The organism is Pseudomonas fluorescens, from assembly GCF_000802965.1.
Lineage (GTDB): Bacteria > Pseudomonadota > Gammaproteobacteria > Pseudomonadales > Pseudomonadaceae > Aquipseudomonas > Aquipseudomonas fluorescens_A.
Genome location: NZ_JSAK01000043.1, coordinates 1 through 56,817, shown reverse-complemented (window position 1 = coordinate 56,817; position 56,817 = coordinate 1). Strand labels below are relative to the sequence as shown.

The 56,817-nt window shown below is 58.2% G+C and carries 59 protein-coding genes (1 of these 59 only partly in view); 35 read left to right on the top strand and 24 right to left on the bottom strand.

The window, feature by feature from the left end; translation table 11 throughout:
* On the bottom strand, positions 1-711 hold the 5' portion of the coding sequence (locus NL64_RS28110) for an ammonium transporter (RefSeq protein WP_034151324.1). 498 nt of this gene lie to the left of the window's left edge; the window shows 711 of its 1,209 coding nt (coding positions 1-711); the start codon lies at positions 709-711; the stop codon falls past the left edge of the window.
* A gap of 326 nt (positions 712-1,037) precedes the next feature.
* On the opposite strand from NL64_RS28110, the gene NL64_RS28105 reads away from it, so the two are divergent.
* From NL64_RS28105 to NL64_RS28065, 9 genes are all read left to right on the top strand, one after another.
* Positions 1,038-1,352: a DUF883 family protein gene (locus NL64_RS28105; protein WP_034151323.1), complete on the top strand. Its 315-nt coding sequence runs from the start codon at positions 1,038-1,040 to the stop codon at positions 1,350-1,352.
* 2 nt (positions 1,353-1,354) lie between these two features.
* Positions 1,355-1,744, top strand: a complete 390-nt coding sequence (locus tag NL64_RS28100) for a phage holin family protein (RefSeq protein WP_034151322.1) — start codon at positions 1,355-1,357, stop codon at positions 1,742-1,744.
* Positions 1,741-2,085, top strand: coding sequence for a hypothetical protein (locus tag NL64_RS28095; RefSeq protein WP_034151321.1), 345 nt, complete (start codon positions 1,741-1,743; stop codon positions 2,083-2,085). The genes NL64_RS28100 and NL64_RS28095 overlap by 4 nt, the downstream gene beginning before the upstream one ends.
* A gap of 126 nt (positions 2,086-2,211) precedes the next feature.
* Complete coding sequence (locus tag NL64_RS28090; protein ID WP_034151320.1) at positions 2,212-3,375, top strand: EAL domain-containing protein; 1,164 nt, start codon at positions 2,212-2,214, stop codon at positions 3,373-3,375.
* Between the two features lie 68 nt (positions 3,376-3,443).
* Positions 3,444-4,772 carry a deoxyguanosinetriphosphate triphosphohydrolase gene (locus NL64_RS28085; protein ID WP_034151319.1) on the top strand — a complete coding sequence of 443 codons (1,329 nt, stop codon included), beginning with the start codon at positions 3,444-3,446 and terminating at the stop codon, positions 4,770-4,772.
* 179 nt (positions 4,773-4,951) lie between these two features.
* On the top strand, positions 4,952-5,341 hold the full coding sequence (locus NL64_RS28080) for a response regulator (RefSeq protein WP_034151318.1): 390 nt from the start codon (positions 4,952-4,954) through the stop codon (positions 5,339-5,341).
* A gap of 200 nt (positions 5,342-5,541) precedes the next feature.
* A complete protein-coding gene (locus tag NL64_RS28075; RefSeq protein WP_034151317.1) occupies positions 5,542-6,168 on the top strand; it encodes a response regulator transcription factor in 627 nt (208 codons plus the stop codon).
* Between the two features lie 8 nt (positions 6,169-6,176).
* Positions 6,177-9,818, top strand: coding sequence for a transporter substrate-binding domain-containing protein (locus tag NL64_RS28070; RefSeq protein ID WP_034151316.1), 3,642 nt, complete (start codon positions 6,177-6,179; stop codon positions 9,816-9,818).
* A 48-nt stretch (positions 9,819-9,866) separates the two neighbouring features.
* Positions 9,867-12,812, top strand: coding sequence for an HD domain-containing phosphohydrolase (locus NL64_RS28065; protein ID WP_034151315.1), 2,946 nt, complete (start codon positions 9,867-9,869; stop codon positions 12,810-12,812).
* Here NL64_RS28065 and NL64_RS28060 read toward each other — a convergent pair whose 3' ends face one another.
* Positions 12,813-13,295, bottom strand: coding sequence for a GAF domain-containing protein (locus NL64_RS28060; RefSeq protein WP_034151314.1), 483 nt, complete (start codon positions 13,293-13,295; stop codon positions 12,813-12,815).
* Positions 13,292-14,182, bottom strand: a complete 891-nt coding sequence (locus NL64_RS28055; RefSeq protein WP_034151313.1) for an ATP-binding protein — start codon at positions 14,180-14,182, stop codon at positions 13,292-13,294. Before NL64_RS28055 ends, NL64_RS28060 begins: the two co-directional genes overlap by 4 nt.
* A 165-nt stretch (positions 14,183-14,347) precedes the next feature.
* Between NL64_RS28055 and NL64_RS28050 the strand changes: the two genes are divergently transcribed.
* Positions 14,348-16,669 carry a hybrid sensor histidine kinase/response regulator gene (locus NL64_RS28050; protein WP_034151312.1) on the top strand — a complete coding sequence of 774 codons (2,322 nt, stop codon included), beginning with the start codon at positions 14,348-14,350 and terminating at the stop codon, positions 16,667-16,669.
* Here the strand turns inward: NL64_RS28050 and NL64_RS28045 are convergent.
* The 3 genes from NL64_RS28045 to msrB all read right to left on the bottom strand — a co-directional run bounded on the left by NL64_RS28045 (position 16,653) and on the right by msrB (position 18,188).
* A complete protein-coding gene (locus tag NL64_RS28045; RefSeq protein ID WP_034151311.1) occupies positions 16,653-17,114 on the bottom strand; it encodes a MarR family winged helix-turn-helix transcriptional regulator in 462 nt (153 codons plus the stop codon). The two genes, NL64_RS28050 and NL64_RS28045, sit on opposite strands and share 17 nt — an antisense overlap.
* Positions 17,111-17,596: a glutathione peroxidase gene (locus NL64_RS28040; protein ID WP_008009392.1), complete on the bottom strand. Its 486-nt coding sequence runs from the start codon at positions 17,594-17,596 to the stop codon at positions 17,111-17,113. Before NL64_RS28040 ends, NL64_RS28045 begins: the two co-directional genes overlap by 4 nt.
* A gap of 196 nt (positions 17,597-17,792) precedes the next feature.
* The gene (gene msrB, locus NL64_RS28035; protein WP_034151310.1) at positions 17,793-18,188 is read right to left on the bottom strand and encodes a peptide-methionine (R)-S-oxide reductase MsrB; all 396 of its coding nucleotides are present in this window, start codon (positions 18,186-18,188) and stop codon (positions 17,793-17,795) included.
* A gap of 226 nt (positions 18,189-18,414) precedes the next feature.
* Here msrB and NL64_RS28030 point away from each other — a divergent pair, with 226 nt between their 5' ends.
* Positions 18,415-19,626 carry a pyridoxal phosphate-dependent aminotransferase gene (locus tag NL64_RS28030; protein ID WP_034151309.1) on the top strand — a complete coding sequence of 404 codons (1,212 nt, stop codon included), beginning with the start codon at positions 18,415-18,417 and terminating at the stop codon, positions 19,624-19,626.
* Between the two features lie 317 nt (positions 19,627-19,943).
* Entirely contained in the window at positions 19,944-20,834 is an 891-nt protein-coding gene (htpX, locus tag NL64_RS28025; protein ID WP_034151308.1) for a protease HtpX, read from the top strand.
* Between the two features lie 105 nt (positions 20,835-20,939).
* Here htpX and NL64_RS28020 read toward each other — a convergent pair whose 3' ends face one another.
* Complete coding sequence (locus NL64_RS28020; protein ID WP_034151307.1) at positions 20,940-21,596, bottom strand: thiopurine S-methyltransferase; 657 nt, start codon at positions 21,594-21,596, stop codon at positions 20,940-20,942.
* A 103-nt stretch (positions 21,597-21,699) separates the two neighbouring features.
* On the opposite strand from NL64_RS28020, the gene NL64_RS28015 reads away from it, so the two are divergent.
* Positions 21,700-22,467, top strand: coding sequence for a DODA-type extradiol aromatic ring-opening family dioxygenase (locus tag NL64_RS28015; protein ID WP_034151306.1), 768 nt, complete (start codon positions 21,700-21,702; stop codon positions 22,465-22,467).
* Between the two features lie 73 nt (positions 22,468-22,540).
* Here NL64_RS28015 and NL64_RS28010 read toward each other — a convergent pair whose 3' ends face one another.
* From NL64_RS28010 to NL64_RS27980, 7 genes are all read right to left on the bottom strand, one after another.
* The gene (locus NL64_RS28010) at positions 22,541-22,882 is read right to left on the bottom strand and encodes a ribonuclease E inhibitor RraB (protein WP_034151305.1); all 342 of its coding nucleotides are present in this window, start codon (positions 22,880-22,882) and stop codon (positions 22,541-22,543) included.
* Between the two features lie 211 nt (positions 22,883-23,093).
* A complete protein-coding gene (locus tag NL64_RS28005; RefSeq protein ID WP_034151304.1) occupies positions 23,094-23,327 on the bottom strand; it encodes a hypothetical protein in 234 nt (77 codons plus the stop codon).
* Positions 23,328-23,538: 211 nt separating this feature from the next.
* Positions 23,539-24,414, bottom strand: coding sequence for a polyamine aminopropyltransferase (gene speE / locus NL64_RS28000; protein ID WP_034151303.1), 876 nt, complete (start codon positions 24,412-24,414; stop codon positions 23,539-23,541).
* Positions 24,415-24,652: 238 nt separating this feature from the next.
* Positions 24,653-24,844, bottom strand: coding sequence for a PLD nuclease N-terminal domain-containing protein (locus NL64_RS27995; RefSeq protein ID WP_034151302.1), 192 nt, complete (start codon positions 24,842-24,844; stop codon positions 24,653-24,655).
* Between the two features lie 83 nt (positions 24,845-24,927).
* Positions 24,928-25,458, bottom strand: a complete 531-nt coding sequence (locus tag NL64_RS27990; RefSeq protein WP_034151301.1) for a hypothetical protein — start codon at positions 25,456-25,458, stop codon at positions 24,928-24,930.
* 188 nt (positions 25,459-25,646) lie between these two features.
* Complete coding sequence (locus NL64_RS27985; RefSeq protein WP_034151300.1) at positions 25,647-26,165, bottom strand: ankyrin repeat domain-containing protein; 519 nt, start codon at positions 26,163-26,165, stop codon at positions 25,647-25,649.
* A 112-nt stretch (positions 26,166-26,277) separates the two neighbouring features.
* Positions 26,278-28,116 (bottom strand): long-chain-acyl-CoA synthetase, encoded by a 1,839-nt coding sequence (locus NL64_RS27980; RefSeq protein WP_034151299.1) that lies wholly within the window; start codon positions 28,114-28,116, stop codon positions 26,278-26,280.
* A gap of 343 nt (positions 28,117-28,459) precedes the next feature.
* Between NL64_RS27980 and NL64_RS27975 the strand changes: the two genes are divergently transcribed.
* Positions 28,460-28,741 (top strand): DUF3509 domain-containing protein, encoded by a 282-nt coding sequence (locus NL64_RS27975; protein ID WP_034151298.1) that lies wholly within the window; start codon positions 28,460-28,462, stop codon positions 28,739-28,741.
* Positions 28,742-28,831: 90 nt separating this feature from the next.
* Here NL64_RS27975 and mtnC read toward each other — a convergent pair whose 3' ends face one another.
* Genes mtnC through aroC form a run of 5 tightly spaced genes read right to left on the bottom strand, consistent with a single transcriptional unit; the run spans position 28,832 to position 32,980 of the window.
* Entirely contained in the window at positions 28,832-29,515 is a 684-nt protein-coding gene (gene mtnC, locus NL64_RS27970) for an acireductone synthase (RefSeq protein WP_034151297.1), read from the bottom strand.
* A 4-nt stretch (positions 29,516-29,519) separates the two neighbouring features.
* Positions 29,520-30,065, bottom strand: a complete 546-nt coding sequence (locus NL64_RS27965) for a 1,2-dihydroxy-3-keto-5-methylthiopentene dioxygenase (RefSeq protein ID WP_034151296.1) — start codon at positions 30,063-30,065, stop codon at positions 29,520-29,522.
* A gap of 26 nt (positions 30,066-30,091) precedes the next feature.
* Positions 30,092-30,712: a methylthioribulose 1-phosphate dehydratase gene (locus NL64_RS27960; RefSeq protein ID WP_034151295.1), complete on the bottom strand. Its 621-nt coding sequence runs from the start codon at positions 30,710-30,712 to the stop codon at positions 30,092-30,094.
* Positions 30,709-31,860 carry an MFS transporter gene (locus NL64_RS27955; protein WP_172668714.1) on the bottom strand — a complete coding sequence of 384 codons (1,152 nt, stop codon included), beginning with the start codon at positions 31,858-31,860 and terminating at the stop codon, positions 30,709-30,711. The genes NL64_RS27960 and NL64_RS27955 overlap by 4 nt, the downstream gene beginning before the upstream one ends.
* 28 nt (positions 31,861-31,888) lie before the next feature.
* The gene (gene aroC, locus NL64_RS27950; protein WP_034151294.1) at positions 31,889-32,980 is read right to left on the bottom strand and encodes a chorismate synthase; all 1,092 of its coding nucleotides are present in this window, start codon (positions 32,978-32,980) and stop codon (positions 31,889-31,891) included.
* A gap of 83 nt (positions 32,981-33,063) precedes the next feature.
* Between aroC and NL64_RS27945 the strand changes: the two genes are divergently transcribed.
* Both NL64_RS27945 and NL64_RS27940 read left to right on the top strand, forming a co-directional pair.
* Positions 33,064-34,062: an alpha/beta hydrolase gene (locus tag NL64_RS27945; RefSeq protein ID WP_034151293.1), complete on the top strand. Its 999-nt coding sequence runs from the start codon at positions 33,064-33,066 to the stop codon at positions 34,060-34,062.
* Positions 34,063-34,151: 89 nt separating this feature from the next.
* Entirely contained in the window at positions 34,152-34,943 is a 792-nt protein-coding gene (locus NL64_RS27940) for a hypothetical protein (protein ID WP_034151292.1), read from the top strand.
* A 116-nt stretch (positions 34,944-35,059) separates the two neighbouring features.
* Here NL64_RS27940 and prmB read toward each other — a convergent pair whose 3' ends face one another.
* Positions 35,060-35,968: a 50S ribosomal protein L3 N(5)-glutamine methyltransferase gene (gene prmB / locus NL64_RS27935; RefSeq protein WP_034151291.1), complete on the bottom strand. Its 909-nt coding sequence runs from the start codon at positions 35,966-35,968 to the stop codon at positions 35,060-35,062.
* Between the two features lie 238 nt (positions 35,969-36,206).
* On the opposite strand from prmB, the gene NL64_RS27930 reads away from it, so the two are divergent.
* The 5 genes from NL64_RS27930 (at position 36,207) to NL64_RS27910 (ending at position 38,983) form a co-directional block, all read left to right on the top strand.
* A complete protein-coding gene (locus NL64_RS27930; RefSeq protein WP_034151290.1) occupies positions 36,207-36,797 on the top strand; it encodes a cysteine hydrolase family protein in 591 nt (196 codons plus the stop codon).
* A gap of 131 nt (positions 36,798-36,928) precedes the next feature.
* Positions 36,929-37,249: a hypothetical protein gene (locus NL64_RS27925; RefSeq protein ID WP_034151289.1), complete on the top strand. Its 321-nt coding sequence runs from the start codon at positions 36,929-36,931 to the stop codon at positions 37,247-37,249.
* Positions 37,250-37,325: 76 nt separating this feature from the next.
* Positions 37,326-37,883 (top strand): Smr/MutS family protein, encoded by a 558-nt coding sequence (locus tag NL64_RS27920; RefSeq protein ID WP_017339764.1) that lies wholly within the window; start codon positions 37,326-37,328, stop codon positions 37,881-37,883.
* 78 nt (positions 37,884-37,961) lie between these two features.
* On the top strand, positions 37,962-38,507 hold the full coding sequence (gene folE / locus NL64_RS27915; protein ID WP_003204506.1) for a GTP cyclohydrolase I FolE: 546 nt from the start codon (positions 37,962-37,964) through the stop codon (positions 38,505-38,507).
* A 104-nt stretch (positions 38,508-38,611) separates the two neighbouring features.
* A complete protein-coding gene (locus NL64_RS27910) occupies positions 38,612-38,983 on the top strand; it encodes a glutathione S-transferase N-terminal domain-containing protein (RefSeq protein WP_034151288.1) in 372 nt (123 codons plus the stop codon).
* A gap of 112 nt (positions 38,984-39,095) precedes the next feature.
* On the opposite strand, the gene NL64_RS27905 is transcribed toward NL64_RS27910, so the two are convergent.
* On the bottom strand, positions 39,096-40,262 hold the full coding sequence (locus tag NL64_RS27905; protein ID WP_034151287.1) for a PLP-dependent aminotransferase family protein: 1,167 nt from the start codon (positions 40,260-40,262) through the stop codon (positions 39,096-39,098).
* An 81-nt stretch (positions 40,263-40,343) separates the two neighbouring features.
* On the opposite strand from NL64_RS27905, the gene NL64_RS27900 reads away from it, so the two are divergent.
* From NL64_RS27900 to NL64_RS27890, 3 genes are all read left to right on the top strand, one after another.
* Positions 40,344-40,778, top strand: a complete 435-nt coding sequence (locus NL64_RS27900; RefSeq protein ID WP_034151286.1) for a MarR family winged helix-turn-helix transcriptional regulator — start codon at positions 40,344-40,346, stop codon at positions 40,776-40,778.
* 327 nt (positions 40,779-41,105) lie between these two features.
* Positions 41,106-42,455, top strand: coding sequence for an NCS2 family permease (locus NL64_RS27895; protein ID WP_034151285.1), 1,350 nt, complete (start codon positions 41,106-41,108; stop codon positions 42,453-42,455).
* A 72-nt stretch (positions 42,456-42,527) separates the two neighbouring features.
* A complete protein-coding gene (locus tag NL64_RS27890) occupies positions 42,528-43,154 on the top strand; it encodes a LysE family translocator (RefSeq protein WP_034151284.1) in 627 nt (208 codons plus the stop codon).
* Between the two features lie 217 nt (positions 43,155-43,371).
* Here the strand turns inward: NL64_RS27890 and uraH are convergent, their stop codons facing one another.
* Positions 43,372-43,725, bottom strand: a complete 354-nt coding sequence (gene uraH / locus NL64_RS27885; RefSeq protein WP_034151283.1) for a hydroxyisourate hydrolase — start codon at positions 43,723-43,725, stop codon at positions 43,372-43,374.
* Positions 43,726-44,144: 419 nt separating this feature from the next.
* Between uraH and puuE the strand changes: the two genes are divergently transcribed.
* From puuE to NL64_RS27845, 8 genes are all read left to right on the top strand, one after another.
* Entirely contained in the window at positions 44,145-45,071 is a 927-nt protein-coding gene (gene puuE, locus NL64_RS27880) for an allantoinase PuuE (protein ID WP_034151282.1), read from the top strand.
* Positions 45,068-45,583: a 2-oxo-4-hydroxy-4-carboxy-5-ureidoimidazoline decarboxylase gene (gene uraD, locus NL64_RS27875; protein WP_034151281.1), complete on the top strand. Its 516-nt coding sequence runs from the start codon at positions 45,068-45,070 to the stop codon at positions 45,581-45,583. The genes puuE and uraD overlap by 4 nt, the downstream gene beginning before the upstream one ends.
* A gap of 86 nt (positions 45,584-45,669) precedes the next feature.
* Positions 45,670-46,665, top strand: a complete 996-nt coding sequence (gene alc / locus NL64_RS27870; protein WP_034151280.1) for an allantoicase — start codon at positions 45,670-45,672, stop codon at positions 46,663-46,665.
* 123 nt (positions 46,666-46,788) lie between these two features.
* Complete coding sequence (locus NL64_RS27865; RefSeq protein ID WP_007960046.1) at positions 46,789-47,292, top strand: ureidoglycolate lyase; 504 nt, start codon at positions 46,789-46,791, stop codon at positions 47,290-47,292.
* 51 nt (positions 47,293-47,343) lie between these two features.
* Positions 47,344-48,648, top strand: a complete 1,305-nt coding sequence (locus NL64_RS27860; protein WP_034151279.1) for a urate hydroxylase PuuD — start codon at positions 47,344-47,346, stop codon at positions 48,646-48,648.
* A gap of 208 nt (positions 48,649-48,856) precedes the next feature.
* Complete coding sequence (locus NL64_RS27855; protein WP_034151278.1) at positions 48,857-50,215, top strand: nucleobase:cation symporter-2 family protein; 1,359 nt, start codon at positions 48,857-48,859, stop codon at positions 50,213-50,215.
* A gap of 153 nt (positions 50,216-50,368) precedes the next feature.
* Positions 50,369-51,154 carry an outer membrane protein OmpK gene (locus tag NL64_RS27850; RefSeq protein ID WP_034151277.1) on the top strand — a complete coding sequence of 262 codons (786 nt, stop codon included), beginning with the start codon at positions 50,369-50,371 and terminating at the stop codon, positions 51,152-51,154.
* Positions 51,155-51,530: 376 nt separating this feature from the next.
* Entirely contained in the window at positions 51,531-52,316 is a 786-nt protein-coding gene (locus NL64_RS27845; protein WP_034151276.1) for an outer membrane protein OmpK, read from the top strand.
* 89 nt (positions 52,317-52,405) lie between these two features.
* Here NL64_RS27845 and NL64_RS27840 read toward each other — a convergent pair whose 3' ends face one another.
* A complete protein-coding gene (locus tag NL64_RS27840; protein WP_034151275.1) occupies positions 52,406-53,560 on the bottom strand; it encodes a patatin-like phospholipase family protein in 1,155 nt (384 codons plus the stop codon).
* A 131-nt stretch (positions 53,561-53,691) separates the two neighbouring features.
* Positions 53,692-54,624 carry a lipid A biosynthesis lauroyl acyltransferase gene (locus tag NL64_RS27835; protein ID WP_034151274.1) on the bottom strand — a complete coding sequence of 311 codons (933 nt, stop codon included), beginning with the start codon at positions 54,622-54,624 and terminating at the stop codon, positions 53,692-53,694.
* A gap of 118 nt (positions 54,625-54,742) precedes the next feature.
* Between NL64_RS27835 and minC the strand changes: the two genes are divergently transcribed.
* The 3 genes from minC to minE all read left to right on the top strand — a co-directional run bounded on the left by minC (position 54,743) and on the right by minE (position 56,751).
* Positions 54,743-55,480: a septum site-determining protein MinC gene (gene minC, locus NL64_RS27830; RefSeq protein WP_034151388.1), complete on the top strand. Its 738-nt coding sequence runs from the start codon at positions 54,743-54,745 to the stop codon at positions 55,478-55,480.
* 200 nt (positions 55,481-55,680) lie between these two features.
* A complete protein-coding gene (minD, locus tag NL64_RS27825) occupies positions 55,681-56,493 on the top strand; it encodes a septum site-determining protein MinD (RefSeq protein ID WP_008056976.1) in 813 nt (270 codons plus the stop codon).
* A gap of 3 nt (positions 56,494-56,496) precedes the next feature.
* Positions 56,497-56,751, top strand: coding sequence for a cell division topological specificity factor MinE (gene minE / locus NL64_RS27820; RefSeq protein WP_007974947.1), 255 nt, complete (start codon positions 56,497-56,499; stop codon positions 56,749-56,751).
* The last annotated feature ends 66 nt before the right edge of the window (positions 56,752-56,817 follow it).

The window sequence follows — 56,817 nt, the reverse complement described above, 5'->3', positions numbered from 1 at the left end:
TACCAGCCCGCTTACCCCTTGCAGGGTTTGCGCGCTCATCACGTTGAAACCGAACCAGCCGACGATCAGGATCCACGAGCCCAACGCCAGAAAAGGAATGCTCGACGGCGCGAACGCCACCAGCCGCCCCTCGCGATAACGACCATTGCGCGGCCCCAGCAGCAACACCGCCGCCAGCGCCAGCCAGCCGCCCATGGCGTGGACCACTACGGAACCGGCGAAATCATGGAAGCTGGCGCCAAAATGCGCGAGTAACCAGGCTTGCAGACCCAGGTTGCCGTTCCAGATCATGCCCTCGAAAAAGGGATAGATGAATGCCACGATCAGTGCTGTCGCACACAGTTGCGGGACGAACCGGGCGCGCTCGGCGATGCCACCGGAAATGATGGCCGGGATCGCCGCAGCAAAGGTCAGCAGAAAGAAAAACTTCACCAGCCCGTAGCCGTGATCAGCATTAATCACAGCCGCCGGTTGCATGAAAGTGACGCCGTAGGAAATCCAATAGCCTATAAAGAAGTAGGCAAGGGTCGAAACAGCGAAGTCACTGAGAATCTTCGATAATGCATTGACCTGGTTTTTTTGCCGGACCGTCCCGACTTCAAGAAAGGCGAAGCCGGCGTGCATGGCCAGCACCATCACCGCACCGATGAGGATGAACAACGTATTGGAGCTATGGACCAGAGTGTCCACAGCGCTTTGCAGATTTTCCATGGATTTGGCAGACCTTAAGGCTGAAAAAAGCACCAAAGCAGTTCGCGCGGGCAATCCATGCACCAAGTTGAGACTTGTCAGATCGAGCAAGTCTCTCCCGACGAACCGCTTTGGAGCACAGGGTTCGTCAAGGCCAATCACGACCGGGACATATGCGCGGGTTTCGATTGTTTGAGTTAAGGTTTTACTGGAATCTTGCCCAGCAACAGCGCATGGGCGCGGGCTAACGCACCACGACACAGCAAAAGTTGTACCAGTCATTTGTACTGAACCTTCGCGCAAGGCTCATACTCGAACGCAACAGAAGCCACTTACGGAGATCACCAATGGCCAGCATCAAGGCAAAGACTGCTCAAGAAATTCTGATGACCGACTTTCAAACCCTGGTCAGCGACACTGAACGATTGCTGGAACACACCGCTTCCCTGGCTGGTGATCAGGCCGATGAGTTGCGCGAACAAATTCACGACAGTCTGTTGCGTGCACGCGAAACCTTGAAACTGACCGAAGACTCCTTGCGCGAACGCGGTCAGGCTGCCGTGACCGCCACCGAAGACTATGTCCAGGCCAACCCATGGCAATCGGTGGGCATTGCCGCCGGCGTGGGTTTCCTCATTGGCCTGCTGGCAACCCGGCGCTGATTATGGCAATCGATGAAATCGGCTCGTCCGAGACGGGCGCAAGTTCCTCATCGCGACGCCTGGGCGCCGCCGTTTTAGGGTTGCTGCACAGCCACGTCGAACTGTTCGGCATCGAATTGCAGGAGCAAAAAGCCCGCACCGTCAGCCTGTTGCTGTTTGCAGGCCTGGCGCTGGTGTTCGCGTTGTTGCTGTTGGTGGGATTGTCGACGCTGGTGTTGATCGTGTTCTGGGACACCTATCGCCTGCCCGCCATCATCGCACTCTGCGTGTTCTACACCCTTGCATGCGTGTTCTGCGGGATGCGTTTGAGGGCGGCCATCTTCGATGAGTCCTCGCCCTTCCATGGCACTTTGGAAGAATTGGCCAATGATCGGGAGCGCCTGCTGCCATGAACCTGCCTGAACTGCCTCGCAACAGCTCGCGTACGGAAATGCGCAAGGCGTTGATTCGCTTGCGCATGGAAATGCATCGCCAGGAAATCCGCCACGAATCCGCTCAACTGTTGCAGCCCTTGCAGCGTGTGCGCGGAATGTCACAAAACCTGCAGGATGGCTTCGGCATTAAGCACGCACCGCTCTGGGGCGTGGCCGCGGTGACTCTACTGGGTTTTCTGACTGGCAAGGGTGCGAAAACCGGCGGCGGGATGAGTAGCCTGACCCGTTTGGTTCGCCTCGGCACCACGTTGGGGCCTCTGATCAAACTGGTCATGCAGGGCTCTTCGAACAAACACTGAGCCATCACGATCTGGCTGCATTCTTGCAATACCTGTGGGATGAACCTCTTTATCGAGGGGTTCAATCCTGCGTGCCTACCCGGAAAGCAGGCTCCATCCAAAAACAAGATCTACTAAGGAGGCCTTGTGATCGACGGGCAACCGCTCGCCTGCTTTCAGCCGTTCATCGATACCGCCACCGGCCGTATCGCCGGTGTCGAGGCACTGGGTCGACTGCGCCAGCACAATGGTCAACTGACGTCGGTTGGGCCCCTGTTCGCTGACCCGCGAACCAATGCTATCGCCCTGCGTCGCCTGGATCGCCAACTGCGCGATAACGCCTTGAGTCGTTTGCATGAGGCGCCTTCCGACTGGTTTCTCAGCCTGAACATTTCCCCACGCTGGATCAGCCGCTTGCGTCCGGACCAGCCGCTGCCAAGCCTAAAGCAACTGAGCCGGCATGGCGTCGATCCACGGCGAATCGTCTTCGAGATCACCGAACTGGGTGGCGACATCCAGCGACTGGCACACGTGGTGGCACGTTACCGCCAGGCCGGTGCACGCATCGCCATCGACGACTTCGGTGCCGGCTACTCGCAACTCGATCGCGTATTGGCATTGCAACCGGACATTCTCAAGCTGGACATGCGCCTGTTCCAGGCGGCGGCGTTGGGTGGACCGAGCAGCGAGGTGGTCATGGCACTGGCGCAAATGGCCGAGAAAACCGGTTGCTGGATCATCGCCGAAGGGGTGGAAACCGAAGCTCAACTCAATTTCGCCCTGGAGTGCGGTTCACGCTACGTGCAGGGCTTTCTGTTCGCCGGGGCGCAAGAAAACTTCTTTGCCAGCGATGCTTTCGTCGAGCGTTTCGCGCAACTGCGTCAACGCTATGTTCAACAGAAACTGGCCGAGCGCAGTCGCCTGATGATCATGCGTCAGCAGCTGAGCGAATTGATGGCGATCCTGCAAGCCTGGGCTCAGGCCCGCGCTCCGTTGAGCGCCCTGCCACGACTGGATGCATTTCCCTGGCTGTTGCGCTTCTATCAATGCGATCGCCTCGGAACACAGTTGACGCCGAACCTTGAATGGCGCAACAGCGGCTGGTTCGCCGACAACCGCTACCTGGGGCATAACTGGTCCTGGCGTCCCTACTTTTATCACCTGCTGGCTGAAGGTGGCGATGAGCGTCGGCTGACCCTCTCCAACACCTACCGCGACGCCACCAGCAATCAGTATTGCCTTACCGCCGGGCAATTTTTCGACAATGGCGAACGCCTGCTGCTCATCGATATCGATGCCGTCGGGCTGTAGTTCCGCTTGCAGGTCATGTTGCGAACCGGGAAGCTAAGGGCTCAGTCACCTGACGGAGAGAACCAGCCTTGGATTGGCAAACCCTGCTTACCCGCGAACGCCTTGGAAAACCGCTGCACAGTCCGGAAGAGCTCGGTCGCAGCCCTTTTCACAAAGACCATGACCGTATCATTTTCTCCGGGGCGTTTCGCCGCCTGGGGCGCAAGACCCAGGTTCATCCAGTCACCAGTAACGACCATATCCACACGCGCCTGACCCACTCGCTGGAGGTCAGTTGCGTCGGCCGCTCCCTGGGTATGCGCGTGGGCGAAACCATCCGTAGCGCCCTGCCCGACTGGTGCGATCCGAGTGACCTGGGAATGGTGGTGCAATCGGCTTGCCTGGCCCATGACATCGGCAATCCCCCTTTCGGCCACTCCGGCGAAGATGCGATTCGGCACTGGTTCCAGCAGGCTGCCGGTCGTGGCTGGCTGGATGCAATGAGCGAAGCCGAACGCAATGACTTCCTCAATTTCGAAGGTAACGCCCAAGGCTTTCGGGTTCTGACGCAACTTGAGTATCACCAGTTCGACGGCGGCACGCGCCTGACCTACGCCACCCTTGGTACCTACCTGAAATATCCATGGACGGCAAAACACGCCGACTCCCTGGGCTACAAAAAGCATAAGTTCGGTTGCTACCAGAGCGAGTTGCCGCTGCTGGAGCAGATCGCCCATAAACTCGGTTTGCCTCAGCTTGAAGACCAGCGCTGGGCACGTCATCCGTTGGTGTACCTGATGGAGGCCGCCGATGACATTTGCTACGCCTTGATCGACCTGGAAGACGGCCTCGAAATGGAGTTGCTGGAGTACGCCGAAGTCGAGTCGCTGTTGCTTGACCTGGTGGGCGACGATCTGCCGGAAACCTATCGTATGCTCGGTCCTGATGATTCGCGTCGGCGCAAATTGGCAATCCTGCGGGGCAAAGCCATCGAACACCTGACCAATGCCGCCGCCCGAGCGTTCGTCGAGCAACAAGACACGCTGCTGGCCGGTACACTGCCCGGCGACCTGGTGGAGCATATGCACGGTCCTGCCAAGCGTTGCGTCCTGAATGCCAAGGACATGGCGCGCAAAAAAATCTTCCAGGACAAGCGCAAGACGCTGCACGAAATCGGCGCATATACGACGCTGGAAATCCTGCTCAACGCCTTCTGTGGCGCGGCGCTGGAACAACACAACGGTCGAACCCCGTCCTTCAAGAGCCGTCGGGTTCTCGACCTGCTGGGCAACAACGCGCCCGACCCACACGGCCCTCTGCACGCTTCATTCCTGCGGATGATCGACTTCATCGCCGGCATGACCGATAGCTATGCTAGCGACATGGCGCTGGAAATGACCGGTCGCTCCCGGCACTGATGCGAATCGTCTGATCAGCCATTACGTCTCCCGTAATGGCTGATTAGCCACCTAAAAACGAAAGGCATTCAACTCGCGCTGAATTCCCCTACAACTCATGCCGAGTGAACTGATCGATTGCCCGGTATCCTCGCGAAACAATCACGCTTACTTTGTTCGACACAAGAAGCGTAAATAACATGATCAAAGACAATCTGCGTATTTTGCTGGTGGAAGATCATCCGTTTCAGCTCATGGCGACTCAATGTCTGCTCGAGAGCTACGGCTTCACTCAACTCACCACCACGGACAGTGCCGAAGGGGCATTGCAACAAATGCTCACCTCGGTGCAACCCTTCGATATTCTTCTATGCGACCAATGCCTACCCGATCTCTGCGGGCTGGACCTGGTGAAATTTGCCAGTCATCGAGGGATGATCAAACAGGCGATACTTCTAAGTAGCCTGACACCCGCCGAGCTGGACAGGCTTGAAAACACCGCCAACATCAATGGGCTGCCCCTGCTGGGTTACTTGAGCAAGCCCTTGAAACAATCCGAATTCAGAAAACTATTGACCTTGATTCAGTAGTAAAAAAGATTCAACCAATATAGAAACAGACATGAAAAACTTCATACATCCTCATCAGAAATCCAATTAGCACGTAAGCCCTTTCTTTTTCTCATGTAGGAACATTCCTATATTGCTGCTACAGGTAGGTCAGTTCATACGTCACATCAACTATCTGAGATAAGGTGCGCGCTTTATTTGAGCTCGCATGGGATTTTATTATGAACTCCGTTTTTATTGTCGACGATCACCCTGTCATTCGACTTGCCGTTCGCATGTTGCTGGAACACGAAGGCTATAAAGTCATCGGCGAGACTGATAATGGGGTCGACGCCATGCAGATGGTTCGTGAATGCATGCCCGATCTGGTCATTCTCGACATCAGCATTCCAAAACTGGATGGCCTGGAAGTACTTGCCCGTTTCAACGCTATGAACACCCCCCTCAAAACATTGGTATTAACTGCGCAATCACCGACACTTTTTGGTATTCGCTCCATGCAGTCCGGTGCTTCTGGATATGTTTGCAAGCAAGAAGATCTCAGCGAACTGGTCAGTGCAATCAAGGCGGTATTGTCAGGTTACAACTACTTTCCAAGTGAAGCACTCAACCCGGTTCGTTGCGACGACGCACGCTGGGCAGAACTGGAACTTTTCAAGTCAGTCAACGATCGGGAACTAATGGTATTACAACTTTTTGCCCAAGGTCGCACCAACAAGGAAATTGCCAAAGGCATGTTCCTGAGTAACAAAACAGTCAGCACTTATAAAAAACGGCTAATGCAGAAACTCAAGGCAAAATCCCTTGTTGAACTCATCGAAATGGCTAAACGCAACGCATTGGTGTGAGAAACAGCATGCCCCGTCGTTTAAAGGATTACCTGATTCTGATGACCGCTGGCTTATGCCTGAGTACCGCCTTGTTTGCAGCCCAGGGCAGTGAACGCTACACCTTGCTCAGTCGCTCGACGGCCGGGCACGTGGAAGTCCAACTGGATCAATCACAACGACAGTGGGTCGATAACAGAACAGAACTGCTCCTTGGAACATCAGCACCGGATTATCCCCCCTTCGACCTGACCATCAGCGGCCGCGACTATGAAGGCTTCACTGCCGACTACGCAGGTATTCTTGGAAAAGTCACCGGTTTGCCTATCAAGGTTCAGCGCTTTGCGTCCCGGGGCGCTGCAATCGAGGCGCTCGAAAGGGGCGAAGTCGATCTGCTCGGCACCGCCAATGGCTTCGAGGCGCACAATGCTGAAATCGTGCTCTCCACACCCTATGCCGTGGATCAACCGGTGCTGGTCACGCGTGAAGGGGAAACCCGGTCGCTGACCGATGGCCTCGCAGGCCTGCGGCTGAGCATGGTGTATCACTATTTGCCGCTGGAGGAAGTGAAGGCCCTGTACCCGAAGGCGATCATCACGTCCTATCCGTCGTACCAGAATGCGATCAATGCCGTAGCTTTTGACCAGGCTGACGTGTTTCTCGGCGATACCATTTCTACCCACTACATGATCAACAAGGGGTACCTGAACAACATCCGCATGGCCAATTTTGGCAAACACGAAGCGCATGGTTTCAGCTTTGCCGTACGCAAGAACAATCCGGAACTGCTCGGCATCATCAATACGATGCTCATGGCCATCCCCACCAGCGAACGAGAAAACATCGCCAAGCGATGGAGTGCCGGAAGTGACATCCTGCTCACCGATCACAAACTGGAGCTCAGTTACAGCGAAGAACGTTGGCTGGCACAGCATCCAGTGGTTCGCGTGGTGGCCAATGAGGCGCTCGCACCACTGACGTTTTTTGATAATGACGGCAACTTTCGGGGCGTTGCCGCGGACTTGCTTGAACTGATCAGACTACGCACCGGCTTGCGTTTCGACATCCAGCGCAGCCGCAACGACAGCGAAATGATCCAGCGCATCAACGACAACCAGGCTGACTTGATAGCTGCACTGCTCCCCAGCGCGCATCGAGACACGTTGCTGAACTTCAGCCGTCCGTATCTACAAAACTCCTATGTCCTGCTGACACGCAAGGGAACCGACAGCCCGACCAACCTTGCGCAGCTTGAGGGCAAGCGCCTGGCCATCGCCCAAGGCAATCCGCTGATGGATTACCTGCGTAACGAGTTCCCGCAGATACACCTCATCGAAACCCCGGACACATTCAGCGCCGTAGAAATGTTGGCCGAGGGACGGGCCGAAGGTACGGTCAATTCATTGGTGATCGCCAACTATTTCATTTCATCGCGACTCTTCGAACACACCCTCCAGATCAGCACCACGATCGGCACGGAGCAGGCCGCTTTCTCCCTGGCGACGGGGCGGGACGCCAAGGAGCTCAATGACATTCTCAACAAGGCGCTGCTGAGCATCGCGCCGGAAGAATTGGGCATCATCAACAGCCGCTGGCGTGGTTATTCGGCATCCACACAAAACACGTGGCGCAACTACCAACGGCTGTTCTATCAAATCGTCATCGGCGCCAGCGTACTGTTATTGATTTCCGTGGCCTGGAACGCGTACATGCGGCGCCAGATCAACCAGCGCAAGACGGCCGAGCGCGCTTTGAACGATCAATTTGAATTTATGCGTTCGCTGGTCAATGGCACCCCTCACCCGATATACGTGCGTGATCGTCAGGGTTTGCTGCAAAGCTGCAATGACAGTTATCTGCTGGCCTTTGGCACCCAGCGCGAAGACGTCATCGGCAAAAACTGCATCCAGGGCGTCCTGAGCAATGCCTTCGAAGCGCGGGAGTATCACGCTGACTACCAACGTGTCGTCGCCGAGGGAAAACCGCTGATACTTGATCGCCCGCTGCACATTGGCAGTCGTCGGTTGACGATCTATCACTGGATCCTTCCCTACCGCGACTCAAGCGGTGAAGTGCAAGGCATCATCGGTGGCTGGGTTGACATCAGCGAGCGGCGGCAACTGTTGGACGACTTGCGTTGCGCCAAAGAACGAGCCGATGAAGCCAATCGTGCGAAAAGCACCTTTCTCGCGACCATGAGCCATGAAATCCGCACGCCGATGAATGCGGTCATCGGTATGCTCGAATTGACGCTCAAGCGTATCGAACAGGATCACCCGGATCGTCCCGCCATCGATGTCGCGTATCACTCGGCCAAGGATTTGCTGGAACTGATCGGAGATATTCTCGACATTGCGCGAATCGAATCCGGACACCTGAGCCTGAGCCCGCAACGTGCCAACCTGTGGGAAACCGTCGCCTCGGTGGTGCGAATCTTCGACGGCCTGGCCCGGCAGAAAAATCTCGACCTGGTGCTGGAATTCAATCCGGTCGATCCAGCGTTCGATGTCCTGCTGGACCCGCTGCGCTTCAAGCAAGTGCTGTCGAATCTGGTTAGCAACGCCATCAAGTTCACCGAGCAGGGCCAGATCAGGATTATCGTCACCCTGAATCCTGGCGCCGATCTCGAACAGGTTCACATGCTGTTGCAGGTTCAGGACAGCGGTATTGGGATCAGCGAACGGGATCAGCAGCGCCTGTTCGAGCCTTTCGCTCAGGCTGATAGCGCCGGACCGTCAGCGAGGCGGGGTACCGGGCTGGGCCTGGTGATCAGCCGCAGCTTGTGCGAAAGGATGGGTGGCAGCTTGCAGTTGAGCAGCCAGCCGGGGGTCGGTACGCAAGTCGAAATGTCACTGCAACTGCCCACTCTCCCACCTGAAACCGGAGTCAAAATGGCTGAAGCACAAATCCCTGCCATAACCGCGCCTTTGAACGTGCTGGTGGTCGATGATCACGCCGCCAATCGCCTGCTGATGTGTCAGCAACTGGAGTTTCTGGGTCATCGATTCAGCACGGCGGCCGATGGTCAGGCCGGATTCGAGGTGTGGAAAAGCGGCACGTACGATCTGGTGATCGCCGACTGCAACATGCCGGTCATGAATGGCTACGAACTTGCAAAAGCCATTCGCCGACAGGAACAACAGACGCAACAACCTCCTTGCACGGTGCTGGGCTTTACCGCCAATGCGCAGCCGGAGGAAATTCTACGGTGCAAGCAAGCCGGGATGGATGACTGTCTGTTCAAACCCTTGACCCTGACCGCTTTGAGCCAGTGGGTTGAGGGCATAGAGCCCACCGCCCTCGGCCCGGCCTTCAGCCTGGAAGGATTTGAGCTGATGACCGGGGGTAATCCGGTATTGAACCGGCGATTGTTGACCGAACTATTGAACAGCAACCATCTGGACAAAGAAGAATTGTTGGCGCTGTCCGGTTCCACGAATCGCCAGTTATTTCTCGACATTGCCCACAAAATCAAAGATGCCGCCCGAATCGTTCAGGCCTCGCGACTGATCGATTCCTGCGAAATGCTCGAAGCCGCCTGTCGTGATGAATTCCAACCCGACAAAGTGGCCGAATGCTGCAAAACCATGGAGCGCGCCCTGCTTGAGCTGGACCAGGCATTGCTGAAACAAATCGCGCAAAACGACGAAAGCAGAATGATAGAGCCTTAACTATGCTTGGACGCTGAGCAGTGTGTTAACCATCATGGAGTGACCTGCATGCCCAGCCCACTGCGCCCGGAACAACGGCGGCTTCCCCTGCACGTTCATATCAGCGTGATGTTCACCTTCCTGCTGTTGTTGACCGGAGTGGTACTGGGCATTTTCAACTATCGGCAAACCACGCAGATCATTCTGTCCAGCAGTGAAAAGCTGTTTAACCGCATTGAGCAGGATGTCCGCCTGGACCTGCACGCGACCTACGAGCCGATTCGTCACCTGCTCAGTTTGTTGGTGCACAACCCAGCGATGCAGGCACCGGATCTGGTGCAACGTCTGGCACTGCTCCAACCCTTCAGCCAATCGCTCAAGGACAATCCCGATCTGGCGTCGCTGTACATCGGCTACGCCACCGGTGATTTTTTCATGGTTCGCCCGCTGCGAACTTCCAATCTGAAAACGCAGCTCAAAGCTCCGGAATCAGCGGCTTATCAGGTGTGGAGCATTGAGCGCAACGACACCGGCCAGGCTCATTCCCAATCCTTGTTTTTCGATCAGGACCTGGCGCTCATCAGTCGTCAGGACAACCCCGGCGACACCTACGATCCACGAAGCCGCGCGTGGTTTTCCAGCGCCAAGCGCGACAACGATCAGATCACCACCGAACCCTACGTCTTTTTCTCCACCCACAACGTCGGCACCACCCTGGCACGGCGCAGTGGCGATAGCGCCGTCATGGGTGCCGACCTGACCCTGGAAGAACTCAGCGCCACCCTGGCCAAACATGTGGTGACACCCGCTACCGAGATCGTGTTGTTCGATGCCAAGGGCAATGCCATCGCTTACCCCGACAGCACCCGACTGATCGTCGATGATCAAACGGCCCGTCTGATAAAAGCCGCCGACCTGAACCCCAGCCTGGGTGCTTTGCTCGACAATCCCCCGGAAGGCAATCGCCTGGATGCTGCCGGACGTCAATGGATCGTGGCGCGTAGCAGCATGCAGGAAGGCGGCCCCCAAGGGCTGCAACTGGCGCTGCTGGTGCCGGAAGATGAACTGCTCGCCGACGCCTATCGCATGCGCTGGCAAGGTGCCCTGATTACCCTGGCAATTTTGCTGTTATGTGTGCCACTGGGCTGGTTGACGTCGCGAGTGCTGGTCAAACCCTTGCGCGCTCTGGTGAAGGAAGCGGATGCGATTCGCAGTTTCGACTTCAATTTTCCGGTCTCCCGTCGCTCTCCGGTGCTTGAAATCGACCAATTGAGCCTGTCGATGGCGCGCATGAAAGACACGCTCGCGAGTTTTTTCCAGATCACCGAAAGCCTGAGCGCTGAGACCCGTTTTGCCCCGTTACTGGAACGTGTGCTGTTTGAAACGGTGAAGATCGGCCAGGCCCAGGCCGGCCTTATTTACCTTCGCGAAGGTGACGGTGATCGCATGGAGCCCCAGGGGTTGGTGATCAACGAAGCGGCTCAAGACCTGTCTGCATTCGGTGTCCGCGGGCATGAGCTTCATGACCCACAGAGCCCGGCGTGGCTACAGCAACTATCGTCCGCCGACAGTGTGGTAACCCATCTGGGTTTCGAACAGGCGGGGGACTTGCAGAAAGTGTTGCTCGAACTGACCTGCCCTCGCGTTCATCTGATTGGCATCCGCTTGCACAATCGGCACAACGAAACCGTGGGCCTGCTGATATTTCTGTTGGCCGATAGCGGCAATCAGAGTGACCTGGAAAAACTCCGCCCGGACCGCATTGCATTTCTGCAGGCCATTTCCGGTGCAGCCGCCGTGAGTATCGAAAGCCAGCGTCTGCAAGCCCGGCAAAAACAATTGTTGGACGCCTTTATCAAACTGCTGGCAGGCGCGATTGACGCCAAAAGCCCCTACACCGGCGGGCATTGTCAGCGCGTTCCGGAGTTGACGTTGATGCTGGCACAAGCCGCCGCGGCCAGCCAGGAGCCGGCCTTCCGCAGCTATCAGCCCACCGAGGATGATTGGGAGGCGCTGCATATCGCGGCCTGGTTGCACGACTGTGGCAAGGTCACCACGCCGGAATACGTCGTCGACAAAGCCACGAAGCTGGAAACCCTCAATGACCGCATCCACGAAATCCGCACCCGCTTCGAAGTCCTCAAGCGCGACGCCTGGATCAGTTATTGGCAGGCCATCTCACTCGGCGGCGACGAGCAGCACCTTGCGCAACTGCGCGATGGCACGTTAGCGGAACTGGACGATGATTTCGCCTTCATTGCCCGCTGCAATCTTGGCGGCGAAGCCATGGCCGAAGCCGACCTGCAACGCCTGCGCAGCATCGCCCAGCGCAGCTGGACTCGAACGCTGGATGACCGGCTTGGGGTTTCCTGGGAAGAGAACCGCCGTCAGGCCCGCACCCCGGCACCTACACTGCCGGTCACTGAACCGCTGCTGGCGGACAAACCCGAGCATCTGTTCGAACGGGATGAAGCCGAATTGATTGCGCCGGATAATCCCTGGGGATTCAAACTCGATGTGCCGCGTTACAAGTACAACCGCGGCGAACTCTACAACCTGAGCATCACCCGAGGCACCCTGACGAGCGAAGAGCGCTACATCATCAATCACCACATGGTGCAAACGATTCTGATGCTCAGCCACCTGCCCTTTCCCGGTCACTTGCGCAACGTCCCGGAAATCGCCGGCGGCCATCACGAAAAAATGGACGGCAGCGGTTACCCCAAACGCTTGCAGCGCGAAGAGATGAGCCTGCCGGCACGAATGATGGCGATTGCCGATATTTTCGAAGCGCTGACCGCCGCTGACCGACCTTACAAGAAAGCCAAGTCGTTGAGCGAAGCGCTGAGCATCATGGCTTTCATGTGCCGGGACGCCCACATTGACCCCGAACTGTTCGGGCTGTTCATCAACGCGCACATCTATTTGAAGTACGCCGAACGTTTCCTCGACCCGCAGCAGATCGATGCGGTGGACCATACAGGCCTGCTGATGAAGGCCGGCCTGAAGATTTGATCAGCAATCGGTCAGGCGCAGGAAAATCGCCGCCAATTGCTCGATACCAGCCTGATCCTGCGCGGTGAAACGCGCGAGCTTCGGGCTGTCGAGGTCAAGCACGCCGATCAACCGGCCCTCCTTGACCAACGGCACGACCAGTTCACTGTTCGACGCACTGTCACAAGCGATATGGCCAGGGAACGCGTGCACATCTTCGACCCGTTGAGTCTGCAAGGTTGCCGCCGCCGCACCACACACGCCCCGGCCGAACGGAATCCGCACGCAGGCGATTTGCCCCTGGAACGGGCCAAGCACCAGTTCTTCATTGCGATTGAGGTAAAAACCAGCCCAGTTCAGGTCATCGAGTTGATTGAACAGGAACGCGGAAAACTGCGCAGCGTTAGCGATGAAATCCCGCTCGTCCGCCAACAGGGACTCAAGCTGCGCGTGCAGCATGCCGTAGCCTTCGAGACCCTGGCCGCTCTTTTGTAAATCGATCATGCCTTGTGCTCCAACAGTTTCAGCCCCACCCAATAGCGGGCAAATTGATACGCGCAACGCCCGTTGCGATTGCCCCGGCCCGTGGCCCAGCGCACCGCCAGGATGTCCAGTTCCTCGTCGCGCTGCCACGCAAGGCCAGCCTTGTCGGCCAGTTGACCGATCCAGTGCTCGACCACGTTGAGGAAGTGTTCCTGGGTAAACGGATAGAACGACAGCCACAGGCCGAAACGGTCCGACAGGGCGATCTTGTCTTCCACCGCTTCGCTGGGGTGCAGTTCGCCGTCGACGCGTTTCCAGTTTTCGTTATCGCTTTCCTTCTCCGGCACCAGGTGGCGACGGTTGGAGGTGGCGTACAGCAAAACGTTATCCGGCGCCTGTTCCAGCGAACCGTCGAGCACGCTCTTGAGCACGCGATAGTCGCCCTCGCCGGATTCGAACGACAGGTCATCGCAAAACAACACGAATCGCTGGGGCAGCTTGGCGATCTGTTCGACCACGCGCGGCAGGTCTGCCAAATGATCGCGTTCGATCTCGATCAGACGCAAACCGGCATTCGCGTGCTCAGCCAGCAAGGCCCGCACCAGCGATGATTTGCCGGTGCCGCGCGAACCCCAGAGCAAGGCGTGGTTGGCCGGCATGCCATCGAGGAACTGTTGCGTATTGCGCCCCAGTTGCTCCACTTGCCGATCAACGCCGATCAGATCGGACAGGCGCATATCCAGGCTGACTTCCAACGGCAGCAGAAAACCGCTGCGGCCCTCGCGCTGCCAGCGCGCAGCCAGGCTGTGGGTCCAGTCGATGGCTTGCCGAGGGGTGGGCAACAGCGGCTCGATACGGGCCAGGACCGCATCGGCGCGTTCAAGAAAAGCATTCAATCGGGAATCCACGTCTTCTCCTCGGACACGTTCACAGTAATGATGGCGCTACAGCGACGAAAAACACCGTTCGATGAACGGTTGACCCCTTACACCGGGGCTCGCGAGAACATCGGCTTCGATGCATGATCGACTATGCTTGAGCAGTGAAGGGAAAAGGAAGTGGTTCAACACCCCATGGACATCAAGTTCACCAACCGGCTGTCCTACAAACAAGCACGGCTTACCGTGCTGGTCGGTTTCGTTCTGGGCCTGCTGCTCAGCCTGCTGCAAATAGGCATCGATTATGCCAGTGAAGACGCCTCCATCAACCGCGAAATACTGTCTTTGCTGGAAATCAGTCACAACCCTGCGTCACGGATCGCCTACAACATCGACGCCGAACTCGCCCAGGAACTGACCCTGGGCCTGCTGCGCTCACCGGCGATCATCGGCGCGAAACTCACCGACAACAACGGCAACGTGCTGGCCAACGTCAAGCGTCCGGGCCTGCAAAGCGGCTATCGGGTGCTAAGCGACTTCCTGTTCGGCGCCCACCGACAGTTCGAAGATCGACTCTATCTGGGCCACTTGCCGAACGAATCCCTCGGCACGCTGCAACTGGACGTTGACACTTACTCATTTGGTTACCGGTTCCTGCGTCGGGCCGAAGTGACCCTGCTCAATGGCTTCGCCCGTAGCCTGATCCTGACCGGGATTTTGCTCGCACTGTTTTATGTGATGTTGACCAAGCCCCTGGTGCGGCTCATCCGCGAACTCAGCAGCCGTGATACGCGCAACATGGAACCGACGTCTCTGGAATGCCCAGCGGGACATGCCAATGATGAAATCGGCGTGCTGGTGAAAGTAGCGAACCAGCAATTCGAAAACGTCGCGACCGAAATTCAGCAGCGCCGCAACGCCGAAAACCGCCTGACCGACTACCTCAGCCAACTGGAAAACATCGTCTCGGCGCGCACCGCGGAACTCAAGGCGATCAACGCCCGGCTCAGCCAATCCAATCAGGAACTGGAAGTCGCGCGCAGCACCGCGCTGGACATGGCTGAAGCGCGCTCGACGTTCCTCGCCAATATGAGCCACGAAATTCGCACGCCCCTCAATGGCTTGCTGGGGATGATCGCCCTGTCCCTCGACAGCCCGCTGACTGCCGAGCAACAGCAACAACTGTCCATTGCCCATGACTCGGGCAAGGTACTGGTGGAATTGCTCAACGATATTCTCGATCTGTCGAAGTTCGATGCCGGTCAACTCGAGCTCGAACACATCCCGTTCGACCTCGGCTCACTGGTGGAAGACACCGCCAACCTGCTGTCGCAGAACGCCGCGCCGAGTGTCGAGCTGACTTGCCTGATCGCTCCGGACTTCCCGGCATTGGTACTCGGTGACCCGACCCGGGTCCGGCAGATCGTCAGCAACCTGCTGTCCAATGCTCTCAAGTTCACCCGTTTCGGTCGCGTCGATGTACGCCTGTCGACATTCGGCGACGGCGTCAGAATCGAAGTCTGTGATACCGGCATCGGCATTCCCCAGGACGCCCAGGTCAAAATCTTCCAGCCCTTTACCCAGGCCGGCGCCGGTATTACCCGGCAGTTTGGTGGCACCGGGTTGGGCCTGGCCCTGACCTACAACCTCTGCGAAGCCATGCAAGGGCGCCTCACCATCAGTTCGGAAGCGGGTTTCGGCAGCCAGTTCTGCGCGCAACTCCCCCTGCCCCGCCACACTCGGGCGCTTTGCCCATCTCCCTTGCAGGGCAAAGTCATCGCCATTACCGCTGCCAGCAGCGGCCTGGCGGAACTGCTGAACAGTCTGTTACCCGGTTGGGGGCTGGACTATCAGCAGCGCTCTATAGAGGACCCGATGATCGGCCTCGCCCCCGATGTCCTGATCACCGATTGCCCTGAATGCCTGTTTAATCTGCGCCCGACTTTCACCGCACCGATACTGCTGGTGACCGCTTACGGCAGTTTCATGCCCAGCGAGGAAATCAACGCCCTTGCGCCTTTGCAACAACAGGCCCGTCCATTGGCCCGCAACGCGCTATACCAGACCTTGCGCAGAATTCTGCTGCCGGAAACCGGCACCATCGACAATATCCAGGTCGACAATCACTCCCCACAACGACGCGGCCGCGTGCTGTTGGTCGAGGACAACCCGGTCAATCAACTGGTGGCCAAAGGCATGCTCGGCAAACTCGGCTGCGAGGTGATTGTTGCCGCTCACGGCGTCGAAGCACTGGATCAGCTGGAGAATCGTGAATTCGACCTGGTATTGATGGACTGCAATATGCCGGTGATGGATGGCTATGAAGCCAGTCGACAAATCCGCCGCAGTGGACGCTGGCCGCAGTTGCCGATCGTGGCCCTGACCGCCAACGCCATGTCCGAAGAACGCGAACGCTGCCGTGCGGCAGGCATGAGCGACTATCTGGCCAAACCCTTTCGCCGGGAAGAACTCGCGGCGCTACTGGACGTGTGGATACCCGTTACGTCAGTGCCTTGATTTGCCCCAACAGGTGATCGAGGCCATCGCGCAGGTCATTCAAGCGATTCAGATCCACGCCGCTGTCACACAACAGGCGAGCCTTCAACGGCCCGACCTGATCGCGCAACGCCCGCCCGGCTGGCGACAGGCTTAAATGCACCTCCCGCTCATCCCGCGCCGAACGCTGGCGCTGAACCAGTTGCAGCTGCTCGAGACGCTTGAGCAACGGCGTCAGCGTGCCGGAATCCAGCGCCAGACGTTCGCCCAAGGCCTTGACGGTCGGCTGCTCGGGGGCGTTCTCCTGCCATTCCCACAACACCAGCATCGCGAGGTATTGCGGGTACGTCAGGCCCAACTGATCAAGCATCGGCTTATAAGCCCGGATCACCGCCCGGGAAGCAGCATAGAGCTTGAAGCAGAGCTGGCTGTCGAGGTTCAGCGAGTCGACGGACAAAGTATTCATTTGAGCAGAGCTTCAATCTCGCGGCTCAAGTCCTGCGGCTTGGTCGCCGGAGCAAAGCGCTTGACCAACTGACCGTCCTTGCCGATCAGGAATTTAGTGAAGTTCCACTTGATGCCCTGGGAGCCCAGTACACCCGGTGCACGCTTTTTCAGTTGCACGAACAGCGGATGGGCGTCGGCGCCGTTGACTTCGATTTTTTTGAACAGCGGGAAACTGACCCCGTAATTCAGCTCGCAGAACTCGCTGATCGCTCCTTCGTTGCCCGGTTCCTGCTTGCCGAACTGATTGCAGGGAAAGCCCAGCACCACCAAGCCTTGATCCTTGTAGGTCTGCCACAGTTCTTCGAGACCTTTGTATTGCGGGGTGAAACCGCATTTGCTGGCGGTGTTGACCACCAGCACGGCTTTACCAGCGAAATCCGCCAGGGTCTTTTGCTCGCCCTTGATGGTGGTGCAAGGGATGCTCAGCAGGTTGTCGCTCATGATCAAGGCTCCGGATTCAAGAAGGTGGGCCAAACATAGCGAGCAATTGAATTGTGTGCAATTCAATTAATCAAATTTGTCCGGCGTGAAATTCGAACCCGTAAGAGCCGGCTTGCTGGCGATCAGCGCGCTGCAGTGTGTCAATCCACCGCTATCGCCAGCAAGCCGGCTCCTACAAGGGATCATCAAGCCCGGATCATTCGCGTGGCACCAGGTCCAGGCACACCGAGTTGATGCAATAGCGCAGCCCGGTCGGCGGAGGACCATCAGGGAACACGTGGCCCAAATGCGCATCGCACTTGGAACACACCACTTCGGTGCGGATCATGCCGTGGCTGACATCACGAATCTCGGTCATGGCACTGTCGCCGATCGGCGCATAGAAGCTCGGCCAGCCGCAGCCGGAATCGAACTTGGTCTTGGAGTCGAACAACGGCTCGTTGCAGCAGATGCAGTGGTAAATACCGTCGGTCTTGGTGTCGTTGTACTTGCCGGAGAACGGGCGTTCAGTGCCCTTGAGCCGGCAAACGTTGTACTGCTCCGGATCGAGCATGGCTTTCCATTCTTCCAGGGTTTTTTCCAACTTTTCCATCGTCACACCTCAGCAGCTGAAAAAGCCCGATCTGTACCTTTTCCACGGATCGGGCGGCACGTATGATTGCGCCTCGTCAAACGCCAGTCTGGCAGCCAGACTACGCGCATTCAAACGGATTTATGGGTGCAGCATTTCAGGGCGTCAGGCCTGTGTGATTACGCAGGATTCCCAGTACGGTTGTTCATACGCCGCCTGGATCGTTCATTTTCGGGAACACATCGCCATGCAGGTCAGCAAATCGAACAAGCTCGCCAACGTCTGCTACGACATTCGCGGCCCAGTGCTCAAGCACGCCAAACGCCTGGAAGAGGAAGGTCATCGCATCCTCAAGCTGAACATCGGCAACCCGGCGCCCTTTGGTTTCGAAGCGCCGGACGAAATTCTCCAGGACGTGATCCGCAACCTGCCGACCGCCCAGGGCTACAGCGACTCCAAAGGCCTGTTCAGCGCGCGCAAGGCCGTCATGCAGTATTACCAGCAAAAACAGGTGGAAGGTGTCGGCATTGAAGACATCTACCTGGGCAACGGCGTTTCCGAACTGATCGTGATGTCGATGCAGGCCCTGCTCAACAACGGCGACGAAGTGCTGGTGCCGGCTCCGGACTACCCATTGTGGACCGCTGCTGTGAGCCTGTCGGGCGGCAATCCGGTGCACTATCTGTGCGACGAGCAAGCCAACTGGTGGCCGGACCTGGCCGACATCAAGGCCAAGATCACCCCGAACACCAAGGCACTGGTCATCATCAACCCGAACAACCCGACCGGCGCGGTATATTCCAAAGAAGTCCTGCTGGGCATGCTGGAACTGGCCCGCCAACATAATCTGGTGGTGTTCTCCGACGAGATCTACGACAAGATCCTGTACGACGATGCCGTGCACATCTGCACCGCATCCCTGGCGCCAGACTTGCTGTGCCTGACCTTCAATGGTTTGTCCAAGTCTTATCGCGTGGCCGGCTTCCGCTCCGGCTGGATCGCCATTTCCGGGCCGAAACAACACGCCCAGAGCTACATCGAAGGCATCGACATGCTGGCCAACATGCGCCTGTGTGCCAACGTGCCGAGCCAACACGCGATCCAGACCGCGCTGGGTGGCTATCAGAGCATCAACGACCTGGTGCTGCCGCAAGGGCGCCTGCTGGAACAGCGCAACCGCACCTGGGAATTGCTCAATGACATTCCGGGCGTGAGCTGCGTCAAGCCAATGGGCGCGCTGTACGCGTTCCCGCGCATCGATCCGAAAGTCTGCCCGATCCACAACGACGAAAAATTCGTCCTCGACCTGCTGCTCTCCGAGAAGCTGCTGGTGGTGCAAGGCACAGCCTTCAACTGGCCATGGCCGGACCACTTCCGCGTCGTGACCCTGCCGCGCGTGGATGACCTGGACATGGCCATCGGCCGCATCGGCAATTTCCTCAAGTCCTATCGCCAGTAAGTGGCTGTTCACCGTGCGACGCCCGTATCCCGTCGCACGGTGATTCATTCAGCAACACATGTTTGCACCCAGCCAATCACTGGCACCTGAATCCCTGACGGACAACTCCCTGTTTGCCTGCGTCCAACAAAGACAGGGCTCAGGACGTCCATTGGCTTACAAAAGCTTCCTTATTCAATATCGGAAATGCCCTTCGAGCAGCTAAGCTCTTGCTGTAGGACACAGTTTGAAATAGTCACCCGGTTGAATACCCCGAAGCAGCACCTTATATACCCCGCAGTACGCTACATCTTTAGCATAAGGAGATTTCTACAACCATGATGCGCATCCTGCTGTTTTTGGCCACTAACCTGGCGGTCGTGCTGATTGCCAGCATCACCCTGAGCCTTTTCGGCTTCAACGGGTTCATGGCGGCCAACGGGGTTGATCTCAACCTCAATCAGCTGCTGATTTTCTGTGCGGTCTTTGGTTTCGCCGGTTCCCTGTTCTCGCTGTTCATCTCCAAGTGGATGGCGAAGATGAGCACCAGCACCCAGATCATCACCCAGCCACGCACTCGTCACGAGCAATGGCTGCTGCAAACCGTCGAGCAACTGTCCCGAGAAGCCGGGATCAAGATGCCCGAAGTCGGGATTTTCCCGGCTTACGAGGCGAACGCCTTCGCCACCGGCTGGAACAAGAACGACGCGTTGGTCGCGGTCAGCCAGGGTTTGCTCGAGCGTTTCTCGCCAGATGAAGTGAAAGCCGTTCTGGCCCACGAAATCGGCCACGTTGCCAATGGCGACATGGTCACCCTGGCGTTGATTCAGGGCGTGGTGAACACCTTCGTGATGTTCTTTGCACGGATCATCGGCAACTTTGTCGACAAGGTGATCTTCAAGAACGAAGAAGGCCAAGGCATTGCCTACTACATTGCGACCATCTTCGCCGAACTGGTGCTGGGCATCCTGGCAAGCGCCATCGTCATGTGGTTCTCGCGCAAACGCGAATTCCGTGCCGACGAAGCCGGTGCAAACCTGGCCGGTACTGCCGCGATGATCGGTGCCCTGCAACGCCTGCGTGCCGAACAAGGGCTGCCGGTGCACATGCCTGACACCCTGAACGCGTTCGGCATCAACGGTGGCATCAAACAAGGGTTCGCACGCATGTTTATGAGCCACCCACCGCTGGAAGAGCGTATCGACGCACTGGCTCGTCGCCGGGGCTGATAGTTCTGCGGTAACAAAAAACGGGGCGATCTGATCGCCCCGTTTTTTTTACCTTGTGATCGCATTTCCCCTGTAGGAGCTGCCGCAGGCTGCGATCTTTTGCTTTTAACGCCCCGACAACCGATAAACCCGCTCCTCAAGCCGCGTAACACCCGCCTCCAGAAACTTCCCGCTCTCGCTCAGCACATCCTGGTCTTCCAGGATCTTCAGCGCCCACGACGCCCCGAACAACCGCTGCACTTCGTCATCCAGCACGGCAAACGGCGGACCGGACATTTGAGCCTGGTCGTAATCCAGCGTAATCAACAACCCCAGCGCATCTTTGGGCAGAATCCGAGTCAGATGCGCGGCGTATTGCTCACGCATGGCTGGCGGTAGAGCAATCAGCGAGGCGCGGTCGTAAAGTGCCGCGCAGTCAGCAACATCGCCGGCAGTCAGGTCAAAAAAATCACCGCACCAAAGTTCGATCGAGCCTGCCCGATAGACCTTGAAAGGCCCTTGCTCAGTGACGTCAGGATCGAACTGGTGCTCATTGAAAAAGTCTTCAATGGCCTTTTCCGACAGCTCGATTCCCAATACTTCATGGCCTTCACGAGCAAGCCACAACAAATCCAGACTCTTCCCACACAGGGGCACCAGCACACGCGTGCCCTCTTCCAGGCCCAGTGCCGGCCAAAATCGCTGCAGATAAGGATTCACTTGCGGCAAGTGAAAGCCGATCTGATTCGACGCCCACTTCTTGTGCCAAAACTCCGGCTGCATAAGTAACCCCAAAAATTCGATCAAAACACCCTAAAACTTATATTAGATTTAGATCAATGATCTGACTGAAGATGGTGCCATCTTAACGCTCAGGAGCTCATCCATGTTCCCCAGTCTGTACATATCCCATGGTTCCCCCATGCTGGCTCTGGAACCGGGTGCCAGCGGACCGGCCCTGGCGCGCCTTTCGACAGAAATGCCGAAGCCCCGCGCCATCGTGATTGTTTCCGCGCACTGGGAAAGCGATGAACTGTTGGTCAGCGGCAACCCCCAGCCTGACACCTGGCATGACTTCGGCGGCTTTCCAAGGGCCCTGTTCGAAGTGCAATACCCGGCGCCCGGCGATCCGCAACTGGCGGCAGAGGTTGTTGAACTGTTGAATGCCAGCGATCTCCCGGCGCGTATCGACAGCAAACGGCCGTTCGACCACGGCGTCTGGGTGCCCTTGTCGTTGATGTACCCGCAGGCGGATATCCCGATTGTCCAGGTTTCACTTCCGACTCGTGGTGGCCCTGCCCTGCAAAGCCGCGTCGGCCATGCCTTGGCCAGCCTGCGTGAACTGGGCGTGCTGCTGATCGGTTCCGGCAGCATTACTCACAACCTGCGCGAATTGGACTGGCATGCCGGCCCGGAGAGCGTCGAGCCGTGGGCACAGGCGTTCCGCGACTGGATGATCGACAAGCTTGCGACCAACGACGAAGCGGCCCTGCACGATTATCGGCGGCAAGCGCCGAATGCCGTGCGTAACCATCCCAGCGACGAACATTTGCTGCCGCTGTATTTTGCCCGCAGTGCCGGGGGTGATTTCAGTATTGCCCACCAGGGATTCACCATGGGTGCGTTGGGCATGGACATTTATCGGTTCGGGTGACCGAAAGATCCCTAAACGAAAACGGCCAACCCATGGGTTAGCCGTTATTGCCGATTGTCACTGTTCATAAAGTTTATGCGAGTCGCCCTCGTACCTCCTGTTTGACACCCCAGCCTTCAATGATGCCGCCCAATGGCTCGACCACGGCTTCGAAACCCTGCTCGAAGTCACCAATGTCATCGTAGGTGGCGTACATGACTTTGCTCAGTTCCAGCGCCCAGGCGCCGTCGTCGCGCACACTGATCTGTGCATTCAGGGATTCACCACGATAATGACCTGCCGCCCTGCGTGCCCGCTCCTCGTCCGGGAAAATGGCGTAGAACTCAATGGGATGGAACCGTGAAAAGTCGAAACCGCCTTCTTTCATGCGGCGCAGCACGCTGGTGCTGATGTCTTCTTGATAGGCTGTGCTCATGAAACGTCCTCCTCAAACTGATGGATAGACTTTCCGTACTCCCTGCGCTCGCCATCAAACCGTGCGAGCGACGGCAACCGATGTGCCGACGGGAAACAAGCATGTAGCTGACAAGACCAGACCTTAGCGATCCATTCGCTGATCTTGCTTGCAGATTAGCCCCAAGATAGAGCCTCTGCCAAGGCCTGGTTGAGAATGTGACAGGTGCGGTTCAGATTGGCGTGATGCCGAGGATTTGAATGCTGTTCTGGGTCTTGAGACTTTTGACGCTCGCATCAGCGGTTCGCCCTTCCAGATCGTTCAGATCCAGTTCGGCAGCGACAGGAAGGAGCCGGGCCTTGATGAGTTTGGCGGCGTGTTCGTTATCCGGGCACTCGTCGCACTCAAAGACTTCGTCGACCGTTTCACCGTGATCATCCACGAAAGTGATTTTCCACTTTTGCATCAGTGCCTCCTCGATAAAACCCGCAATTGGGCTTACACCTATCTGGACTTTTGCTCTTTCTGATCGTTCAAATGGATCATGCGTTTGGAACATAAAACACAGAACCTGTAGGAGCTGGCTTGCCAGCGATAGGATCAATGCGGCGATTTTGACGGACCGCAGCGTCTGCATCGCTGGCAAGCCAGCTCCTACAGGGGCATCGCGTATTTCTTCAGTCGTTGCTTGGCTTGTTCACAGCTTGCAGCACGTATTGCGGCAAGGCGAACGCACCGATGTGGATTTCCGGATTGTAGTAGCGGGTGACGATGCCGCTGCCGGCGAAACGCTGTTGCAGGGTTTCGCGGGACAATTTGCGATAAGCGGTATTGGTCGCGCCCCAGGCAAAAGTCATCGAGCCACCGATGTAAGTCGGCACTGCGGCTTGATAGAAGTGCCAGTCCGGAAACAGGCTGCGCAGGCGACCGGCGGTGGTCTTCACTTCTTCGATCTGCATGAACGGCGTGCCGTTCTGGGTCACGAGGATGCCGCCTTCGTTCAGGCAGCGGTGGCAAGCCTGGTAAAAGTTTTCCGAAAACAGCACTTCGCCCGGACCGATCGGGTCGGTGGAGTCGGAAATGATCACGTCGAACTTTTCAGTGGTGGTGGCGACGAAACGCATGCCGTCGTCGATCACCAGGTTCAGGCGTGGATCATCGAACGCACCGTTGGAGTGGTTCGGCAGGAATTCCTTGCACATGTCGACCACGGTGCCATCGATTTCGACCATGGTGATGTGCTCGACGCTGCCGTGTTTGGCGACTTCACGCAGCATGCCGCCGTCGCCACCGCCGATGATCAGCACGCGCTTGGCGTTGCCGTGGGCCAGGATCGGCACATGGGTGAGCATTTCGTGGTAGATGAACTCGTCGGCTTCGGTGGTCTGGATTACGCCATCCAGAGCCATGACCCGGCCCATGCGCGGGTTTTCAAAGATCACCAGGTGTTGGTGTTCGGTGCGCACTTCGTGCAGCAGTTTTTCCATGCGAAAACGCTGGCCGTAGCCTTCGTAGAGGGTTTCCAGGTAATCGCTTGCTGGGATGTTGCTCATGGGAAGTGCTCCGATGAATGCGGCGGCAACGGACGGTTACCCGCCCATGATGGCCAATCGATCGGCTCGATTGGCCGGGAAAGGCGCGCATTCTACGTCGCGGAAGATGACAGGTCGAACCTTCTGATACGCACATCCCTGTAGGAGCTGGCTTGCCAGCGATGGGAGCCCAGCGGTGCATCTGACTGACCGCGTCGCGTGCATCGCTGGCAAGCCAGCGCCTACAGGTTTTGAGAAGTCAGACCCGCACATTCCCCCGCGGCCCGGCAATGGCCCAGATAATCAGTCCCAGCACCGGCAACAGGGCGATCAGCAGTACCCAGAGGACTTTCATCCCGGTATCCGCGCTACTTTTGAACACGTTAATGATGGCCCAGATGTCCAGGACAAAAATAATCAAGGCAACCAAGCTGTTGAACGTGGAACCCATAGTGACGCTCCCGAAGAGTGATTTGCCCTCTTAGAATAGCCGGGCATTACCAGGGTTCCGTTTTTATTGACAGCTTTGCCGCTTCAGACGTGGATAGCCACTTTCAAGGCTTCCAGGGAAGGTGCCGCCGCGATGCCGACTTCGGCGCACAATTCGAGCACCCGTGGCACATCGTTGCCGTAGACCAGCACGACTTGCAGCTCATCATCGAGCAACTGGCTGAAATTCATCAGCACATAACCACCACTTTCCTTGTTCAGGCTGCTCATCTGCACCTGGATGCGATTGAGCGCGGTCAGGGCTTCGGTCTTGGCCAGTTGCTTGGGTTTGATATTGAAGTCGACACCCGGGCCGAACGAGGCAACGATTTGGGCGAACAGGTCCATGTAGGTATCGGCCTGGAACAGCACTGTTTCCGGCAAGCTGCCGACAACCACCCACTCGCCCAACGAAATCGGGAAGGTGTCGTCGTAGTTGATGTCCGGATTAGCTGTCAGAAAACCCTCTGGATCTTCGTAGGCCTGCGCCGCTTCGTCAGCGATCTTGAGGATTTCGTCATCGCCCATGCACCCGGAGCTGATTTTGCTGATGAGTTCGACGAGTGCGGCTTTCATGGGGGTAGATCCTGTAGCGAGGGAGTTTTGAGGGCGCGAAGGATACCGCATTCTGGATGACATTGTGGCGAGGGAGCTTGCTCCCGCTGGGGTGCGAAGCGCCCCCAAATTGGCCATTTGCGACTGCTTCGCAGCCGAGCGGGACGGTGCGGCGATCCGACAAGCTCCCTCGCCACAAAGGTGCAGCGTCAGCCCAGCAACTTCTCCAGCTGCGCGATGGTATCGGTAGCACCTAGCGTCTTGGCGGCGTCCAGCGCGGTGACGCCATTGGCGTCCTTGGCTTTGGGATCGGCGCCTTTGCTGATCAGGTAGTCGACAATAGCGACGCGGTTGAACATCGCGGCCATCATCAACGCGGTACGACCATCGAAGGACGAACCCTCGACCTGTGCGCCACCCTCGACCAGCGCCGTGACCACGGCCAGATCACCCTTGAAGGCCGCACCGGCGATCGGGCTCTGGCCGTTGTCATTGCGGATTTCCGGATCAGCCTTGTGCTCAAGCAGGACTTTTACCGTTTCTACATGGCCATGGTAGGCGGCCAGCATCAGCAAGGTGTCGCCCTTGTGATTGCGCAGGTTTGGCGGCAGGCCCTTGGTCAGCAGCGCAGCCATCATGGCCGCATCGCCCTCGCGTGCCTTGTTGAATACCTGTTCGGCAAACTCCGCAGCTTCTTCGGGGGTCATCTGGCGGCTTTGGTCTGACATTGGACGCTCCACTTTCTGTCATTCGGAAAAGCCGACAGTTTCCCGAGCAGCCTCGACACTGTCACTTCTTTTTTCTGATGCGGGCTTATAGCCACATTCAATAGCGCCCTTTTCAATAACGATGCTTACCGCCGCGAATCTCCCGCAACACTTGCTCGGTGACTTGCACGTAGGTTTCGCTTCCGGGCAACCAGGCGTAGATCGGATCATCGCCGGTTCTGCCCGGATCGAAGCCTTCATCCTTGAGCCGGGTCTTCTGATATTTGAAGGTGCCGGTGGTCTCCATTTTCACTTTCACCCGCAAAAACAACGGCACCGCGTAGGCCGGCATCTGCTGCCGAGCGAAGGCCAGCAGTTCGCTGAAATCCAGGGTCGCCAAGGATTCTGCCGGCGTAATCGCTGCCATTCCGGCGCGGCCGTTGGTGTTGTGGATTTCCACGCCATAGGCCACAGCTTCGGAAATGTGCGGATGTTGCAGGAGGATGTTCTCGACTTCGGTGGTCGAGACGTTTTCACCTTTCCAGCGGTAGGTGTCGCCCAAGCGATCGACGAACTGCGCGTGACCAAAACCGATGTTGCGCAGCAGGTCGCCGGTGTTGAAGTAACAGTCACCCTTGACGAATACATCGTGCAGCACGACTTTCGCGGTCTTCTCTGGATCGGTGTAGCCGTCCAGCGGCGCCTTGTCGTCGATTTTCGCCAACAGCAACCCTTGCTCGCCTTTGCCGACCTTGCGCATATAGCCATTGGCCTGACGAACAGGCGCGCCGCTGTCATGGTCGTACGCGGCCAATTCCCAGGACATCAGGGAAAAGCCGACGGTGTTGTCGAAATTCAGAATGTTGGTGAAGCCGATGTTGCCGTCGCTGGCGGCATAGAGTTCGCAGATGTGACGCACGCCAAAGCGCATCTTGAACGCGTCCCAGGCGCCGGGTCGCAAGCCGTTACCGATCATCTTGGTCACGCCGTGCTGGTTGTCTTCGACGCTGGGCGGTTGATCAACCAGGTAACGGCACAACTCGCCGACATAACCAAGGGTGGTCGCGCGGTATTTACGCACGTCATTCCAGAACTGACTGGCGCTGAACTTACGGCGGATGGCAAACCCCGAAGCACCGCTGATGGCCGAGCCCCAGCACACGCAAAGCCCGGTGGCGTGATAGAGCGGCAAGGTGCAATACACGATGTCGTCCGGGCGCATATCCAGAGCGATCATGCCGAAACTCGCCGAGCTGCGCATCCAGCGGCCGTGCTTGAACACCCCGGCCTTGGGCAGTCCGGTGGTGCCGGAGGTGTAGATGAAGAAGCAAGGGTCGTCGAAAAAAACCTGCTGGCTGCTGGCGGGGTTGTCGCCGCAACCGTCGATGCTGGCCGTCATCAGGTTGATGAAGCCTTCGGGGGCAATTCCCGGATGGCTGTAAGTGTGTTGATCGGCGACAAACCAGGTACGCGCCGCGTCGATCGATACCCGCCCGCGCACCGACTCGAACGCCGGGATCAGTTCCTCGCCGACCACGATCGCCACCGGTGCGACCAGATTCAGACTGTGCGCCAGAGCATCTCGGGTCTGTGAAGTATTGAGCAACGCACTGACGGCGCCGACCTTGGCCACCGCCAAAATCGTCACCAACAGTTCCGGGCGATTTTCGATGAAGACCGCCACCCCATCGCCCTTGCCGATGCCCTGGGCGATCAGGTGATGGGCGATGCGATTGGCCCATTCGTTGACCTGTGCATAACTCAGCACCACCTCGCCGTGCAGCAACGCCGGGCCATCGGGATTGCGCAAGGTCGCTTGCTCGAAACACCATCCCAAGCCACACGGTTGGGTCGGGTCCTTGACGTTGGCGACCTTCATTCCCTTGACCACCCGTGGAATGGCTCTGGCAATGGAAGGCAGCTTGCGGAGCATCATGCCCCAGGTAATCGTGGCGCTTGGCGTGCGGCTCATGGTTGCTCCCGTTCGATCTTCTTATTGTCGGGCGGCGTAGATTGAGCCCGAAAATACGTCAACGGTTCTGGCGCTGTACACGCGGTTTTTGAAATGTTTTGTATCCGCGAAGCAATGCCAAAAATCGCGAGCACCGCTCTGCCAAATGGTTCCCTCCAATCGCCGACGATCTCGCAAAATGCAGGATGCACGATGGCCCTTCATGCAGATTGCACGAAAGCAAAAACCCTCAAAAAATATAAATTATTGATTTATAAGGAATTTTAAATCATTCGAATACTGGCACAATCACTGCAACTCTCTCCGCATGCTTGCCATTCAAGTACTTACGGAGCTGAAAGACATGAGCCTGATCCAGGAAAAATTTGCATCCTTGTTCTCCAACTTCGAAGTCTCCACCCAGGCACGACCTGACGGCGGGATTCTGCTGACGCTGCGCGGCGGCGTCGAAGACAGAGTGTTCAAACGCTCGATTTCCTATCAGCAATTGCACAACGGCGACCAACTGTCGTGGGTCATCAGCGCGATTCGCCGTGATCTGGCTGAACAAGCGAGTGAACTGCCGCAAATCTCCATGCTGCAGAGCCAGCAACGGTTTGCCCTGCCGACTTATCACTCGCTCTAAAAGATCAAAACATCGCAGCCTCCGGCAGCTCCTACATAATCCCTGTAGGAGCTGCCGAAGGCTGCGATCTCTTGATTTGGCGTTTTTACCTTAAAACGTCAAAGGATCGATCCGCGCAAAACTGTCCACGGTCAGATGCCCCGCCAGTTCGCCGCCCTCACGGGCCAAGCCGCAAGTCGCCATCCCCGCTACACGCGCCGCGTCGAGCTCTTCGACGATGTCCGACAGGAACAAAATCTGCGAGGCCTCCAGGCCAATAGCCTGGGTGATGTTGGCGTAGGACTGCGCTTCTCGCTTGGCCCCCGACGTCGTGTCGAAATAGCCGCTGAACAACGGCGTCAAATCCCCCGCCTCCGAACAGCCGAAAATCAGGCGCTGAGCCTGGATCGAGCCCGAGGAATAAACGAACAGTTGATAACCAGCCTGATGCCAGCGCTTGAGCGCTTCGACCGCATCCGGATACACGTGACCTTTCAGCTGCCCGGCCTGGTAGCCCTGCTCCCAGACCATTCCTTGCAAAGCCTTGAGCGGCGTGGCCTTGCGGTCTTCAGCGATCCAGCCCAGCAAAATCTCGATGACCCGCTCGACGTCGGCATTCGGCTCATTGCTGTCGCTGCGTACGGCGGCCAGTTGTTCGGCCACATCCGAGCGCTCGGCGTTCTGGCGGACGAATTCCGGCAGGTGTTTGGCGGCGTAAGGAAACAGCACGTCGAACACAAAACTCACCGCGCTGGTGGTGCCTTCGATGTCGGTGAGAATCGCTTTGATCGGCATCGACTCAGTCCTCAAGACGCGGGAAACGGCTGGCGATGTCTTCGCCGGTGAAATTGGCCACCCAGCCTTCCGGGTTGTTGAACAGGCGAATCGCGACGAAATGCGGATGCTCGCCCATGTCAAACCAGTGCGGGGTGCCGGCCGGCACCGAGATCAGGTCGTTCTTCTCGCAAAGCACGGCATAGACGTAATCGTCGATGTGCAGGGTAAACAAGCCACGACCGGCGACGAAAAATCGTACTTCGTCTTCGCCATGACGGTGTTCGTCGAGGAACTTGGCGCGCAGCTCGGCTTTTTGCGGGTGATCGCTGTTGAGGCTGATGACATCGACGGTGATGTAACCGCGTTCGGTCATCAGCTTGTCGATCTGCTCCTGGTAGGCGGCGATCACTTCTTCCTGGCTGGCGCCGGGCTGGATCTTCGCCGCGGCTTGCCAACGGTCGAAACGCACGCCCTGCTCGGCCAGGGTCGAGGCAATGTCTTCGAAGTGAGTCAGCACCTTGTTCGGAATGTCAGGGCTTGAGACGTGGTAAACGGACAGGCTGCTCATCAGGGCAACTCCTTAACGATTCATGCTTAACGGTTCAACAGCGAGCGGGTTTTCAACTCGCACTCGAACAAAAATTCAAAGGCCTCGATCTGCCGCAGGGCGTCGCTCATGCGCGCGCCCCAGGTGTAGAGGCCGTGGCCGCGGATCAGGTAACCCACGCAATCGGGATGGGCTTCTAGCCAAGGCTGCACCTTGGCGGCGAGGCGCGCAATGTCCTGATCGTTGTCAAAGATCGGCACCCGCACCCGGGATTCGTGAGTCGACACGCCGCTGAAGGCTTTTTGCAGTTCGTAGTCTTCGAACTCGATGAAATCTTCTGCCGTCAGGCGCGACAGCACCGTGGCGTTCACCGAATGGGTGTGCAGTACCGCGCCGATTTCCGCGCGCCAGTTGTAGAGCTGCGTGTGCAGCAGGGTTTCGGCGGACGGTTTCTTGCCCGGTTCCAGGCTGTTGCCCGACAGATCAGTGGCCAGCACATCGTCGAGGCCCAACTGACCTTTGTGCTTGCCGGACACCGTCAGCAAGGCTTCGGTCGCCGACAAACGGGTCGAATAGTTGCTGCTGGTGGCCGGCGACCAGCCGCGGCCATAGAGAAAGCGCCCGGCGTCGATGATTTCCTGGGCGAGGTGTTCACGGGTAAGGCTCATGGCCTGTCCTCTTGCATACGTGTGGCAATGATAACGGCAGCCGCGAGGGCTGCGAGACTGGCAATACTAAAGGTCCATGCCGCGCCGAGGGCGTTCCAGCTGTAGCCGGAATACAACGCACCCAATGCGCCACCGGTGCCGGCCAATGCGGCATACAACGCTTGGCCCTGCCCTTGCTGACGCGCGCCGAAGCTACGTTGCACGAATGAAATGGCAGCGGCGTGAAAGCTGCCGAACGTCGCCGCGTGCAACACCTGGGCAAACAACAATACCCAGAGAAACTCAGCCAATGAGCCGAGCAATACCCAGCGAAGCGCTGCCAACAGAAAACTCGCCAGCAGCACCTGGCGTATCGAGAAGCGCGCAAGGATCTTGCTCATGAACATGAACATCAAGACCTCGGCCACGACGCCGACGGCCCAGAGCATGCCGATCACCCCACGGCTATAACCCAGTCGTTCAAGGTGAAGGGTCAAAAACGTGTAATACGGCCCGTGACTCATCTGCATCAGCGCCACGCAACCATAGAACGCCAACACACCGGGGCTGCGCAATTGCGCGAGAAATCCGTCCCCCGACAAGCGTTCGCCCTGGACAGGTTGGGCATTCGGTACCCACAGACTGCTGAGTACGATCCCGGCCATGATCAGCACTAGCGCCGCCGGATAAATGTCGAGGCTGAGCCATTCGAACAGGCGCCCGAGCGCGACGACGGTGATGATGAAACCGATGGAGCCCCACAAGCGAATCTGGCTGTAGCGCGACGTCTGCCCATTCAAGTGCGCCAGGGTGATGACTTCGAATTGCGGTAACACGGCGTGCCAGAAGAACGCGTGCAAGGCCATGACCATCGCCAGCCAGGCGTAGGTCTTGCTGACGAAAATCAGTGAGAACGTCAGAAGTGTGCACACAGCGCCAAAGCGCACGATGGCCAGCCGCCGACCGGTGTAGTCACCGAGCCAGCCCCAGATGTTCGGCGCCACGCAGCGCATCAGCATCGGGATCGCCACCAGTTCGCCGATGCGCGCTGCGGAAAACCCGAGGTGATCGAAGTACAGCGCCAGAAACGGCGCTGTCGAACCGAGCAAGGCGAAATAGAACAGGTAGAAACTGGAGAGCCGCCAGTACGGGAGCGCCGCCACAGCCATCAGACTGCAGCGGCTGTCAGATGAGCCATTAAAGCTGACCCAGCACCGGCGTGCTCACGCGCACATCGGCGTTCTGCCCGCGGTGACGCAACAGGTGATCCATCAGCACGATGGCCATCATCGCTTCGGCAATCGGCGTGGCACGGATGCCGACGCATGGGTCGTGACGGCCCTTGGTGATGACCTCCACCGGATTGCCATTGATGTCGATGGAACGACCCGGCGTGGTGATGCTCGACGTCGGTTTCAACGCCAGGTGCGCGACGATCGGCTGACCGGAGGAAATACCGCCGAGGATGCCGCCGGCGTTATTGCTGAGGAAACCTTCCGGGGTCATTTCATCGCGATGCTCGGTGCCGCGCTGGGCGACGCTGGCGAAACCGGCGCCGATTTCCACGCCCTTCACTGCGTTGATGCTCATCAGCGCGTGGGCCAGTTCCGCGTCGAGGCGGTCGAAGATCGGCTCGCCCAGACCCGGCATCACGCCTTCAGCGACTACGGTGATCTTCGCGCCGACCGAATCCTGATCGCGACGCAACTGGTCCATATAGGCTTCCAGTTCCGGCACTTTGTCCGGGTCCGGGCTGAAGAAGGCGTTTTGTTCGACCGAATCCCAGGTCTTGAACGGGATTTCGATCGGGCCGAGCTGGCTCATGTAGCCGCGAATGACGATGCCCTGGCTGGCCAGGTACTTTTTCGCAATCGCGCCAGCCGCCACACGCATCGCGGTTTCACGGGCCGAACTGCGGCCACCGCCGCGATAATCGCGCTCGCCGTATTTGTGGTGGTAGGTGTAGTCGGCGTGGGCCGGGCGGAACAGATCCTTGATCGCCGAGTAGTCCTTGGACTTCTGGTCGGTGTTGCGGATCAACAGGCCGATGGCGCAACCGGTGGTGCGACCTTCGAACACGCCGGAGAGGATTTCGACTTCGTCGGCTTCCTGGCGCTGGGTGGTGTGGCGGCTGGTGCCGGGCTTGCGGCGGTCCAGGTCGCGCTGCAGATCTTCAAGGGAGATCTCCAGGCCCGGCGGGCAGCCATCGACAATGGCGACCAACGCCGGACCATGGCTTTCGCCCGCGGTGGTGACAGTGAACAGCTTGCCGTAGGTATTGCCGGACATGCAGGACGCTCCGTGAAATCGAACCCAATTCGTAATGCGCGCCAGTATACGCAGGCTACCCAAGTAGTTCATCCTCGAACCTTATGGGTGCCTGTGAGTCCAACCGGCATCTTGTTAATGATGGCGTGATGATGCTGCGAGTTCTAGCCTTGAGCCTTACCCTGATATCCGGCTTCGCCCAGGCCACTGTCCTGCAAAGGCCGATCACGTTGGACACCGGCACCGGTGAGCTTTTCGGCTCATTGTTGTTGCCTAAATCCGACACGCCGGTTCCTGTTGTCCTGATCATTTCCGGCTCCGGTCCTACGGATCGCGACGGAAATAACCCCGACGGCGGGCGCAATGACAGTCTCAAGCGTTTGGCCTGGGTGCTGGCCAAGCACAACATCGCCAGTGTGCGCTACGACAAGCGCGGCGTGGCGGCGAGCCTGGCAGCCACCCCCGACGAGCGCAACCTGTCGGTGGAAGCTTACGTGGCTGACACCGAAGCCTGGGGCCGAAAACTTAAAACCGACCCGCGCTTCAACCAGCTGATTCTGCTGGGCCACAGCGAAGGCGCGTTGATTGCCAGCCTCGCGGCGCCGAGCGTCGATGCGGCGGCAGTCATTTCCATGTCCGGCAGCGCCCGGCCGATCGATCAAGTCTTGCGCGAACAACTGAGCAATCGCCTGCCGCCGCCGCTGATGCTGCGTAGCAATGAATTGCTCGACAGCCTCAAGGCCGGAAAAACCGACGACAACGTACCGCCGCAATTACAGGTAATTTTCCGTCCGAGTGTGCAGCCTTACTTGATTTCATTGTTCCGCCAGGACCCTGCGGCGGCTTTCGCCAAGTTGAAAATGCCGGCACTGATCATCCAGGGCAGCAACGACATTCAGGTCGGTATCAATGACGCCAAACTGCTCAAGGCCGCCAAACCGGACGCCGAACTGGCACTGATTGAAGGCATGAACCACGTCATGCGCATCGTGCCCAACGACGTGAAACGGCAATTGGCCTCTTATAAAGATCCACAATTGCCCCTGGCGGCTGAACTGGGCACGAGAATCATTGGGTTTATTGACGGACTTCGCAGCAGTTAGCCCTCCAGTCCTGAAAAAAACGGCCGATAAGCCTTTGTCGCCAGCGCAATGGCTGGCGACAAGCAGAGCTTGGACAGGATCTCGCCGTTATGACTGATACCCAGACTTCATCCGACACCACCGCTGAAAAAGACGCACCGCCAGCGGTCGAGCTGCCCTGGGCGGACGTCCACGTCGAGCACCACAAGATGCTCCGTCTGGCGCCGTTGCAGACTGACCGCAGCACCGGTGGGCGTCCCCTGCGTTTTGTCGAATTCGGTTACGCCGAACGCAACGACAAGCAGCGCAGCCTGATGCGCATGAGCATCACCCTGCCCGGCCAGCGCGTACGCAAGGAACAGAATCATCTGGACGTGTGGGTCGATCACGCCGAAAAACGCGTGCATTTCGGGCCAGACAGCGGCCTGCAGATTGAACCGCTGAACCGTGGTATCGGCCGTTTCATGGCTGCGCAAGGCATTACCTGGGCGAAAAAACGCTGGCCCGGTTACACCGTCGACGGCACAGACCTGAACAACAAGGATGCGTTGAACGAAGACACGCGCCTGCGTCGTGATCATTTTTTGCGAGTGCACGGTTTCGATGTGGTTTACGCCGACGCCCAGCATCTGAAGGGCAGCGTCAAAGCCGTGCAGGTCAGCGAGCTGGTGGGCGACTGGAACACGGAAAAACTGCAGATCGTGGAGATTCTTGAGGCGGCGGCGATGCTTCAGCAAGCCGAACAGAATCTGCTGGAGCAAGAAGTCAAACTGAAGAAACACGAAGAGAAGGTCAGCAAGTACAAACGCGAAGACGCCGGGTTGCGTTTCACCATTACCTGCCTGGTGGCGTTTGCGGTGTTTCAGGCGGGGTTGTTGATCTGGATTGCGACACACCGGTAATCGGCGGCGCTGCCATCGCTGGCAAGCCAGCTCCCACAAGTTTTGTGTTTGCCTCATGTATTGGCACGACACATAACCTGTGGGAGCTGGCTTGCCAGCGATAGGGTTTCAACGAATCAAACGCGGGAAGCAAACAACGCCTGATGATCGCGGCACTGTTCGGCGGTCAACATGAACACGCCATGCCCGCCGCGCTCGAACTCCAGCCAGGCGAAGTCGACTTCGGGGTACAACGCCTCGACGTGAACCTGGCTGTTGCCCACTTCGACAATCAGCAAGCCCTTCTCGGTCAGATGATCCGCCGCTTCGGCGAGCATGCGCCGCACCAGGTTCAAGCCGTCATCGCCGCACGCCAGGCCCAGTTCCGGTTCGTGCTGGTATTCGTCCGGCATGTCGGCGAAATCTTCGGCATCGACATAAGGCGGGTTCGACACGATCAAGTCGAAACGCTGCCCCGGCAAGCCATCGAAACCATCGCCCTGGACGGTGTAGACCCGCTCATCGACGCCGTGACGCTCAATGTTCTGGTTGGCCACTTCCAGCGCTTCGAACGACAGGTCGGCCAGCACCACCTCGGCGTTCTGGAACTCGTAGGCGCAGGCAATGCCGATGCAACCGGAACCGGTGCAAAGGTCAAGAATCCTTGCAGGCTCGGTGCCCAGCCATGGGGTGAAACGGTTTTCGATCAACTCGCCAATCGGCGAACGCGGGATCAACACGCGCTCGTCGACGATGAACGACATGCCACAGAACCAGGCTTCACCCAGCAGGTAAGCGGTCGGCACGCGCTCTTCGATGCGGCGTTTGAGCAATAGCTGCAAGTGGACCAGTTCGTCTTCTTCCAGATTGCAGTCGAGGTAGCTGTCGGCGATTTCCCATGGCAGGTGCAGCGCACCCAACACCAGTTGACGGGCTTCGTCCCAGGCGTTGTCGGTGCCATGGCCGAAAAAAAGATCCTCCCCATGGAAGCGGCTGACGGCCCAACGGATATGGTCACGCAGGGTACGAAGGCGGGAAGTGATCACGACGGCAAACTCCAGAAAAATCGACGGGCGATTCTAACAGCCAAACGTCGCGACGACGACGCGGGAAAACGCCGGAGCAAATGTAGGACTATTCTCTTTTTTCAGCTCGGCATTGAACAAAACGGGCCACTTGACAACGCTGTACGCCAATAACGACGGTGCCTACGATGGTAGCGATTCACAGAACCGCTCAGCCAGAGGACAATGGCGCAAAAGCCCCACTCCAAGGAGCCCCAGAATGTCCGTTCCACAAACGATGTTTCAACTCAGCGGCCGCGGTTACGCAGCAGCCAAACTGAGCCACGCGACCCTCATCATCATCGATGCCCAGAAAGAATATCTCAGTGGTCCCCTGGCCCTGAGCGGCATGGATGCTGCCGTCGCGAACATCAAACAATTGGTCACTGCCGCCCGCGCCGCCGGCCGGCCGATTGTGCATGTCAGCCATCTCGGCACCGTTGGCGGGCTGTTTGACCCACGTGGCGAACGCGGGCAATTCATCCCCGGGCTGGAGCCGCTTGAGGGCGAAATCAAGATTGAAAAAATCCTGCCAAGCGCTTTCCATGGCACGGATCTGAAAAAACGCCTGGAAGACCTGGGCTCTGTGGACCTGGTGGTGTGCGGTTTCATGAGTCATTCCAGTGTCAGCACCACCGTGCGAGCGGCGAAAAACCTGGGTTTTCGTTGCACCCTCGTTGAAGACGCCTGCGCCACCCGCGATCTGCCGTACAAAGGCGGTGTGCTGAGCGCCGAGCATGTGCAGCAGACCGAAATGGCGATCATGGCCGACAACTTTGCCGCCCTCGCCCTGACCAACGATCTGGTTTGATCAACACCTCATGAGCGGTCGAAACCACCGCTCATCCGCAAAAACCGTTCAACAGCCGTAATTGTCTTAGCCTCAGGAACATCCCGGTCAACTCCCGGTCGAAGGGCCGATACCCATAGAGGAAGGTCGGAATGAAGTTATCCGATGGTTTTGACGCTCGCCGCTTGCGGCCCAAAGGCCAAAGCAATTGGCGTTTTCGAATCGGCGCAACCATTGCGGCGCTGCTGGCGATGTCCGGTGTGTTGCTCGCCATGGCCGGTGCCGCCGCCCTGTTCGGCCATGTGCCTGCCCTGGGCGAGTTGAATACCAACCGGGGCGGTGCAGCGGTGATTCTGGCGATTGGCCTGTTCGTGCTGTACATCGGCGTGTGGCTGTGGCGTCGCTGCCGCCGTCGTTCGCGGCAGTCGCGGGAGTTGAACATGTCCCCGCATCTGATGAAAAAACACGACTGATCCGGACGCCGCGCATTTTGTCGCGCGCCCATTCGCGTCGAGTTGGGTAAACTGGCCGCCCTTCGCGGAGGCTGACATGCAAGACGACGATTTTTCCCTGTTCAAAAGCGCGATCCAAGGCGTCAAGCCGATCAAGCACGATCGCGCCGAAACCGGCAAACCCAAGGCTGACCGCGCACAGATCGCCAAGCTGCGTCAAGCCGCCACCGTTCGCACCGATGCCACCACCGTTGATGGGCTGTCCGATCAGTTCGTGATCGACGTCGGCCCGGAAGACGAGCTGATGTGGGCACGCGACGGTGTGCAGGAAAGCCAGATGCGCAAGCTCAAGATCGGGCAGATTCCGTTCGAGGGCAGCCTCGACCTGCATGGCATGAGCGTGGAAAAGGCCCGGGAAACCCTCTGGGCTTTCCTCGCTGAAGCGACCAAGTTCGAAATCCGCTGCGTACGTGTCACCCACGGTAAAGCCGTGCGTCTTGATGGCAAGCGACCGATGATCAAAAGCCACGTCAACACCTGGCTGCGTCAGCATTCGCAGGTCCTTGGCTTCACCTCCTGCCAGGCCAGACACGGCGGCGCCGGCGCTGTTTATGTGATGCTCAAACGAACCATGATGGAAGGTCGCGACGAGTAAAGCTGATGCGTCACGCTTGCAGCGTCGTGTTTGCCACCGTACCCTTGCCCTTTGCGTAAAAATCCCACAGGTAGTTTCATGTCCCTGGAACAGAATTACACCGCGATTCTCGGCCAATTGGGCGAGGACGTCTCCCGCGAGGGCCTGCTCGACACGCCAAAACGTGCCGCCAAAGCCATGCAGTACCTCTGCCGCGGCTATGAACAGACACTGGAAGAAGTCACCAACGGTGCCTTGTTCAGTTCCGACAACAGCGAAATGGTGCTGGTCAAGGACATCGAGTTGTACTCGTTGTGCGAACACCACCTGCTGCCGTTCATCGGCAAGGCCCACGTCGCCTACATCCCGAGCGGCAAGGTTCTGGGCTTGTCGAAAGTCGCGCGGATCGTCGATATGTACGCCCGCCGCCTGCAGATCCAGGAAAACCTCAGCCGCCAGATCGCCGACGCGGTCCAGCAAGTCACCGGCGCCCTGGGCGTTGCGGTGGTGATCGAGGCCAAGCACATGTGCATGATGATGCGCGGTGTGGAAAAGCAGAATTCGTCGATGATCACCTCGGTGATGCTCGGTGAGTTCCGTGAAAACGCCGCCACCCGCAGCGAATTCCTCAGCCTCATCAAGTAATTCGCCACACGAAGAAAACCGGCATTCATCGCCGGTTTTTTTTCGTCCGCGAAAAATCAGGTAAGCTGCGCGCCTTTCTTTATTCGCACCGTGAGGCTTGTACCGTGTTCGTAAAAGCGCTTCGTGTCGGCCTTGGCCAACTGATCATCTTCATCGACTTCCTCACTCGCCCAGGCAAGCAAAAGCGCCCCGCCGCTGCCCAGGCCCAGGTCGAAGCCGCTGCCAAGGACCTGACCCTGTATCAATTTCACGCCTGCCCATTCTGCGTGAAAACCCGTCGCACCCTGCGCCGCTTGAATGTACCGGTGGCGTTGCGTGATGCGAAGAACAACGAGCAGGATCGCCAGACGCTGCTGGAGCAAGGCGGCAAGATCAAAGTGCCGTGCCTGCGCATCGAAGAGAATGGCCAGACCACCTGGATGTATGAATCCAAGGTAATTATTGATTATCTGGATAAGCGCTTCGCGGCAGCCTGAGGTTTTGGTGGTGTGATTAATGGCCTCATCGCTGGCAAGCCAGCGATGTGGCCGATACAAACGCTACCAATCTCAGACATAAATAAACCGGCCCTTGAGCCGGTTTTTTTATCTATGCCGCTCGCGCAGCCTGCGCCTGCCGCACCACCGCCGCCAACCGTTTCAATCCTTCATCCAGTCGCGCCGGGTCGATGTGGCTGAAATTCAATCTCAGGTGTCCGGGATTGTTATCCGGATCCGGGAAGAACGGTTCCCCAGGCATGAACGCCACATCACTGGCCAGCGCCGTGTTGAGCAGCGTTCGAGTATCCATCGGCTGCTTCAGCGTCAGCCAGAAAAACAACCCGCCCTGCGGCACATTCCAATCCGCCAGATCGGAGAAATGCGTTTCCAGCGCCGACTGAAACGCGTCGCGACGCACCCGGTAGAAGTCACGCAATTCGCTCAGATGCTGCTGGTATTTCTCAGTGCCGATCCATTGCAGCGCCTGCCACTGGCCGACCCGATTGGTGTGCAGATCCGCGGATTGCTTGAGTTTCAATAGGTGCGGGAACAGGTCCGGACTGGCGATCAGATAACCAACGCGCAAACCCGGCAACAGGGTTTTCGACACAGTGCCTGTGTAAATCCAGCTGGATTTTTTCAAGCGACTGACGATTGGCGTCGCACTGCCACCGTCGAAGGTCAATTCGCGGTATGGCTCATCCTCAATCAGCGTCACGCCAAATTCATCCAGCAACGCTGCCACCGCGTCGCGCTTGGCTTCGCTGTACCGCATGGCCGATGGATTCTGGAACGTCGGAATCAGGTAGATGAAGGCCGGACGATGTTTTTCCAAGCGACTGCGCAGTTGTGCCAAGTCTGGCCCATCGGACTCCAGCGGCACGGTGATGCAGTCGGCACCGAACAACTGGAAGATCTGCAGCGCCGCCAGGTAAGTCGGTGCTTCGAGCAGAATCTCGGTGCCCTTGTCGATGTACAGCTTGGCGGCCAGATCGAGGGTTTGCTGGGAACCGCTGACCACCAACACCTGACTCGCCTCGCAAGGCACTCCCAACGCCCGGGCTTCAGCGGCCAGCGCTTCGCGTAGAGCCGGCTCACCTTCGCTCATGCCGTATTGGCCCATGGACACCGGCATGTCGGTCCATTCGACCTTGGGAAGCATGACTTCGGCCGGCAAGCCCCCGGCGAACGACATCACCTGAGGACGCTGGGCCGCGGCGAGGATTTCACGGATCAAAGAACTTTTAAGGCGCGAGACACGTTCGGAAAAAGCCATGGGGTCACCGGTAGCGAGGCCAGAGGAAAATGAGTCAAACTTGTTGACCGAAATTACGACAGCCCGAGCGGATACGTCAATATGCTTGACCTTAAAAACCCGATTTCCCAGCAACAGGCCATGGAAGCGTTTTTCTTCGGTTACCAGGCTTTCACCGCCAAAGCCGATGAAATGCTTGAGCGTCGCGGTTTGAGCCGGGTGCACCAACGCATCGTGTTTTTCATCGCCCGTTATCCGAACCTGAGCGTGAAGGAGTTGTTGGCATTGCTCGATGTGAGCAAGCAAGCGCTGAACATCCCGCTGCGTCAGTTGATGGAAATGCATTTGGTGAACAGCGTTGCGTCCGAGACTGACAAGCGTAAACGGCTGCTGGAACTGACTGAGGACGGTGCGCGTTTCGAACAGTCGTTGCGCCGTGAACAGGTGAAATTGCTGGAGCGGGTGTTCGCCGAGGCTGGGGAGGCGGCGGTGAATGGGTGGCTGGCGGTGAATCTGGCGTTGGGGGAAAGCCGGTAAAAGTCTGCGTGCCCTTTAGTCAGTTATCGCGGGCAAGCCGCGCTCCCACAGGATCTTTGTCGTGCACAAGATAGGCGAGCGGCACAAAACCTGTGGGAGCGGGCTTGCCCGCGATGGCGTCCTGCGTGGCGATATATTCCTATCGCCAGAAAAACCGTAAACAAAATCAAAAACATTATTTGCTTTCTTTGTATACAAAAGCATAATCCACTTCGTGCGAGTTCCTGACCAAGCAGTCAACAAATTCGCAAGTGCCTCAAAGGGCCGCTGCCACCCTCTCAGGTCCGGCCCTGGAAATAACAATAAAACTCTTGAGGAGTACTCGCTGTGGAAAGCCGCAAATCCGAAGCATCGACGCTGGATCTCTCGCCGCCTTTACGCAATGGCTGGCTGGAGCGCATCTTTAAACTCAGCTTGCATGGCACCACGGTGAAGACCGAGCTGATTGCCGGTCTGACAACCTTCATCACGATGGCTTACATCATTTTCGTTAACCCGAACATCATGGCCGACGCCGGGATCGATCACGGTGCCGCGTTCGTCGCCACTTGCATCGCCGCCGCACTGGGTTGCCTGTTGATGGGCTTGTACGCCAACTGGCCGGTGGGCCTGGCACCGGGCATGGGCCTGAACGCTTTCTTCACCTACACCGTGGTCGGCACCATGGGCTACAACTGGGAAACCGCGCTGGGCGCGGTGTTCGTGTCCGGTGTGTTGTTCATGATCCTGACCTTCTCGCGCATCCGCGAATGGCTACTCAACAGCATCCCCGTCAGCTTGCGTTTCGCGATGGGTGCCGGCGTGGGCCTGTTCCTGGGGCTGATCGGTTTGAAAACTGCCGGCATCGTCGTTGATAGCCCGGCGACCCTGATCAAACTCGGCTCCCTGCGCGAACCTGGCCCGCTGCTAGCCGCCGTGTGCTTCCTGATGATCGCCATCCTCAGCTACCACCGTGTATTCGGCGCGATCCTCATCAGCATCATCACCGTGACCCTCGCTGGATGGGGCCTGGGCCTTGTGCATTACGAAGGGATCATGTCGGCACCGCCAAGCCTGGCCCCGACCTGGATGGCCATGAACGTTGCCGGCGTGTTCAACGTCAGCATGATCAGCGTGGTCCTGGCGTTCCTTTTCGTGCACATGTTCGACACCGCTGGCACCTTGATGGGCGTGGCCCAGCGCGCCAACCTGGTGAACGCTGATGGCAAGATCGAAAATCTCTCCCGCGCCATGAAAGCCGACAGTGCTTCCAGCGTATTTGGTGCAGTGGTCGGCGTGCCACCGGTCACCAGCTATGTGGAAAGTGCCGCGGGCGTAGCCGCTGGTGGTCGGACTGGTCTTACCGCCGTGACCGTAGGTGTGCTATTTATTGCAGCCATGTTCTTCGCACCGCTGGCCGGGATGATTCCTGCCTATGCCACTGCGGGTGCGCTGATTTACGTAGCGATGTTGATGATGGGCGGCATGGCGCACATTGAGTGGGACGAAGCGACCGACAGCATTCCGGCGATCGTCACCGCCATCATGATGCCTCTGACCTTCTCGGTCGCCGACGGTATTGCGCTGGGCTTCATCACGTATGTGGCGCTGAAGGCCGGTACCGGCAAGTACAAGGAAATCTCCGTGAGCCTGTGGGTGCTCTGCGCGATCTTCATCGCCAAGTTCATCTTCTTGTAAGCCTTACGCGGTACGCGCTTGAAACCAGCCTCACCCCGTCGGGTGGGGCTTTTGTGCAAATGGAGGAAAGTGATGAGTCTGGAAACCTGGCTGCTGTTCAGCGGCGCTGCGCTGGTGGTAATCCTGATCCCGGGGCCACTGTCTTTGCTGATGATCAGCAACAGTCTGAATTACGGTTTGGTCCGTTCCTATCCGGCGTTTCTCGGCGGTGTGATTGCCTCGATTTGTTTACTGAGTGCTTCGGCGCTGGGTCTGGGCGCCCTGCTGCTGGCATCGGAACAATTGTTCAGCGCATTGAAAATTGTTGGCGCGTTGTACCTGTTCTATCTCGCCTGGCAAAGCTGGCAGCAATCGCGCCAGCCTTCCCACGGCGCCGAAGTGCCTCAAGCTGCGCCGGTGCCACGTTTTCGCGCACTGTTCGGGCGCGCATTCATGCTTGGCGCCAGCAACCCGAAAGACATCCTGTTTTTTGCGGCGTTTCTGCCGCAGTTCTTGAGCGCCGAGCAGCCGTTCCTGCCGCAGTTGCTGGTGATGATCGTGACCTGGACCGTGCTGGACCTGCTGTGCAAATTGGCCTATGGGTTAGGCGCACATGGTGCGGCGCGGTATTTGCGCAGTGGCAAGGGGCAGAGTTGGTTTAACCGGATCAGTGCCGGGTTGTTCAGTGGGGCGGGTGCCGCTTCCTTGCTGAGCCGCTAAGAGCAAAAGCATCGCTGGCAAGCCAGCGCCCACAGTGTCCGGGTCGTACACAGAACATGTGAACACCCCTGAACCTGTGGGAGCTGGCTTGCCAGCGATGGCGTCAACACAGGCACCACTTATCTACAGACGAAAAAAAGCCCGCAGTGTGAGCGGGCGAAAAACCAAAGAAGCTATATGCGCAGTCGCTTCCAGGGTGAGGCAGCTGCTTGGGGGATCAGCTGCCGCGATACGTGGAATAGCTGTACGGCGAAATCAGCAAGGGAACGTGGTAGTGATCCTGTTCCGCAGAGATGCCAAAGCGCAGCACCACCACATCCAGGAACGCCGGCTCCGGCAGCTGAACACCTCGGGCGCGGTAGTAGTCGCCCGCATGAAACTGAACCTGATAAACCCCGGTGCGATAGTCATCGCCTTGCAGCAGCGGTGCATCGACCCGGCCATCGCTGTTGGTTATCGCGCTGGCGACCAATTCCAGCTGCGTACCTTCAACGCGGTACAACTCGACCTTGATCGAGCTGCCCGGGCAACCGTGTGCAGCGTCCAAAACGTGTGTAGTCAAACGTCCCATTGATTCTGCGCGCCTGCCTGCGAGGAGCAGTCAGACTTCGCGCCTCCCGAAGTCAGGTAAAAAGGAGACCGCACCGATTCGGAGCACGAAAAGCTGCGGCGAGCGATTGATTAAGACACTTTTCAAAAAAATTGTACACAATAAAAACGACATTTTTCCCGCCATCCCCGCCATCCGGGGTTTTCTCGGCGATTTTCAGCCGAAGCCCGTCCAGACTGAACCCCGCAACCAGTAGCTGACTAGTCAGGCAGATTTCTTGCAAGGTTGTGCAGAGAGTAGGTGAAGATGACCGTTGATGAAAAATGCAAAAAATCAGGCTTACAAAGTGAATATAAAGTTGTATACAATCAGCCCATCGCTGTGACGCCAGCCAAGGCAAATCACACAAACTGTCATCACGAATAAGAAGGAAGACTGCAGTGAGCGCTGACTACCCTCGCGACCTGATCGGTTACGGCAGTAACCCTCCGCACCCACACTGGCCGGGCAATGCCCGCATCGCCTTGTCCTTCGTACTCAATTACGAGGAAGGCGGCGAGCGCAACATCCTGCACGGCGATAAAGAATCCGAAGCCTTCCTCTCCGAAATGGTCTCGGCGCAGCCGCTTCAAGGCGCGCGCAACATGAGCATGGAATCTCTCTACGAGTATGGCAGCCGTACCGGCGTCTGGCGGATTTTGAAACTGTTCAAGGAATTCGACATTCCGCTGACCATCTTCGCCGTGGCCATGGCCGCCCAGCGTCACCCGGACGTGATCCGCGCCATGGTCGATGCCGGCCACGAGATCTGCAGCCACGGCTATCGCTGGATCGACTACCAGTACATGGACGAAGCCCAGGAACGCGAGCACATGCTCGAAGCGATCCGCATCCTCACCGAAATCACCGGTGAACGTCCGCTGGGCTGGTACACCGGTCGCACCGGTCCGAACACCCGTCGCCTGGTGATGGAAGAAGGCGGTTTCCTCTACGACAGCGACACTTACGACGACGACCTGCCCTACTGGGAACCGAACAACCCGACCGGCAAGCCGCACTTGGTGATCCCGTACACCCTGGACACCAACGACATGCGCTTCACCCAGGTCCAGGGTTTCAACAAGGGCGACGATTTCTTCGAATACCTCAAAGATGCATTCGACGTGCTTTACGCTGAAGGCGCCGAAGCCCCGAAAATGCTGTCGATCGGCCTGCACTGCCGCCTGATCGGCCGTCCGGCGCGTCTCGCCTCGCTCAAGCGCTTTATCGAATACGCTAAAAGCCATGAACAGGTGTGGTTCAGCCGTCGCGTCGACATCGCGCGCCACTGGCAGGAAACCCACCCGTACCAAGGGGCTGCCAAATGAGCACCTTTCAAACATTGAAACCATCGACCCTGAGCCGCGACGCCTTCGTCAAAGCCTTCGCCGACATCTACGAACATTCGCCATGGGTGGCCGAGAAGGCCTTCGACCTGGGTCAGGACGCTTCGATCGACGAGATCGAAACCCTGCACCAGCGCATGAGCGACATCCTGTTGAGCGCCGATCATGAAAGCCAACTGGCCCTGATCAACGCTCACCCGGACCTGGCCGGCAAAGCTGCCGTCCAGGGCCAACTGACCGAAGCCAGCACCAATGAACAGGCTGGCGCCGGTATTCACCAATGCACGGCCGAAGAGTTCCAGCGCTTCACCGAGCTGAACGACGCCTACAAAGCCAAGTTCAAGTTTCCCTTCATCATGGCGGTAAAAGGCAGCAACCGGCATCAGATCCTCGCAGCGTTCGAAACGCGTATTCACAACTCGGCAGACACCGAATTCAAATGCGCGCTGGCAGAGATCAACAAGATCGCCCTGTTCCGTTTACTGACCCTATAGCGAGCCTTGCCCGAGTGTTCACAACGCGATAGCACCCAGGGCACTGCAAGCATCCCAAGCCACTTATTTAAAGGCAGACAAGAAGAATGAAAGCTTACGCCGTACCTTTCGAGAAGTTCGTCAACCTGGCCGACGCCCGCCTGGGCACCAAAATCATCTCGGTCACCGATGACTGGTTTGCAGACGCCAACCGTCTGTTCCAACCGACCCCGGCCGTGTGGAAGGAGGGCGTGTTCGATGACAACGGCAAGTGGATGGACGGCTGGGAGTCGCGCCGCAAGCGCTTCGAAGGCTACGACAGCGCTGTGATCCGCCTGGGCGTACCGGGTTCGATCAAGGGCGTCGACATCGACACTTCATTCTTCACCGGCAACTTCCCGCCGTCGGCCTCCCTGGAAGCCTGCTTCCTGGCCGAAGGCGAGCCGAACGAAAACACCCAGTGGACTGAAGTGCTGTCCGCCGTCGAGCTGCAAGGCAACAGCCACCACTACCACGAAATCAACAACGACCAGGCGTTCAGCCACCTGCGTTTCAACATCTACCCGGACGGTGGTGTTGCCCGTCTGCGCGTGTACGGCATTCCGCACCGCGACTGGTCGGCTGTTGGCGACAACGAGCAAGTCGACCTGGCCTCAGCCCTCAACGGTGGCCGCGCCCTCGCCTGCTCCGACGAACACTTCGGTCGCATGAGCAACATCCTCAACCCTGGCCGTGGCATCAACATGGGCGACGGCTGGGAAACCGCACGTCGTCGTACGCCGGGCAATGACTGGGTGATCGTCGCGCTGGGCCACCCGGGCGAGATCGAGAAAATCATCGTCGACACCCTGCACTTCAAGGGCAACTACCCGGACACGTGCTCGATCCAGGGCGCTTTCGTGAAGGGCGGCACCGACAGCCAGATCGAAACCCAATCGCTGTTCTGGCGCGAACTGTTGCCAAGCCAGAAACTGGAAATGCACGCCGAACACACCTTCGCCGAGCAGATCAAGGCCTTGGGCCCGATCACCCACATCCGCCTGAACGTGTTCCCGGACGGTGGTGTGAGCCGCCTGCGGGTTTTGGGCAAGGTCGCTAAATAAGGTTGAACCCCATCGCTGGCAAGCCAGCTCCCACAGGTTTTGTGAACGCCACAGTTCACTGTGGGAGCGGGCTTGCCCGCGATGGCGATAGTTCTAACAACACAGAATTCGGATAAGAACAGCATGCGCACACTGACGATTGAACCGCTGACCAAAGAAGCCTTCGCCCCTTTCGGTGACGTGATCGAAACCGACGGCAGCGATCACTTCATGATCAACAACGGTTCGACCATGCGCTTCCATAAACTGGCGACGGTGGAAACCGCTACGCCTGAAGACAACGCGATCATCAGCATTTTCCGCGCCGACGCGCAGGACATGCCGCTGACCGTGAGCATGCTGGAGCGTCATCCGCTGGGCAGCCAGGCTTTCATTCCGCTGCTCGGCAATCCCTTTCTGATCGTGGTCGCGCCACTTGGCGATGAACCTGTATCAGGCTTGGTCCGCGCCTTCGTCACCAACGGCAGGCAGGGCATTAATTACCATCGCGGCGTTTGGCACCATCCGGTGCTGACGATCGAAAAGCGGGATGACTTCCTGGTGGTTGATCGCAGTGGCACAGGCAATAACTGCGATGAGCATTTTTTCAAAGAGGATGAGCGTTTGATCCTCGCCCCCCACCAATAAGAGAAGGTCCGATCACTCGACAACAAGAGTGACGGGCGAGAGGTAAAGACTGTGGAAGCACATCTGTTGGAATGGCTGAACCTGAGCGTGCGCTGGGTTCACATGATTACTGGCGTGGCCTGGATCGGCGCATCGTTCTACTTCGTCTGGCTGGAAAACAACCTCAATCGGGTCAACCCGAAAAGCGGGCTGGCCGGTGATTTGTGGGCGATCCACGGCGGCGGTATCTACCACCTGGAAAAATACAAACTGGCTCCACCGACCATGCCGGACAACCTGCACTGGTTCAAATGGGAAGCCTACTTCACCTGGATGTCGGGTATCGCGCTGCTGTGCGTGGTGTTCTACTCCAACCCGACGCTCTACCTGCTGGCTCCGGGCAGCAGCCTGACTGGCCCTGAAGGCGTTTTGCTGGGTATCGGCTCGCTGTTCGTCGGCTGGTTCGTCTACTCCTTCCTCTGTGACTCGGCCTTGGGCAAACGCCCTGCCCTGCTCGGCTTCATCCTGTTCGTGCTGATCATCGGCGCCGCCTACGGCTTCAGCAAAGTGTTCAGCGGTCGCGGTGCTTACCTGCACGTCGGCGCGATCATCGGCACCATCATGGTCGGCAACGTGTTCCGCATCATCATGCCGGCGCAACGTGCACTGGTGGCGGCGATTGCCGAGAACCGCACGCCGGATCCGGCGCTGCCGGCCAAAGGCCTGCTGCGTTCGCGTCACAACAACTACTTCACCTTGCCAGTGCTGTTCATCATGATCAGCAACCACTTCCCGAGCACCTACGGCAGCCAGTACAACTGGCTGATCCTGGCCGGGATCGCGGTGCTGGCGGTGTTGGTGCGTCACTACTTCAACACCCGTCACGACAGCCACAAATTTGCCTGGACCCTGCCAGTGGCAGCGGTGGGCATGATTTGCCTGGCGTATGTGTCCGGTCCGAAGCCGATGTCCAGCGCCCCGGAAGTGGCCAAGGCACCAGCGGCGATCGAGTACCAACCGCTGCCGGAAACGGCACAGGGTGGTGGTTTGAAACCGGCTGAAGCCAAACCGGCAGAAGCTCCCGCTGCTGCACCAGCGCAGGCGTCCAACGCCGGCCCTGGTTTCGACAAGGTCCACAGCGTGATTCAGGAACGTTGCGCAGTGTGCCATTCGGCCAAACCGACCAGCCCACTGTTCAGCGCAGCGCCGGCCGGTGTGATGCTCGACACCCCCGAGCAAATCCGCCAGAACGCCGCGCGGATCCAGGCTCAAGCCGTCGCCAGCCAGATCATGCCACTGGGCAACATCACCCAGATGACCCAGCAGGAACGTGATCTGATCGGCGCCTGGATTGTTCAAGGTGCACCGACCAACTAAGCAACACAAAAGCCCATGGGCTTTTGTGGCGAGGGAGCTTGCTCCCGCTGGACTGCGCAGCAGGCCCTTGCTCTTCAAGTAAAGAGCAGGGCCGCTTCGCGCCCCAGCGGGAGCAAGCTCCCTCGCCACAGATCCACCTGTTTCGAATACAGCTGCCAGCAGCAATGCAGCTGTAAATCACAAGAATAAAAAAGATCCGAGGTGTTGCATGTCCGAGCTCTCCCCAGCACGCATCCCCGACGCACCCGCCATTCAGCGTTTGCCCCTTTTGCAACTGATCCTGGTCGGTTTGCAACATGTTCTGCTGATGTACGGTGGTGCCATCGCGGTGCCGCTGATCATCGGACAGGCCGCTGGCCTGAGTCGTGAAGAAATCGCCTTCCTGATCAACGCCGACCTGCTGGTCGCCGGCATCGCCACCATCGTCCAATCCCTCGGTATCGGCCCCATGGGCATCCGCATGCCGGTGATGATGGGCGCCAGTTTCGCCGCCGTCGGCAGCATGGTCGCCATGGCCGGCATGCCGGGTATCGGTCTGCAAGGGATCTTCGGCGCAACGATAGCCGCCGGGTTCTTCGGCATGCTCATCGCGCCGTTCATGTCCAAAGTCGTGCGCTTCTTCCCGCCTCTGGTGACCGGCACGGTCATCACCTCGATCGGTTTGTCGTTGTTCCCCGTAGCCGTGAACTGGGCTGGCGGAGGAGCAGATGCCACTCAATTCGGCTCACCGATTTACCTGACCATCGCCGCGCTGGTGCTGGGCACCATCTTGCTGGTGCATCGCTTCATGCGCGGTTTCTGGGTCAACATTTCCGTGCTGATCGGCATGTGCCTGGGCTATGTGCTGTGCGGCGTGCTGGGCATGGTCGACCTCAGCGGCATGGCCCAGGCGCCATGGCTGCAATTCGTCACGCCGCTGCATTTCGGCATGCCGAAATTCGAACTCGCGCCGATTCTGTCGATGTGCCTGGTGGTGGTGATCATCTTCGTCGAGTCCACCGGGATGTTCCTGGCGCTGGGCAAAATTACCGGCCAGGAAGTCTGCCCACGGATGCTGCGTCGCGGCTTGCTGTGTGATGCCGGCGCTTCGTTCTTCGCCGGGTTCTTCAACACCTTCACCCACTCCTCCTTCGCGCAGAACATCGGCCTGGTACAGATGACCGGCGTTCGCTGCCGCTCGGTGACCATCGTTGCCGGCGGGTTGCTGATCGTCCTGAGCCTGCTGCCGAAAGCCGCGTTCCTGGTGGCTTCGATTCCGCCAGCGGTACTCGGCGGCGCAGCCATTGCGATGTTCGGCATGGTCGCCGCCACCGGGATCAAGATTCTGCAGGAAGCCGACATCGGTGACCGTCGCAACCAGTTGCTGGTGGCGGTGAGCATCGGCATGGGCCTGATCCCGGTGGTACGCCCGGAATTTTTCGCCCACCTGCCCTTGTGGATGAGCCCGATCACCCACAGCGGCATCGCCATGGCCACGCTCAGTGCGCTGACCTTGAACCTGCTGTTCAACATCCTCGGTGGCGCCGAACGCGCGGCCATCAACGACTGCCAAGCCCACTCGCACTAAGACAGAACGAAACCCTTGTAGGAGCCGGCTGGCGAAGGCGGTGTGCCAGACGACGTCCATGTTGGATGTTCTGGCCTCTTCGCCAGCAAGCCGGCTCCTACACGGGTGGGGTTGCCTGCGCCTTGAAAAAATAAAAAACAGAGGGAGCAACAGATGATTCGGAAACAAACCAGCATGCTGTTGGGCGGTGGACTTCTGGCGGCTACTCAAGCCATGGCCGGCGATTTACTGCTGTGGCAGACCAACAGCCTGAGCTATCTGTATGGCAAGGATTTCGCGGTCAACCCGTCGATCCAGCAGACGGTGACCTTCGAGCACGCCGACCGCTGGAAGTACGGTGACAACTTCATGTTCATCGACAGCACTTACTACAACGGCGAGAAAGACCGCAATAAAGGCGTTCACGCCTACTACGGCGAGTTCAGTCCGCGCCTCTCCCTGGGCAAGATCCTCGACCGCCGTTTCGAATTCGGCCCGATCAAAGACGTGTTGCTGGCCATGACCTACGAGAATGGCGAAGACGACACCGAGGCCTACCTCATCGGCCCCGGCTTCGACCTCGCGGTGCCGGGTTTCAACTATTTCACCTTGAACTTCTATAACCGCCAGACCGAAGGCTCGCGTCCCGGCGACGATGTCTGGCAGATCACGCCGGCCTGGTCCTACACCGTGCCACTGGGTAATTCGAGCCTGTTGATCGACGGCTACATCGACTGGGTCGTGGACAACGACCAGAATTCCCACGGCACCTATCACGCCAACCTCCACTTCAACCCGCAGATCAAGTACGACCTGGGCAAAGCCCTCGGCTGGCGCGAAAAACAGGTGTATGTCGGCGCCGAGTACAGCTACTGGAAAGACAAATACGGCATCGAAAACAACGGCAACCTCGACACCAATGAAAACACCACCAGCCTGCTGGTAAAGGTGCATTTCTAAGATGACCCGCAACCGTGCCCCAAACCTGTCGTCGGTGCGCTGTTGCGGGGCACTTGAGACCTGGCCGAGGAGTCAGTATTCTCCGCGGCCGCCTGAATCCACTTTAAAAAAAAGCCCGGATTTAATTCCTGACCAGAAAGCCAACTTATCCCGGCTCTGGACGGTACCAAGGCATCCCCAACCCACTCTCAATCGACTGTTTTTGAGCAGCCGAGCGGGAGTTTTTGTGTTTTTCGAATGCCTTGGCGCAGCTTTTGCTAACAGCATGAAAGCTGACCGATTGGATGGATTTTTTACAGATACAGAAAAAGGCGCCACACCAGAGCGTCGACCTTAAAAAAATAACGTGAAACCACTACTTTTTGGGAGCAACCGAATGAAACGTACGTGCACTAGCCTGATGCTGGCGGGATCAATGCTGGCGGGGGGTCAGGCCATGGCCGGCGACTTGCTGCAATGGCAGAACAACAGCCTGACCTACCTCTATGGCAAGGACTTCCAGGTCAACCCGCGCATTCAGCAAACGGTGACCTTCGAACACGCCGACGGCTGGAAATACGGCGACAACTTCTTCTTCATCGACAAGATCTACTACAACGGCAAGGAAGACGCCTCCGCGGGTGAGAACACCCACTACGGCGAGCTCAGCCCGCGCCTGTCGTTCAACAAGATCTTCGATCAGAAGCTGGAATTCGGCCCGATCAAGGACGTCTTGCTGGCCATGACGTACGAGTTCGGTGAAAACGATACCGAGTCCTACCTGATCGGTCCGGGCTTTGACCTGGCCATCCCGGGCTTCGACTACTTCCAGCTGAACTTCTACAACCGCCACACCGAAGGCGACCGTCCGGGCGACAACATCTGGCAGGTCACGCCGGTCTGGTCCTACACCATTCCGGTGGGCGACTCGGACGTGCTGATCGACGGTTTCATGGACTGGGTGGTCGACAACGACGTCAACGACAAAGGCGAATACCACGCCAACCTGCACTTCAACCCACAGGTCAAATACGACCTCGGCAAGGCGTTGAATCTGGGTGCCAAACAGCTGTACGTCGGTGTCGAGTATGACTACTGGAAAAACAAATACGGTATCGAAGACAGCCAGGGCTTCAAGACCGATCAGAGCGTGACCAGCTTCCTGGTCAAGGTTCACTTCTGATTTAAAGACAAAAGATCGCAGGCTTCGCCAGCTCCTACATTGGAATGCGTTCCCTCTGTAGGAGCTGCCGAAGGCTGCGATCTTTTGATTTATGGCAACCCCAAAAACCGACTCAACTCTTCCTTCTTGGCCAACGCATCCCGCCGCCCCAAATCAATCAGTTCGCTGCAATACCCCGCCTCAAACAGCAAGTAACTCAACACCCCCGCCCCGCTGGTCTTGGTCGCCCCCGGCCCACGCAAAAACAGACGCAGCGCTGCCGGCAACTCCTGGCGATGACGCGCGGCAATCTCGTCGATTGGCTGACTCGGCGAAATCACCAAAACCTCCACAGGCGCCACGCCCAGCGCGCGGGTCGGTGTACCGTCGGGCATAAGCTGACTGAACTGATTCAACCGCTGCAGCAACTCGATATCGCTTTCCAGACTGTCAATGAACGTACTGTTGAGCATGTGCCCGCCAATCTGCGCCAGGGTCGGTTGTTGCCCGGTGTAAGCGCGTTGCAGCGGCTGCTCGGGATCAACGCCGCGAGGGTTGCCGCTGACGCCTACCACCAGCACTCGACTGGCGCCCAAGTGCAACGCTGGGCTGATCGGTGCCGATTGGCGCACCGCGCCGTCGCCGAAATACTCTTCGCCGATTTTCACCGGCGCGAACAGTAATGGAATCGCCGAACTGGCGAGCAAATGGTCGACAGACAATTGTGTGGGAATGCCGATCCGCCGATGACGCAGCCAGGCGTCGATGGTGCCGCCACCCTGATAAAAGGTGACGGCCTGACCGGACTCATAGCCGAAGGCCGTCACGGCTACTGCGTGCAACTGCCTATGCGCGATGGCCTCGGCGATACCGTTCATCTGTAATTTGTCGACGAGCAGATCGCGCAGGGGCGAGCTGTTGAGCAGCGCCACCGGGACCTGCGCGCCAAGGCCCAGCAAACTGTGACTGACAAACCGAGTGGCCTGGCTGATCACGCCCGGCCAGTCGCTGCGCAACACCAGATGACTGCGAAAGCCTTGCCAGAATGCGGTCAACCGCTCGATCGCCGCGCGAAAATCCATCGCCCCGCTGGCCAGGCTGACCGCATTGATCGCCCCGGCGGAAGTGCCGACAATCACCGGAAAAGGGTTGTCCGCGCCCAACGGCAGCAACTCGGCAATCGCCGCCAGCACACCGACTTGATAAGCCGCCCGAGCCCCGCCGCCGGAAAGAATCAACCCTGTAACCGGTTCGCCTGGACTCATGCGCAACGCTCCATGGTGCTTGGTGGGATATCAACTGTAGAAGCGAGCCGGCTCCGGAACGGCGGGAGTCTGACACCCCACGGCGCTCTCAGTTTTTTCGCGAGCAGGCTCGCTCCTACAGGGATAGTGGATCAACCGCGTTTTGCGTACAGCTTGGGCTCGCCGGGTGGACGGCTCTTGAAGCGGCGATGCGCCCAGAGGTATTGCTCCGGGCAGTCGCGCAGGACGCCCTCGATCCACTGGTTGATGCGCAGGCAGTCGGCTTCTTCGGTTTCCCCGGGGAAACCTTCGAGCGGCGCATGGATCACCAGGCGATAACCACTGCCGTCAGCCAGTCGCTCCTGGGTGAACGGCACCACCAACGCCTTGCCCAGCCGTGCAAACTTGCTGGTGGCGGTGACGGTCGCGGCCTGAATGCCGAACAGCGGCACGAAGATACTTTGCTTGGCGCCGTAGTCCTGATCCGGTGCGTACCAGATCGCCCGGCCTGCGCGCAGCAATTTGAGCATGCCGCGTACGTCTTCACGCTCCACCGCCAGCGAGTCGAGGTTATGGCGCTCGCGCCCCTGGCGCTGGACGTAATCGAACAACGGATTTTTGTGTTCGCGGTACATGCCATCGATGGTGTGCTGCTGTCCCAGCAACGCCGCGCCGATTTCCAGCGTGGTGAAATGCACGGCCATCAGGATCACGCCTTTGCCTTCGCGCTGGGCCTGCTGCAAATACTCCAGCCCTTCGATATGGGCCAGCTTCGCCAGACGCTCGCGGGACCACCACCAACTCATTGCCATTTCGAAGAAGGCAATGCCGGTGGAGGCAAAGTTTTCCTTGAGCAGGCGCTTGCGCTCGGCAGCGGACTTTTCCGGGAAACACAGTTCCAGATTGCGCTTGGCAATGCGCCGTCGGTCGCCCGCCGCCCGATACATCAAGGCGCCCAGAACACGACCGATCCACAGCAATGCCGGGTATGGCAACTGCACAATCAGCCACAACAGCCCCAGGCCACACCACAGCGGCCAGAAACGTGGAGAGAGAAATGCTGTTCGAAAACGCGGGCGATCCATTAACAGTTCCGTAAAGACAATGGCCGCGCATTCTACATCGTTCGACCCGGCTTGCGGCCCGAGGGCGTTCTCGTTATAAGTCTCGGCACTTTTAGTGACAAGTCGTTGTATGCCGACCATGAGCCAAACCGAACCGCTAGACCAAGATCCCGTGTTCCAGTTGAAGGGCAGTATGCTCGCCATTACGGTGCTGGAACTGGCCCGTAACGACCTCGAGGGTCTCGATCGGCAACTGGCCGCCAAGGTCGCCCAGGCGCCTGGCTTTTTCAGCAATGCGCCGCTGGTACTGGCCCTGGATAAACTTCCAGCCAATGAAGGTGCCGTCGATTTGCCGGGCCTGATGCGTGTGTGCCGCCAGCATGGCCTGCGCACCCTGGCGATCCGTGCCAGCCGCATCGAAGACATTGCTGCTGCCATCGCGGTCGACCTGCCGGTGCTGCCACCGTCCGGCGCCCGTGAACGCCCGCTGGACCTGAACGAAGGGGTCGTGGCGAAAAAACCGGAAAAACCACCGGAGCCAACGATCAAACCGACGAAAATCATCACGTCGCCAGTACGGGGTGGCCAGCAGATTTATGCCCAAGGCAGCGATCTGGTGGTGATCTCCTCGGTCAGCCCGGGGGCGGAACTTCTCGCCGATGGCAACATCCATGTATACGGCCCGATGCGTGGTCGTGTGTTGGCCGGGGTCAAAGGCGACACGAAAGCCAGGATTTTCTGTCAGCAAATGAGCGCTGAACTGGTCTCCATCGCCGGGCATTACAAGGTTTCCGAAGATCTGCGCCGCGATCCTTTGTGGGGTTCGGGCGTGCAGGTCAGCCTGTCGGGCGATGTGTTGAACATCATTCGGCTTTAACGGATACTGCCGCATTTTCCAAGCATCTCTAAAACGTAGCGAAAACGGCTCAAACGAAGTAGGAAAAAGGCTACAAACAGTGTTTACCGGGGGTAAACGCCGTCTGCGGCCAAATTCCAGCCAAGGCTGTCCAACTGCAGTAGTTTTCAAGAGATGTTTTTCAGGGGCTAAAAGTCCTTTTTCCTTAGGGGTGAAACACCTTGGCCAAGATTCTCGTGGTTACATCCGGCAAGGGTGGTGTGGGTAAGACCACCACCAGCGCCGCTATCGGTACCGGCCTCGCTCTGCGCGGCCACAAAACAGTTATCGTCGACTTCGACGTCGGTTTGCGTAACCTCGACCTGATCATGGGTTGCGAGCGCCGCGTGGTGTATGACTTCGTCAACGTGGTGAACGGCGAAGCCAACCTGCAACAGGCCCTGATCAAAGACAAACGCCTGGAAAACCTTTACGTACTGGCCGCCAGCCAGACCCGCGACAAAGACGCGCTGACCGTCGAAGGCGTGGAAAAAGTCCTCATGCAACTCAAGGAAGACTTTGAGTTCGTGGTCTGCGACTCCCCGGCCGGCATCGAGAAAGGCGCCCACCTGGCCATGTACTTCGCTGACGAAGCGATCGTCGTGACCAACCCGGAAGTCTCCTCGGTACGTGACTCGGACCGCATGCTCGGCCTGCTGGCCAGCAAGTCCCGTCGCGCCGAACGCGGCGAAGACCCGATCAAGGAACACCTGCTGATTACCCGTTACCACCCTGAACGTGTGAGCAAAGGCGAAATGCTCGGCGTGGAAGACGTCAAGGAAATCCTCTCGGTGGCCCTGCTCGGCGTGATCCCTGAATCCCAGGCGGTGCTCAAGGCATCCAACCAGGGCGTTCCGGTGATTCTCGACGACCAGAGCGATGCCGGCCAGGCCTACAGCGATACCGTAGACCGCCTGTTGGGCAAAACCGTGGAACATCGTTTCCTCGATGTACAGAAGAAGGGATTCTTCGAGCGCCTGTTTGGAGGCAACTAAGCAATGAACCTTTTTGACTTCTTTCGTGCCAACAAAAAGCAAAGCACCGCGTCGGTAGCGAAAGAGCGTCTACAGATCATCGTGGCGCACGAACGCGGCCAACGCAGCACCCCGGACTACCTGCCAGCCTTGCAGAAGGAACTGGTCGAGGTGATTCGCAAGTACGTCAATATCGGGTCCGATGACGTGCATGTCGCACTGGAAAGCCAGGGCAGCTGCTCGATTCTGGAACTCAATATCACCCTGCCAGATCGCTAGTCGATCAGGCTGGAGCCACGGCGGCTCGATCACTTGAGCGCCCTATTTGTGTAGGAGCCGGCTTGC

Bases quoted from the DNA above. Each gene is read 5' to 3' on its own strand.
- NL64_RS28010 (WP_034151305.1), bottom strand. From the start codon at position 22,882: ATGAGCACAGCCTATCAAGAAGACATCAGCACCAGCGTGCTGCGCCGC.
- NL64_RS27985 (WP_034151300.1), bottom strand. From the start codon at position 26,165: ATGTCAGACCAAAGCCGCCAGATGACCCCCGAAGAAGCTGCGGAGTTT.
- NL64_RS28070 (WP_034151316.1), top strand. From the start codon at position 6,177: ATGCCCCGTCGTTTAAAGGATTACCTGATTCTGATGACCGCTGGCTTA.
- msrB (WP_034151310.1), bottom strand. From the start codon at position 18,188: ATGGAAAAGTTGGAAAAAACCCTGGAAGAATGGAAAGCCATGCTCGAT.
- NL64_RS28105 (WP_034151323.1), top strand. From the start codon at position 1,038: ATGGCCAGCATCAAGGCAAAGACTGCTCAAGAAATTCTGATGACCGAC.
- NL64_RS27890 (WP_034151284.1), top strand. From the start codon at position 42,528: ATGAGTCTGGAAACCTGGCTGCTGTTCAGCGGCGCTGCGCTGGTGGTA.
- NL64_RS28020 (WP_034151307.1), bottom strand. From the start codon at position 21,596: ATGCAGCCGGAGTTTTGGCACAAGAAGTGGGCGTCGAATCAGATCGGC.
- NL64_RS27940 (WP_034151292.1), top strand. From the start codon at position 34,152: ATGACTGATACCCAGACTTCATCCGACACCACCGCTGAAAAAGACGCA.
- NL64_RS27945 (WP_034151293.1), top strand. From the start codon at position 33,064: ATGGGTGCCTGTGAGTCCAACCGGCATCTTGTTAATGATGGCGTGATG.
- htpX (WP_034151308.1), top strand. From the start codon at position 19,944: ATGATGCGCATCCTGCTGTTTTTGGCCACTAACCTGGCGGTCGTGCTG.
- NL64_RS27850 (WP_034151277.1), top strand. From the start codon at position 50,369: ATGATTCGGAAACAAACCAGCATGCTGTTGGGCGGTGGACTTCTGGCG.
- NL64_RS27925 (WP_034151289.1), top strand. From the start codon at position 36,929: ATGAAGTTATCCGATGGTTTTGACGCTCGCCGCTTGCGGCCCAAAGGC.
- NL64_RS27865 (WP_007960046.1), top strand. From the start codon at position 46,789: ATGCGCACACTGACGATTGAACCGCTGACCAAAGAAGCCTTCGCCCCT.
- NL64_RS28050 (WP_034151312.1), top strand. From the start codon at position 14,348: ATGGACATCAAGTTCACCAACCGGCTGTCCTACAAACAAGCACGGCTT.
- NL64_RS27840 (WP_034151275.1), bottom strand. From the start codon at position 53,560: ATGAGTCCAGGCGAACCGGTTACAGGGTTGATTCTTTCCGGCGGCGGG.
- NL64_RS27975 (WP_034151298.1), top strand. From the start codon at position 28,460: ATGAGCCTGATCCAGGAAAAATTTGCATCCTTGTTCTCCAACTTCGAA.
- NL64_RS27855 (WP_034151278.1), top strand. From the start codon at position 48,857: ATGTCCGAGCTCTCCCCAGCACGCATCCCCGACGCACCCGCCATTCAG.
- alc (WP_034151280.1), top strand. From the start codon at position 45,670: ATGAAAGCTTACGCCGTACCTTTCGAGAAGTTCGTCAACCTGGCCGAC.
- NL64_RS27980 (WP_034151299.1), bottom strand. From the start codon at position 28,116: ATGAGCCGCACGCCAAGCGCCACGATTACCTGGGGCATGATGCTCCGC.
- NL64_RS27995 (WP_034151302.1), bottom strand. From the start codon at position 24,844: ATGGGTTCCACGTTCAACAGCTTGGTTGCCTTGATTATTTTTGTCCTG.
- NL64_RS27955 (WP_172668714.1), bottom strand. From the start codon at position 31,860: ATGGCTGTGGCGGCGCTCCCGTACTGGCGGCTCTCCAGTTTCTACCTG.
- NL64_RS28045 (WP_034151311.1), bottom strand. From the start codon at position 17,114: ATGAATACTTTGTCCGTCGACTCGCTGAACCTCGACAGCCAGCTCTGC.
- NL64_RS28015 (WP_034151306.1), top strand. From the start codon at position 21,700: ATGTTCCCCAGTCTGTACATATCCCATGGTTCCCCCATGCTGGCTCTG.
- NL64_RS28040 (WP_008009392.1), bottom strand. From the start codon at position 17,596: ATGAGCGACAACCTGCTGAGCATCCCTTGCACCACCATCAAGGGCGAG.
- NL64_RS27990 (WP_034151301.1), bottom strand. From the start codon at position 25,458: ATGAAAGCCGCACTCGTCGAACTCATCAGCAAAATCAGCTCCGGGTGC.
- speE (WP_034151303.1), bottom strand. From the start codon at position 24,414: ATGAGCAACATCCCAGCAAGCGATTACCTGGAAACCCTCTACGAAGGC.
- NL64_RS27845 (WP_034151276.1), top strand. From the start codon at position 51,531: ATGAAACGTACGTGCACTAGCCTGATGCTGGCGGGATCAATGCTGGCG.
- NL64_RS27835 (WP_034151274.1), bottom strand. From the start codon at position 54,624: ATGGATCGCCCGCGTTTTCGAACAGCATTTCTCTCTCCACGTTTCTGG.
- NL64_RS28060 (WP_034151314.1), bottom strand. From the start codon at position 13,295: ATGATCGATTTACAAAAGAGCGGCCAGGGTCTCGAAGGCTACGGCATG.
- NL64_RS28080 (WP_034151318.1), top strand. From the start codon at position 4,952: ATGATCAAAGACAATCTGCGTATTTTGCTGGTGGAAGATCATCCGTTT.
- NL64_RS27930 (WP_034151290.1), top strand. From the start codon at position 36,207: ATGTCCGTTCCACAAACGATGTTTCAACTCAGCGGCCGCGGTTACGCA.
- folE (WP_003204506.1), top strand. From the start codon at position 37,962: ATGTCCCTGGAACAGAATTACACCGCGATTCTCGGCCAATTGGGCGAG.
- NL64_RS28075 (WP_034151317.1), top strand. From the start codon at position 5,542: ATGAACTCCGTTTTTATTGTCGACGATCACCCTGTCATTCGACTTGCC.
- minE (WP_007974947.1), top strand. From the start codon at position 56,497: ATGAACCTTTTTGACTTCTTTCGTGCCAACAAAAAGCAAAGCACCGCG.
- NL64_RS28100 (WP_034151322.1), top strand. From the start codon at position 1,355: ATGGCAATCGATGAAATCGGCTCGTCCGAGACGGGCGCAAGTTCCTCA.
- minC (WP_034151388.1), top strand. From the start codon at position 54,743: ATGAGCCAAACCGAACCGCTAGACCAAGATCCCGTGTTCCAGTTGAAG.
- mtnC (WP_034151297.1), bottom strand. From the start codon at position 29,515: ATGCCGATCAAAGCGATTCTCACCGACATCGAAGGCACCACCAGCGCG.
- NL64_RS27905 (WP_034151287.1), bottom strand. From the start codon at position 40,262: ATGGCTTTTTCCGAACGTGTCTCGCGCCTTAAAAGTTCTTTGATCCGT.
- uraD (WP_034151281.1), top strand. From the start codon at position 45,068: ATGAGCACCTTTCAAACATTGAAACCATCGACCCTGAGCCGCGACGCC.
- uraH (WP_034151283.1), bottom strand. From the start codon at position 43,725: ATGGGACGTTTGACTACACACGTTTTGGACGCTGCACACGGTTGCCCG.
- NL64_RS27920 (WP_017339764.1), top strand. From the start codon at position 37,326: ATGCAAGACGACGATTTTTCCCTGTTCAAAAGCGCGATCCAAGGCGTC.
- NL64_RS28095 (WP_034151321.1), top strand. From the start codon at position 1,741: ATGAACCTGCCTGAACTGCCTCGCAACAGCTCGCGTACGGAAATGCGC.
- NL64_RS28005 (WP_034151304.1), bottom strand. From the start codon at position 23,327: ATGCAAAAGTGGAAAATCACTTTCGTGGATGATCACGGTGAAACGGTC.
- NL64_RS28065 (WP_034151315.1), top strand. From the start codon at position 9,867: ATGCCCAGCCCACTGCGCCCGGAACAACGGCGGCTTCCCCTGCACGTT.
- NL64_RS28030 (WP_034151309.1), top strand. From the start codon at position 18,415: ATGCAGGTCAGCAAATCGAACAAGCTCGCCAACGTCTGCTACGACATT.
- NL64_RS27965 (WP_034151296.1), bottom strand. From the start codon at position 30,065: ATGAGCAGCCTGTCCGTTTACCACGTCTCAAGCCCTGACATTCCGAAC.
- NL64_RS27900 (WP_034151286.1), top strand. From the start codon at position 40,344: ATGCTTGACCTTAAAAACCCGATTTCCCAGCAACAGGCCATGGAAGCG.
- aroC (WP_034151294.1), bottom strand. From the start codon at position 32,980: ATGTCCGGCAATACCTACGGCAAGCTGTTCACTGTCACCACCGCGGGC.
- NL64_RS27960 (WP_034151295.1), bottom strand. From the start codon at position 30,712: ATGAGCCTTACCCGTGAACACCTCGCCCAGGAAATCATCGACGCCGGG.